Source organism: Streptomyces sp. NRRL F-5650 (assembly GCF_000721365.1).
Taxonomy (GTDB): Bacteria; Actinomycetota; Actinomycetes; order Streptomycetales; family Streptomycetaceae; genus Streptomyces; species Streptomyces ardesiacus.
This window is the reverse complement of record NZ_JOGV01000048.1, coordinates 1-54,656: the sequence shown is the minus strand read 5'-3', so window position 1 is coordinate 54,656 and position 54,656 is coordinate 1. Positions and strand designations below refer to the sequence as shown.

General features: G+C 74.1%; 57 protein-coding genes and 1 pseudogene (1 of these 58 running past the window's edge). 23 read left to right on the top strand and 35 right to left on the bottom strand.

Features of this window, described 5'->3' with window-relative positions; all coding sequences use genetic code 11:
* From IG88_RS0131700 to IG88_RS0131680, 5 genes are all read left to right on the top strand, one after another.
* A protein-coding gene (locus IG88_RS0131700; protein WP_031048750.1) for an ABC transporter ATP-binding protein crosses the window boundary here: on the top strand, positions 1-172 show its 3' end. Its footprint begins 623 nt before the window's first position; 172 of the gene's 795 nt are visible here — the last part of the coding sequence; its start codon lies off the left edge, out of view; it ends in the stop codon at positions 170-172.
* Positions 169-1,068 (top strand): branched-chain amino acid ABC transporter permease, encoded by a 900-nt coding sequence (locus IG88_RS0131695; RefSeq protein ID WP_031048749.1) that lies wholly within the window; start codon positions 169-171, stop codon positions 1,066-1,068. Before IG88_RS0131700 ends, IG88_RS0131695 begins: the two co-directional genes overlap by 4 nt.
* Positions 1,061-2,227 carry a branched-chain amino acid ABC transporter permease gene (locus tag IG88_RS0131690; protein WP_031048747.1) on the top strand — a complete coding sequence of 389 codons (1,167 nt, stop codon included), beginning with the start codon at positions 1,061-1,063 and terminating at the stop codon, positions 2,225-2,227. The genes IG88_RS0131695 and IG88_RS0131690 overlap by 8 nt, the downstream gene beginning before the upstream one ends.
* On the top strand, positions 2,224-3,504 hold the full coding sequence (locus IG88_RS0131685) for an ABC transporter substrate-binding protein (protein WP_031048744.1): 1,281 nt from the start codon (positions 2,224-2,226) through the stop codon (positions 3,502-3,504). The genes IG88_RS0131690 and IG88_RS0131685 overlap by 4 nt, the downstream gene beginning before the upstream one ends.
* A gap of 146 nt (positions 3,505-3,650) precedes the next feature.
* Complete coding sequence (locus tag IG88_RS0131680) at positions 3,651-4,469, top strand: SAM-dependent methyltransferase (protein WP_031048742.1); 819 nt, start codon at positions 3,651-3,653, stop codon at positions 4,467-4,469.
* A 97-nt stretch (positions 4,470-4,566) separates the two neighbouring features.
* On the opposite strand, the gene IG88_RS0131675 is transcribed toward IG88_RS0131680, so the two are convergent.
* Both IG88_RS0131675 and IG88_RS0131670 read right to left on the bottom strand, forming a co-directional pair.
* The gene (locus tag IG88_RS0131675) at positions 4,567-5,490 is read right to left on the bottom strand and encodes a helix-turn-helix domain-containing protein (RefSeq protein ID WP_031048740.1); all 924 of its coding nucleotides are present in this window, start codon (positions 5,488-5,490) and stop codon (positions 4,567-4,569) included.
* A gap of 171 nt (positions 5,491-5,661) precedes the next feature.
* Positions 5,662-5,889 (bottom strand): DUF397 domain-containing protein, encoded by a 228-nt coding sequence (locus IG88_RS0131670; RefSeq protein ID WP_031048737.1) that lies wholly within the window; start codon positions 5,887-5,889, stop codon positions 5,662-5,664.
* 180 nt (positions 5,890-6,069) lie between these two features.
* Here IG88_RS0131670 and IG88_RS0131665 point away from each other — a divergent pair, with 180 nt between their 5' ends.
* The 5 genes from IG88_RS0131665 to IG88_RS0131645 all read left to right on the top strand — a co-directional run bounded on the left by IG88_RS0131665 (position 6,070) and on the right by IG88_RS0131645 (position 10,038).
* A complete protein-coding gene (locus IG88_RS0131665; RefSeq protein WP_031048734.1) occupies positions 6,070-6,648 on the top strand; it encodes an ATP-binding protein in 579 nt (192 codons plus the stop codon).
* A gap of 28 nt (positions 6,649-6,676) precedes the next feature.
* Positions 6,677-7,225, top strand: coding sequence for a hypothetical protein (locus tag IG88_RS0131660; protein ID WP_031048732.1), 549 nt, complete (start codon positions 6,677-6,679; stop codon positions 7,223-7,225).
* 169 nt (positions 7,226-7,394) lie between these two features.
* Complete coding sequence (locus IG88_RS0131655; RefSeq protein ID WP_031048730.1) at positions 7,395-9,164, top strand: ABC transporter ATP-binding protein; 1,770 nt, start codon at positions 7,395-7,397, stop codon at positions 9,162-9,164.
* Between the two features lie 171 nt (positions 9,165-9,335).
* Positions 9,336-9,596: a DUF5133 domain-containing protein gene (locus tag IG88_RS0131650; RefSeq protein WP_030402962.1), complete on the top strand. Its 261-nt coding sequence runs from the start codon at positions 9,336-9,338 to the stop codon at positions 9,594-9,596.
* Between the two features lie 232 nt (positions 9,597-9,828).
* Positions 9,829-10,038, top strand: a complete 210-nt coding sequence (locus tag IG88_RS0131645; RefSeq protein WP_031048727.1) for a hypothetical protein — start codon at positions 9,829-9,831, stop codon at positions 10,036-10,038.
* A gap of 75 nt (positions 10,039-10,113) precedes the next feature.
* Here IG88_RS0131645 and tgmB read toward each other — a convergent pair whose 3' ends face one another.
* From tgmB to IG88_RS0131630, 3 genes are all read right to left on the bottom strand, one after another.
* Entirely contained in the window at positions 10,114-11,100 is a 987-nt protein-coding gene (gene tgmB, locus IG88_RS0131640; protein ID WP_031048725.1) for an ATP-grasp ribosomal peptide maturase, read from the bottom strand.
* A gap of 16 nt (positions 11,101-11,116) precedes the next feature.
* Positions 11,117-11,308 carry a putative ATP-grasp-modified RiPP gene (gene tgmA, locus IG88_RS0131635; protein WP_031048724.1) on the bottom strand — a complete coding sequence of 64 codons (192 nt, stop codon included), beginning with the start codon at positions 11,306-11,308 and terminating at the stop codon, positions 11,117-11,119.
* Positions 11,309-11,428: 120 nt separating this feature from the next.
* Entirely contained in the window at positions 11,429-11,749 is a 321-nt protein-coding gene (locus IG88_RS0131630; protein WP_031048722.1) for a YkvA family protein, read from the bottom strand.
* Between the two features lie 204 nt (positions 11,750-11,953).
* On the opposite strand from IG88_RS0131630, the gene IG88_RS44605 reads away from it, so the two are divergent.
* A complete protein-coding gene (locus IG88_RS44605; protein ID WP_063760658.1) occupies positions 11,954-13,423 on the top strand; it encodes a hypothetical protein in 1,470 nt (489 codons plus the stop codon).
* 92 nt (positions 13,424-13,515) lie between these two features.
* On the opposite strand, the gene IG88_RS0131620 is transcribed toward IG88_RS44605, so the two are convergent.
* From IG88_RS0131620 to IG88_RS0131605, 4 genes are all read right to left on the bottom strand, one after another.
* Positions 13,516-15,645 (bottom strand): xanthine dehydrogenase family protein molybdopterin-binding subunit, encoded by a 2,130-nt coding sequence (locus tag IG88_RS0131620; protein WP_037837131.1) that lies wholly within the window; start codon positions 15,643-15,645, stop codon positions 13,516-13,518.
* A gap of 28 nt (positions 15,646-15,673) precedes the next feature.
* Entirely contained in the window at positions 15,674-16,666 is a 993-nt protein-coding gene (locus tag IG88_RS0131615; RefSeq protein ID WP_031048717.1) for an FAD binding domain-containing protein, read from the bottom strand.
* A complete protein-coding gene (locus IG88_RS0131610; RefSeq protein WP_030402969.1) occupies positions 16,663-17,226 on the bottom strand; it encodes a (2Fe-2S)-binding protein in 564 nt (187 codons plus the stop codon). The genes IG88_RS0131615 and IG88_RS0131610 overlap by 4 nt, the downstream gene beginning before the upstream one ends.
* Before the next feature lie 303 nt (positions 17,227-17,529).
* The gene (locus IG88_RS0131605) at positions 17,530-18,690 is read right to left on the bottom strand and encodes a hypothetical protein (RefSeq protein WP_107452362.1); all 1,161 of its coding nucleotides are present in this window, start codon (positions 18,688-18,690) and stop codon (positions 17,530-17,532) included.
* 191 nt (positions 18,691-18,881) lie between these two features.
* Here IG88_RS0131605 and IG88_RS39290 point away from each other — a divergent pair.
* A pseudogene (locus tag IG88_RS39290) lies at positions 18,882-19,462 on the top strand (SDR family NAD(P)-dependent oxidoreductase); the annotation flags it as partial.
* 25 nt (positions 19,463-19,487) lie between these two features.
* Here IG88_RS39290 and IG88_RS0131600 read toward each other — a convergent pair.
* Entirely contained in the window at positions 19,488-20,615 is a 1,128-nt protein-coding gene (locus IG88_RS0131600; RefSeq protein ID WP_051852138.1) for a YihY/virulence factor BrkB family protein, read from the bottom strand.
* A 190-nt stretch (positions 20,616-20,805) separates the two neighbouring features.
* On the opposite strand from IG88_RS0131600, the gene IG88_RS0131595 reads away from it, so the two are divergent.
* The 4 genes from IG88_RS0131595 to IG88_RS0131580 are packed head-to-tail and all read left to right on the top strand — an operon-like array spanning position 20,806 to position 22,962.
* Positions 20,806-21,210, top strand: coding sequence for a hypothetical protein (locus tag IG88_RS0131595; protein WP_031048711.1), 405 nt, complete (start codon positions 20,806-20,808; stop codon positions 21,208-21,210).
* Positions 21,207-21,992 (top strand): hypothetical protein, encoded by a 786-nt coding sequence (locus IG88_RS0131590; protein WP_031048709.1) that lies wholly within the window; start codon positions 21,207-21,209, stop codon positions 21,990-21,992. Before IG88_RS0131595 ends, IG88_RS0131590 begins: the two co-directional genes overlap by 4 nt.
* 38 nt (positions 21,993-22,030) lie before the next feature.
* The gene (locus IG88_RS0131585; RefSeq protein WP_031048708.1) at positions 22,031-22,546 is read left to right on the top strand and encodes a roadblock/LC7 domain-containing protein; all 516 of its coding nucleotides are present in this window, start codon (positions 22,031-22,033) and stop codon (positions 22,544-22,546) included.
* Positions 22,547-22,587: 41 nt separating this feature from the next.
* The gene (locus IG88_RS0131580; RefSeq protein WP_031048706.1) at positions 22,588-22,962 is read left to right on the top strand and encodes a hypothetical protein; all 375 of its coding nucleotides are present in this window, start codon (positions 22,588-22,590) and stop codon (positions 22,960-22,962) included.
* Between the two features lie 91 nt (positions 22,963-23,053).
* On the opposite strand, the gene IG88_RS0131575 is transcribed toward IG88_RS0131580, so the two are convergent.
* Positions 23,054-24,418, bottom strand: a complete 1,365-nt coding sequence (locus tag IG88_RS0131575) for an FAD-dependent oxidoreductase (RefSeq protein ID WP_031048703.1) — start codon at positions 24,416-24,418, stop codon at positions 23,054-23,056.
* Positions 24,419-24,660: 242 nt separating this feature from the next.
* On the opposite strand from IG88_RS0131575, the gene IG88_RS0131570 reads away from it, so the two are divergent.
* Positions 24,661-26,130, top strand: coding sequence for an MFS transporter (locus tag IG88_RS0131570; protein WP_031048701.1), 1,470 nt, complete (start codon positions 24,661-24,663; stop codon positions 26,128-26,130).
* Between the two features lie 89 nt (positions 26,131-26,219).
* Complete coding sequence (locus IG88_RS39285; protein WP_037799605.1) at positions 26,220-26,393, top strand: CsbD family protein; 174 nt, start codon at positions 26,220-26,222, stop codon at positions 26,391-26,393.
* 175 nt (positions 26,394-26,568) lie between these two features.
* On the opposite strand, the gene IG88_RS0131560 is transcribed toward IG88_RS39285, so the two are convergent.
* On the bottom strand, positions 26,569-29,313 hold the full coding sequence (locus IG88_RS0131560; protein WP_199807522.1) for a SpoIIE family protein phosphatase: 2,745 nt from the start codon (positions 29,311-29,313) through the stop codon (positions 26,569-26,571).
* A gap of 400 nt (positions 29,314-29,713) precedes the next feature.
* Between IG88_RS0131560 and IG88_RS0131550 the strand changes: the two genes are divergently transcribed.
* Positions 29,714-30,142 (top strand): ATP-binding protein, encoded by a 429-nt coding sequence (locus IG88_RS0131550; protein WP_031048694.1) that lies wholly within the window; start codon positions 29,714-29,716, stop codon positions 30,140-30,142.
* A gap of 5 nt (positions 30,143-30,147) precedes the next feature.
* Here the strand turns inward: IG88_RS0131550 and IG88_RS0131545 are convergent, their stop codons facing one another.
* A complete protein-coding gene (locus tag IG88_RS0131545) occupies positions 30,148-30,513 on the bottom strand; it encodes an STAS domain-containing protein (protein WP_031048692.1) in 366 nt (121 codons plus the stop codon).
* 175 nt (positions 30,514-30,688) lie between these two features.
* Here IG88_RS0131545 and IG88_RS0131540 point away from each other — a divergent pair, with 175 nt between their 5' ends.
* The gene (locus IG88_RS0131540; RefSeq protein ID WP_031048689.1) at positions 30,689-30,967 is read left to right on the top strand and encodes a hypothetical protein; all 279 of its coding nucleotides are present in this window, start codon (positions 30,689-30,691) and stop codon (positions 30,965-30,967) included.
* A 134-nt stretch (positions 30,968-31,101) separates the two neighbouring features.
* On the opposite strand, the gene IG88_RS0131535 is transcribed toward IG88_RS0131540, so the two are convergent.
* Positions 31,102-32,757 carry a glycerol-3-phosphate dehydrogenase/oxidase gene (locus IG88_RS0131535; protein ID WP_234332386.1) on the bottom strand — a complete coding sequence of 552 codons (1,656 nt, stop codon included), beginning with the start codon at positions 32,755-32,757 and terminating at the stop codon, positions 31,102-31,104.
* Complete coding sequence (locus IG88_RS0131530; protein ID WP_031048686.1) at positions 32,754-33,371, bottom strand: TetR/AcrR family transcriptional regulator; 618 nt, start codon at positions 33,369-33,371, stop codon at positions 32,754-32,756. Before IG88_RS0131530 ends, IG88_RS0131535 begins: the two co-directional genes overlap by 4 nt.
* Before the next feature lie 71 nt (positions 33,372-33,442).
* Here IG88_RS0131530 and IG88_RS0131525 point away from each other — a divergent pair, with 71 nt between their 5' ends.
* The gene (locus tag IG88_RS0131525; protein WP_031048684.1) at positions 33,443-35,041 is read left to right on the top strand and encodes an FAD-binding oxidoreductase; all 1,599 of its coding nucleotides are present in this window, start codon (positions 33,443-33,445) and stop codon (positions 35,039-35,041) included.
* A 72-nt stretch (positions 35,042-35,113) separates the two neighbouring features.
* A complete protein-coding gene (locus tag IG88_RS0131520) occupies positions 35,114-35,995 on the top strand; it encodes a diacylglycerol kinase family protein (protein ID WP_031048683.1) in 882 nt (293 codons plus the stop codon).
* Between the two features lie 54 nt (positions 35,996-36,049).
* On the opposite strand, the gene catB is transcribed toward IG88_RS0131520, so the two are convergent.
* The 20 genes from catB to IG88_RS0131420 form a co-directional block, all read right to left on the bottom strand.
* Complete coding sequence (catB, locus tag IG88_RS0131515; RefSeq protein WP_031048681.1) at positions 36,050-38,329, bottom strand: catalase CatB; 2,280 nt, start codon at positions 38,327-38,329, stop codon at positions 36,050-36,052.
* Between the two features lie 136 nt (positions 38,330-38,465).
* Complete coding sequence (locus IG88_RS0131510) at positions 38,466-38,693, bottom strand: hypothetical protein (RefSeq protein WP_031048679.1); 228 nt, start codon at positions 38,691-38,693, stop codon at positions 38,466-38,468.
* Positions 38,694-38,949: 256 nt separating this feature from the next.
* On the bottom strand, positions 38,950-40,845 hold the full coding sequence (locus tag IG88_RS0131505; protein ID WP_031048677.1) for a DUF2264 domain-containing protein: 1,896 nt from the start codon (positions 40,843-40,845) through the stop codon (positions 38,950-38,952).
* Positions 40,842-41,873: a hydroxyacid dehydrogenase gene (locus IG88_RS0131500; protein ID WP_031048675.1), complete on the bottom strand. Its 1,032-nt coding sequence runs from the start codon at positions 41,871-41,873 to the stop codon at positions 40,842-40,844. The genes IG88_RS0131505 and IG88_RS0131500 overlap by 4 nt, the downstream gene beginning before the upstream one ends.
* Entirely contained in the window at positions 41,870-42,733 is an 864-nt protein-coding gene (locus IG88_RS0131495) for a carbohydrate ABC transporter permease (RefSeq protein WP_031048673.1), read from the bottom strand. Before IG88_RS0131495 ends, IG88_RS0131500 begins: the two co-directional genes overlap by 4 nt.
* Positions 42,730-43,716, bottom strand: coding sequence for a carbohydrate ABC transporter permease (locus tag IG88_RS0131490; RefSeq protein ID WP_031048671.1), 987 nt, complete (start codon positions 43,714-43,716; stop codon positions 42,730-42,732). Before IG88_RS0131490 ends, IG88_RS0131495 begins: the two co-directional genes overlap by 4 nt.
* Before the next feature lie 26 nt (positions 43,717-43,742).
* Positions 43,743-45,074 (bottom strand): ABC transporter substrate-binding protein, encoded by a 1,332-nt coding sequence (locus tag IG88_RS0131485; protein WP_031048668.1) that lies wholly within the window; start codon positions 45,072-45,074, stop codon positions 43,743-43,745.
* Between the two features lie 124 nt (positions 45,075-45,198).
* On the bottom strand, positions 45,199-46,305 hold the full coding sequence (locus tag IG88_RS0131480) for a substrate-binding domain-containing protein (protein WP_031048666.1): 1,107 nt from the start codon (positions 46,303-46,305) through the stop codon (positions 45,199-45,201).
* Between the two features lie 80 nt (positions 46,306-46,385).
* Positions 46,386-46,697 carry a gas vesicle protein K gene (locus tag IG88_RS0131475; protein WP_031048663.1) on the bottom strand — a complete coding sequence of 104 codons (312 nt, stop codon included), beginning with the start codon at positions 46,695-46,697 and terminating at the stop codon, positions 46,386-46,388.
* On the bottom strand, positions 46,694-46,942 hold the full coding sequence (locus tag IG88_RS0131470) for a gas vesicle protein (protein ID WP_234332385.1): 249 nt from the start codon (positions 46,940-46,942) through the stop codon (positions 46,694-46,696). Before IG88_RS0131470 ends, IG88_RS0131475 begins: the two co-directional genes overlap by 4 nt.
* Positions 46,939-47,796 carry a GvpL/GvpF family gas vesicle protein gene (locus IG88_RS0131465; protein WP_031048658.1) on the bottom strand — a complete coding sequence of 286 codons (858 nt, stop codon included), beginning with the start codon at positions 47,794-47,796 and terminating at the stop codon, positions 46,939-46,941. Before IG88_RS0131465 ends, IG88_RS0131470 begins: the two co-directional genes overlap by 4 nt.
* Positions 47,793-48,137, bottom strand: coding sequence for a gas vesicle protein (locus IG88_RS0131460; RefSeq protein ID WP_031048656.1), 345 nt, complete (start codon positions 48,135-48,137; stop codon positions 47,793-47,795). Before IG88_RS0131460 ends, IG88_RS0131465 begins: the two co-directional genes overlap by 4 nt.
* A gap of 24 nt (positions 48,138-48,161) precedes the next feature.
* Complete coding sequence (locus IG88_RS0131455) at positions 48,162-49,112, bottom strand: SRPBCC family protein (protein ID WP_031048654.1); 951 nt, start codon at positions 49,110-49,112, stop codon at positions 48,162-48,164.
* Entirely contained in the window at positions 49,109-49,699 is a 591-nt protein-coding gene (locus IG88_RS0131450) for a hypothetical protein (protein WP_031048651.1), read from the bottom strand. The genes IG88_RS0131455 and IG88_RS0131450 overlap by 4 nt, the downstream gene beginning before the upstream one ends.
* Entirely contained in the window at positions 49,696-49,974 is a 279-nt protein-coding gene (locus IG88_RS0131445) for a gas vesicle protein GvpG (protein ID WP_031048649.1), read from the bottom strand. The genes IG88_RS0131450 and IG88_RS0131445 overlap by 4 nt, the downstream gene beginning before the upstream one ends.
* 4 nt (positions 49,975-49,978) lie before the next feature.
* A complete protein-coding gene (locus tag IG88_RS0131440; RefSeq protein WP_031048645.1) occupies positions 49,979-50,773 on the bottom strand; it encodes a GvpL/GvpF family gas vesicle protein in 795 nt (264 codons plus the stop codon).
* Positions 50,770-51,273: a gas vesicle protein GvpJ gene (gene gvpJ / locus IG88_RS0131435; RefSeq protein ID WP_031048643.1), complete on the bottom strand. Its 504-nt coding sequence runs from the start codon at positions 51,271-51,273 to the stop codon at positions 50,770-50,772. Before gvpJ ends, IG88_RS0131440 begins: the two co-directional genes overlap by 4 nt.
* 36 nt (positions 51,274-51,309) lie before the next feature.
* Complete coding sequence (locus IG88_RS0131430; protein WP_031048640.1) at positions 51,310-51,636, bottom strand: gas vesicle protein; 327 nt, start codon at positions 51,634-51,636, stop codon at positions 51,310-51,312.
* Positions 51,637-51,678: 42 nt separating this feature from the next.
* Entirely contained in the window at positions 51,679-52,332 is a 654-nt protein-coding gene (locus IG88_RS0131425) for a class I SAM-dependent methyltransferase (protein ID WP_031048639.1), read from the bottom strand.
* Positions 52,333-52,584: 252 nt separating this feature from the next.
* The gene (locus tag IG88_RS0131420; RefSeq protein WP_031048637.1) at positions 52,585-53,169 is read right to left on the bottom strand and encodes a TetR/AcrR family transcriptional regulator; all 585 of its coding nucleotides are present in this window, start codon (positions 53,167-53,169) and stop codon (positions 52,585-52,587) included.
* A 110-nt stretch (positions 53,170-53,279) separates the two neighbouring features.
* On the opposite strand from IG88_RS0131420, the gene IG88_RS0131415 reads away from it, so the two are divergent.
* Positions 53,280-54,293, top strand: coding sequence for a zinc-binding dehydrogenase (locus tag IG88_RS0131415; protein WP_031048634.1), 1,014 nt, complete (start codon positions 53,280-53,282; stop codon positions 54,291-54,293).
* The last annotated feature ends 363 nt before the right edge of the window (positions 54,294-54,656 follow it).

Here is a 54,656-nt window from a genome sequence, read left to right as displayed (position 1 = left end):
CTCCGTCGTGCTGGTGGAGCACGACATGGGCCTGGTCATGCGGCTCGCCGACGAGGTCACCGTCCTCGACTTCGGCCGGGCCGTCGCCCACGGCACCCCCGACGAGGTCCGGCGCGACCCCGAGGTGCTGCGCGCCTACCTCGGGACCGCCACGGGGGAGGACGCGGCATGACCGGCTTCCTCGACAGTCTGTTCAACGGCCTCGCCCTCGGCTCCGTGTACGCCCTGATCGCCCTCGGCTTCGTCACCGTCTTCAAGGCGTCCGGCGTCCTGAGCTTCACCCACGGCTCCCTGCTGCTGCTCGGCGGCTACCTCGTCGCCGTCCTCCACGACGACCTCGGCTTCGCCGGGGCGCTCGCCCTCGCGGTCCTGGTGACGGCCGCGGCGGCCGGGCTGCTGGACCGGCTCGTGCTGCAGCGCGTCGGCGGGAGCGACCCGCACGCCGCGCACGTCCAGACCATCGTCACCATCGGCGTCGACATCGTCCTGGTCACCGACCTCGCCCGGCGCATCGGCGGCGACCTGCTGCCGCTCGGCGACCCCTGGGGCTCCGCCGTCACCGACCTCGGACCGGTGACCGTGGCCGACAGCCGCGTCGCCGCGATCCTCGTGTCCGCCGCGGCCATCGGGGGCGCCTTCGCCCTCTTCCGGTTCACACCCTGGGGCCTGGCACTGCGGGCGTCCGCCGAGGACCGCGAGGCCGCCGCCCTCATGGGCGTACGGCTCACCCGCGTCCGCACCGCCGCCTGGTGCCTGGCCGGCGGCCTCGCCGCACTCGCCGCCGTCTTCCTGGTCGCCTTCCCGGCGCCCGGCCTCGAACGCACCACGGGGCAACTCGCCCTGAAGGCATTCCCGGCCGCCATCCTCGGCGGCATGGCCTCCCCGGTCGGCGCCCTGGTCGGCAGCCTGCTGATCGGTCTCACCGAGGCCTTCGTCGCCGGCTACCAGACGGACCTGCACGTCCTCGGCGAGGGCTTCGGCGACGTCGCGCCGTACGCCGTGATGGTGCTCGTCCTGCTGGTGCGCCCCGCCGGACTCTTCGCGGCGAAGGGAGCGGCCCGTGTCTGACCTGCGCTCCCTCCTCCTGCGGCGCGGCCCGCTCCTGCTGACCGCCCTGCTCCTGTGTGCCCTGCCCTTCTACCTCGACGCCTTCTGGCTGCGCATCGGCCTGTTCTCCCTGGCCGCCGCCATCGGCGCCGTCGGGCTCGGCCTGCTCAGCGGCACCGCCGGGCAGCTCTCCCTCGGGCACGCCTTCTTCCTGGCCGTCGGCGCCTACGGCTACGTCTGGCTGGCGGGCGAGCCGGGCCCCGGGCTGCCGCCCGCCGCGGCCCTCGTCCTCGCCGTCCTCCTGGCCGGTGCGGCCGGCGGGCTGTTCAGTCCCGTCGCCGGGCGTGTGAAGGGCATCTACCTGGGCGTGGCCACCCTCGCCCTGGTCTTCCTCGGCCACCACGTCCTGCTCACCGCGGACTCCGTCACCGGCGGCTTCAACGGCCGCTCGGTGCCGCCGCTGGAGCTGGGCGGCTTCGCCTTCGACGGGTCCGGTCCCGGACTCACCGTCCTGGGCGTGCCGTTCGGCGCCGAGGAACGCCTCTGGTACCTGGGCCTTACCCTGTTCGCCGTCACCTGGTTCACGGCACGCGGACTGCTGCGCGGACGGCCCGGACGGGCCCTGGCGGCGCTGCGGGACAGCGAGACGGCGGCATCCGTGATGGGCGTGCACGTGGCCCGGTACCGCTCGGCCGCGTTCGTCGTCTCGTCGATGTACGCGGGCCTCGCCGGCGTCCTGCTCGCGCTCTCCTTCCGGCGCGTGGTCCCCGACTACTTCTCCCTCGCGCTCTCCGTCGACTACCTCGCGATGATCGTCGTCGGCGGCCTCGGCTCGGTGGCCGGCGCCACCGCGGGGGCCGTCTTCGTCACCGCGCTGCCCCTGCTGATGACCCGCTACGCCGACCAACTGCCCCTGGTGGCGGCACCGGGCTCCGGCGACGGCTCGATCGGCCCGACCGAGGCGTCCCGCTACCTCTACGGCGCGGCGATCGTGCTCGTCCTCCTCTACGCCCCCGACGGCCTGCACGGACTGGCCCGCCGCACGCGGGCCCGCCTGCGCCGCCGGCCGCCCGCCCCCGGACAACCCGGCACCGGACCGGCGCCCGCCGCCGCACCCGGCACCACCGGCACCAACGGCACCCCCGACACCACCGCACGAGCCAAGGAGCACACCCCGTGAACGTCACGCACCCCAGACCCCGCGCCGCCCGCACCGCCGCCCTGGCCGCGGCCCTGGCCGCCGTGCTGCTCGCGGGCACCGCCTGCAGCTCCAAGGCGGACGGCGGGAGCACCGGTGACGCCGCCGACGGCGTCAGGACCGGTCCCGGAGTCGGCGAGAAGACCATCCGGCTCGGCGCGCTGACCGACCTCACCGGCCCCTACGCCACGCTCGGCAAGAGCATCGTGCAGGCCCAGCAGATGTGGGCCGACGAGACCAACGCCGCGGGCGGCATCTGCGGACGCCAGGTCGAGATCGTCGTCAAGGACCACGGCTACGACGTGCAGAAGGCCGTCACCGCCTACGCCGACATCGCACCGGACGTCGTCGCCCTGCCCCAGGTCATCGGCTCGCCGGTGGTCTCCGCCCTGCTCGACGACATCGAGCGGGACCACATGCTGACCTTCCCGCAGGCCTGGGCGGCCTCCCTGCTCGGCCGGGACTCCGTCCAGGTCCTCGGCACCACCTACGACATCGACATGATCGCCGCCGTCGACTTCCTCACCCGCACCAAGAAGCTCACCAAGGGCGACACCATCGGCCACGTCTACTTCGAGGGCGACTACGGCGCCAACGCGCTGGAGGGCTCCGAGTGGGCCGCCGAGCAGGCGGGGATGAAGATCGCCGGACAGAAGATCAAGGCCACGGACACCGACCTGACGGCGCAGGTGTCCGCGCTGAGCAAGGCCGGGGCCAAGGCGATCCTCATCAGCGCGGGCCCCGCCCAGACCGCCTCCCTGGCCGGCGTGGCCGCAGCCCGTGGCCTGAAGGTGCCGATCGTCACCAGCGCCCCCGGCTACGCACCCCAGTTGCTCAAGACGCCCGCGGCGGCGGCCCTGGAGGCCATGGTCCACGTGGTCAGCGCCGCCCCCGCGGTCGGCTCCGACCTGCCGGGCGTCAAGAAGATGGCCGCCTCCTACCAGAAGGCGTACCCCGGTGAGCCCGTCGACTCCGGCGTGCTCTCCGGGTACAACGCCGCCCAGTTGATCGGCACCGACCTGAAGAAGGCCTGCGAGGGCGGCAGCCTGGCACGGCAGGACGTGGTCAAGGCGCACCGTTCCCGGAAGGACGCCGACACCGGACTCGGCACCCCGCAGGACTTCACCTACGTGACCGCGCCGGCCAGCCGGTCCACCTATGTGCTCAGGCCCGACGCCAAGGCACTCGGCGGCCTGGTCGGAGTGGAGGACGCCCACCAGCCGGCCGGAGTGGACGCGTACCTCGCCGGACGCGGCTGAGACGGGACGGTGGCCGCCAACTCCGCCGCAGCGCAACAGGGTTGGCGGCCACTTCCGCCGCCCTCTGGATTGGCTGACCACCGGGTCCCTACGATGTACTGTCAGTCATGCCAGTCCAGTTGGCCCCGTACGGAGCTGGGGGAACGATGCAAGCCGACAAGCAGTTGTCCACGGAGATCGACGCCAACGTGCCAACCGCGGCACGTATGTACGACTTCTACCTGGGCGGCAAGGACAACTACGCGGCCGACCGGCAGGCCGTCGGCGAGCTGGACAAGGTCGTCCCCAGTACGCGCCGGCTGGCGCTGAACAACCGGCGCTTCCTCCAGCGGGTCGTCCGCGTCCTCGCCGAGGACTACGGCGTCCGCCAGTTCCTGGACCACGGCTCCGGCCTGCCCACCCAGGACAACGTGCACCAGATCGCCCAGCGCGTGGCCCCCGAGTCCCGTGTCGTCTACGTCGACAACGACCCGATGGTGCTGGTCCACGGCCGGGCACTGCTCGACCAGAACGACCAGACGGCCGTCATACACGCCGACATGCGTGCGACGGAGGAGATCTTCTCCCACCCGGACACCCAGCGCCTGATCGACTTCTCTCAGCCGGTCGCCGTGCTCTTCAACTCGGTGTTCCACTGCATCCCGGACAGCGACACGGACGGACCCAAGGCGGTCGTGCGCCGGGTGACCGAGCGGCTCGCGCCCGGCAGCTTCGCCGTGATGTGCCAGTTGGTCAGCGACGACCCCGAGGTGCGCAAGTTCGTCACCGACTTCATGGACCAGGCGACCCAGGGCCACTGGGGCCGGGTGCGTGAGCCGAAGGACGTCGAGGACCTGTTCGAGGGCATGGAGATCCTGGAGCCGGGCCTCGTGGAGGTCTCCACCTGGCGCCCCGACACGGAGGTGGCGCCGCGTCAGCTCACCGACGAGTGGATCGAGTTCGGCGGCCTGGGCCGCCTGCGCTGAGGAGCCAGTCCGGGCACCGCACGGACGACGGCGGACAGTCGAGGAGGGGGCCGCACGCGACGCGTGCGGCCCCCTCCTCGACTGCGACGGCTCGCTGCTAGACGTCGGCGGCGTAGCGCGTCGCCATCGTCTCGCGCAGGCGGTTCAGTGACTCGCGCGGAGTCAGCGCCTCGTCGGCCAGCCGGTCCAGCGCGACCCGGTACTCCTCGGTCTCGTCCTGGTCCTCGAGGAAGTTGGCGCTCCTGATGTGCTCCAGGTAGACCACGTCGGGCAGGTCGGCGCCGCCGAAACGAAGGTAGGTGACGGGAATCGCGGGCGCCGACGCGTTCGTCACGTCCAACGGTACGATCTGCAGCGTCACATGGGGCTTCTTCGCCATCACGACGAGGTGCTCCAACTGCTCCCGCATGATCTCGCGGCTGCCCAGCACTCGCAGCAGCACGGACTCGTCGATGATCGCCCACAACTGCGGCGGGTCGGCTCGGCCCAGCAACTCCGTTCGACGCCTGCGCAGTTCGACGCGGCGCCGGACCTCGCCCGGAGCGGCGTTCGGCAGGCCGCGCCGGACCACGGCCTCCGCGTAGTCCTCGGTCTGGAGCAGCCCGGGGACGTACTGGATCTCGAAGGTGCGGATGGTCGACGCGGCCTCCTGGAGACCGACCAGTCGGTCGAACCACTCGGGCATCAGGCGCTTGTCGTAGCGCTGCCACCAACCCGGTTCGCCCGCCCGCCGCAACAGCTTGAGCAGGACCGAGGCCTCGTAGGCGTCGGTGCCGTACCGGTCGAGGAGGGCGCGGACGTCGTTCTCCGCAGGGGGCTTGCGGCCCTTTCCCGACTCGATGCGGGAGAGCTTCGCGCCGCTGAACCCCACGTCACGGGCGGCCTGGTCCTGGGAGAGGCCGGCGTCCTCGCGGAAGCCCGCCAACTGCACGCCGACGAGCATATTCAGCAGGGTCGGAGCGGGCTCGGCCCGGTCGAGATAGGGCTCGAGACGGGAGATGCGATGCGACGCGGCGGACATCCTGACTCCCAGCAGACCGGCAGACGTGAAGGAAAGACTATCTCATCCGACCGGCGTACCGTGCATCCGCCCGTAGGAATAGGGTAGTTGGGCTCCGTTTCACGTCGTCGCGGGCCGGGTGGACCCGTCGCCGCGCCGTCGCGTCCCCCGTGGTCGTCGCGCAGCGCCGCCCTACAGCAGGTGGTCGAACTCGCCCTCCTTCGCCCCGGCGAGGAAGGCGGCCACCTCCGCCGGGGTGTAGACGAGCGCGGGACCGTCCGGATAACGGGAGTTGCGCATCGCGATGCCCCCGTCGACGAGGGCGACCTCGACGCAGTTGCCCTCGGCGTTGCTGTGCCGACTCTTCTTCCAGCAGGCGTCCAACAAGCTGGCCTGCACTCCGTTGCGCACTGATGGCACCGCGGTCTCCTCGCTGTTCGGGGGAGCGGACCGGTCCCTGCCGGTCCCCGAGCGCCCCCAGCCGACTTTTTTCGCGCAATTTCTCGTGCAATTGCACGCGAGCGCTCTCAGCGTGGATAATAGCCGTGGCGTCAACCCCCCGGTTGAGGCCCCGCCTTGACGTCGCATCAGGGAGATGCTGTGCCATCACCTGCGCATCCAACGCTCCGGTCGCCCGGCGAACCCGTGTCGGAGGCAGGCGCGACGAACTCTTCGGGAGGCATCCCGTACCCGGTGCGGGAGACCGCCCGCCGGACCGAACTGCCGCTGCCCGCTCCGTACGCGGGTCGTCCGGTCCTCGGCGGTGGGCCGGCCCCCGCCGTGCTGCGTGTCGCGTGCAGCGGGGAGGGATTCGCCCGGGCCCGGGTCTTCACCCGGGACACGCTGCGCGGGTGGTCGCTCGACCACTGCGGTGACGACGCGGTCCTCGTGGTCACCGAACTCGTCTCCAACGCCGCGACGCACGCGGTGCCGTCCGCCGCGGCCGGTGCGCCGGAGGTCAGGCTCGGGCTCGCCCTGGGCCGGGCCAGGCTGACGCTGACCGTCTCCGACCCCGGGGACAGCGCGCCCGTGTTCCAGCCGTCCGACGGCTGCGCGCTCCGGGAGCACGGACGCGGCCTGAGCATCGTCGACGCCCTCGCGGAGGAGTGGGGCTGGGCCCCGCGCCCCCCGGCGGGCAAGACGGTCTGGGCCGCGTTGTCGACCCGCACCCCGATCTGACCCGACTGCCGCGGAAGGGCCCCACACCATGCGCAGCGCTCCGACACCCGAGCCGAGCATCCAGCGCACCGACCGTCACCAGCAGCCGCCCGGCTCGCCCCGCACCCCCGCCCTGCTGGCGGGCCTGGACGGGGTGCCCTGGAGCGACATCCAGGACTCCACCGGCTCGGCCGCGGCCATTCCCCGGCTGCTGCGCAAGGTCGCCCGGGGAGACGCCGAAACCGCCCGCGCCGCCCTCGGCGACCTGCGCAGGCGCATCTGCCAGTACGGCTTCGTCGTGGAACAGGCGACGGCCGCGACCGTCCCCTTCCTGTGGGAACTGGCGCAGCGGCCCCAGGTGAGCTGCCGGGCGCAGATCATCCACCTGCTCAAGAACATCGCCGACGCCCGGCAGTGGGAGACCACCGCCACCGCCTACCCCAAACTGCTCAACCACCGTGAGAACCCGGTGGCCTGGGAGCGTGCGGCCCGGCAGGCCGTCCGCGCCCGGCGGGACGGACTGGAACAACTCCTGGCCGAGGACGACACCGAGATCATGCGCGCCACCACCGAACTCGCCCGCACCCTCGGGGACTGAGCCCCGCACGGCCGGGAGACCGGGGCCCGCGCCCTCCACGGGGGAGAAGGCGCGGGTCCCCTTCCACGGTGCGGAACGGTGTGGCGTACTCCTGACCGACGGGGTAGGAAGACGCGGGGAGCAAGCGCTTTCCCCACCGTCCCACTCGGTCATCAGGAGGACCACGCCGATGGCGTCGCCGTTGGAGAAACCGCTCGACCACCGTTACCGGGGCGAGCACCCGATACGCACCCTCGTCTACCTGTTCCGCGCCGACCGCCGCCGGCTCGCTGCCGCGGTCGTCGTCTTCACCGTCAAGCACAGCCCCATCTGGCTGCTGCCCCTGGTCACCGCCGCCATCATCGACACCGTCGTGCAGCACGGGCCGATCGAGGACCTGTGGACCAGCACCGGGATCATCATGTTCATCCTGGTGGTCAACTACCCGCTGCACCTGCTGTACGTCCGCCTCCTGTACGGCAGCGTGCGCCGCATGGGCACCGCTCTGCGCTCCGCGCTGTGCACGCGCATGCAGCAACTGTCCATCGGCTACCACTCGCGGGTCAGCGCGGGCGTCCTGCAGGCCAAGGTCGTCCGGGACGTGGAGACGGTGGAACAGATGGTGCAGCAGACCGCCGAGACCGGCCTCGGCGCGTTCACCGTGCTCACCGGCGGCCTCGTCATCATCGCCGTGCGCACGCCCGAGTTCCTGCCCGTCTTCCTCGTCGTCGTCCCCGCCGCCTCCCTCCTGGTGGCCCGGCTCCGCGCCCGGCTGCGCAGCCACAACGAGCACTTCCGCCACGAGGTCGAGACCCTGTCCTCCCGGGTGACCGAGATGACCCGCCTCATCCCGGTCACCCGCGCCCACGGCCTGGAGGGCAAGGCGCTGCGCCGCATGGACGGCACCCTGGACCGGCTGCTCACCTCCGGCATGCGCCTGGACCTGGTCAACGGCCGCTTCGGCTCGCTGTCCTGGGTGGTCCTCAACGTGGTCGGGGTGCTGGTGCTCGCGGGAGCCGCACTCATCTCCTACTACGACGTGTGGGGCGTCACCGCCGGTGACGTCGTCATGCTCAGCGCCTTCCTCACCACCCTCACCAACTCCACGACGACGCTGGCGGGCCTGGCCCCGGTCATCACCAAGGGCCTGGAGTCCGTCCGTTCGGTCGGCGAGGTGCTCCAGGCCCCCGAACTGGAGGACAACGAGGGCAAGACGGAGGTGACCTCGCTGCGCGGAGCCGTCACCTTCGAGGGTGTCGGGCACCTCTACGAGAGCGACGGGCGGCCCGCCGTGAGCGACTTCACCCTCTCCGTCGAACCCGGTGAGACCATCGCCCTGGTCGGCGCGTCCGGCGCCGGCAAGTCCACCGTGCTCAACCTGGTGATCGGCTTCCTGCGGCCGACCTCGGGCCGGCTGCTGCTCGACGGCACCGACATGAACACCCTCGACCTGCGCACCTACCGGCGGTTCGTCTCGGTGGTGCCGCAGGAGTCCATCCTGTTCGACGGCACGATCCGGGAGAACGTCGCCTACGGCATGGACGACGCCGACGAGGAGACGGTGCGCAGCGCCCTGCGCGACGCCAACGCCCTGGAGTTCGTCGACCGGCTGCCGCACGGCCTGGACACCCTGGTCGGGGAGCACGGGGCCAGGCTGTCCGGCGGCCAGCGCCAGCGCCTGGCCATCGCCCGCGCGCTGATCCGCGACCCCCGGGTGCTGATCCTGGACGAGGCCACCTCCGCGCTGGACACCCGCTCCGAGGCGCTGGTCCAGCAGGCGCTGACCCGGCTGCTGCGCGGCCGCACCACGTTCGTCGTCGCCCACCGGCTCTCCACCGTGCGGGGCGCCGACCGGATTGTGGTGATGGGCGAGGGCCGAATCCTGGAGACGGGCAGCCACGAGGAACTCCTGGCCGGGGGCGGGGCCTACACCGCACTCCACAGCGGCCAGGTCGCCTGACCCCGCCGGCGACGGCCGATCCGCCCGCTTTCAACCAACTCGTCGTCCATTCGCGATGGCGTTCGGACAGGGAAGGACAGAATCTGGTCAATTGCGAAGGCGGACGGGCGTGATGTGACTGTTCCGGCGGGGTTCGGGCATACGCAGCGAAAACCGAGAGAGGGGCGCTTCGTGCTCGAACCGGACCCGAAGGTCGTCAGGAAGCTGCTGACGCGGTACGCGTCGCTGCGGATCGCTCAGGCGGAGAGGGAGAGGCCCGAGACGGCGCGGGAGCTGGCGGACGTCAGTTACACACTGTGCGTGATGATGGCGACGACCGCCGTCCACGACGCGGTGGCGAAGGCGGACGCGCTGCTGCTCGCCAAGGGGCGCGCGCAGGAGGCCGGTTCGCCGGCGCCGGACGGGGAGAGCGGCCTGTCGCTGGCCGTGTGACACCGCGGCCCCGCGTGGCCCGCACCGCGGACCGGACCGGACCGGACTTGGCCGGTCCGGTCCGGTCGTTGAGGGCTCGTGTCCCCCGGGGGGACGACCCGGTGTCTCGGCCGGGGCCGCGCGGGGGACCGTTCACATCCCGGCGGAATGCGCACCCCCGCGTGAACGGACGCCTAGACTGCTCAGTCGCGCCTCCGTACGGGGGCGGACGACACGAAAGGCACGTTGACGGGTGTTCCAGGATTCCCCCATCTACGACCGACTCGTCGCCGAACGCGGTGACGTCCCCGAGCAGGTGCGGCGGGACGCCGAGCGTGTGAACAGGGAACTGGAGGTGGTCATGCGTCCGTTGCGCGCCCCCGGGCACCTGCCCGGTGCGGAACGCCGGCCGTCCCCCGGCGCCGGCTGGCAGCGCACCGCCCTGCTGCCCGGCCCGCGCTGACGGCGGCGCCGGGAGCCGGCGGCCGCCACCGAGAGGCAGGCGGGCACGGCACCGGGGCGGCGGACACTCCCGGTCTCACCGGGCCGACGCCGTGTCCCCGCCGCCCCCGTCCGCGGGATCCGCGGCGCCGGGCCGGGCCAGCCACTCGGCGATGGTCCGGGCGATCGGCTGGCCCGTGTCCACCTCCACGAAGCCGAACTGTCCCGACTGGTTGCACTCGAGGAACCACCAGGTGCCGTCGCCGTCCTCGGCGAAGTCCAGGGCTCCGTAGGCGAGTCGTGCCTCCCGCAGATAGGTGCGGACGCTTTCGGCGATGCGCGGGGGCACCTCGGCCGGCCGCCACGGCTCGCCCGACGCGGTGAAGCGCACGTCCACGTCGTCGGGATCCAGGTGCGCGAGCGTCGTCTTGCGCGCCGCCAGCAGCACGTCGCCGACGGCCGTCAGCCGGATGTCGGCACGCTTGGCGACCCGGCGTTGCAGCAGCGTCGGACCGTGGGCGACGGCGGAGAAGTCGGCCTCGGGAGGGACCCTGCTGGTCGGCACCGCCAGGGGCGGGTCCTGCGGATGGGCGCCCGACACCGGCTTGACCACCAGGTCCGGGAAGCGCTCGGCGAACTCGCGGGCCGCCCGGGGGAACGTCGTGATCAGCGTCGCGGGCACCGGCAGCCCGCACTGCTGGGCGAGACGCAGTTGCCAGGGCTTGTAGCGGGCCCGGTGTGCGGCGTCGGGCTGGTTCATCCAGCGCGCTCCCGAGCCGCGGAGCATGCCGTACAGCGCCTGGCCGGCCTCCTCGGTCAGCCACGCCGACGGCTCGGCGGCCCGGGTGGCCGCGCCACCCGGCCTGCGCACCCAGATCGACCGCAGCCCGCCGATGCTCACCAGGCGTCCCCCCGAGGACAGATGGCCCCGGAAGGAGCCGTGCACGAACTCGCCGGACAGCGCGACGGAGTCGGTGAGGTCGGCGGGGTCCAGGCGGACCACCGGCACTCCCGACGCGTTCAGGTGCACCACCACCATGTCCGCGGTGACGTCCTCTTCACTGGTCAGGATCAGCACGGTCATTCTCGGCGGCCCGTGTTCAGTCGTCGAAGTGGGTCTTCGACCCCGCGGTGGAGGTCGTGGTGCCCAGCTCTCTCAGCAACGCGTGGTCGCATGCGGCGACCCGTCCGTCGAGGAGCACGTTCAACTGCAGCCCGGAGTCGTAGACGTACGGAGTGGTGGCTTCCAACTCCACTGCGGGCCGTGCGTAGTCGAGCGCGAACGGTTGCATCGTCTCTCCCTGGTCGGTGCTGTGCCGATCAGGCGACGGGCCGCGGTGCGCCCTCGCCCGGTCCGCCGACTTCCTTCGGCTTCCAGAGACTTATACGAATCGAACGGGTGAATGGTTTCCTCACGCTGCGTAATCACCGGGCGGTCTGGTGGACCGCCGCCGTTCCCCCGCGTCCTCACGGAAGCCGGTCCGGCCGCGCACGGAACGCAGCGCGAGCAGCAGGACGCCGATGTCGTCCAGATAGACGGGATCGGGGATCAGGTCCGCCGGGAGCACCAAGTAGAGGACGGCGCCCCAGAAGACCCAGCGCGGACCCGTGGGAAGACCGGCCCGCCTGAGGTCCCGTCGGGTGCGGACCAGGCGCACCAGCACGGCGATCGCCGCCGCGAGCACGACCGCCGCGAGCAGCACCGCCACGACGATCACCGTGGTCGTGTCCACACCGCCCCTCCTCCGGCGCGCGGAGCGCGCCTTTCTCCCCGGATGCCCGCTCGCGTCGGCCGCAAGTCCGCACGCGGGGGTCTCTCATCCCTGTGGCCCACCGGAGTGGCACGGCGCGGTGGCCGTGCCTAGTAATGGCAGCACACAGCGCGAGTCGCACGTCGGGGACGCAGGGCGGCCGCACCCCCACCACACGGAGAGATCATGACCACCGGCTCTTCCTCATCCCGCTCGCCCGAGTACGCCATATCCGCCCTGGACATACCCACCGGGGAGACGACCACCACGACCGGTACGGCGGGACCGCCCGGCAGCGGCACCGGCCCCGGCGTCCGGGACGCCGAAGGCCCGTCGCCCGAGCCGGACGGCGGCCTGTGGGACGCCGGATTCGACGACGACCTGCCGGAACTCGATCCCGACCCCGATCTGCCCGCGCCCGGCCCGGACACCGTCGCCGACGTCCACGAGGCAGCACCGCGGACACACGGTGATCCCGTCGGCGACCTGGTGCGCGCCGCCGTGGCCGACCGGCCGCTGGAGGAGGTCGTCGACCTGATCACGACGCTGGAGCGGTCGCCGCAGTACGCGCAGGCCACCGTCGACGCGCTCCGCGCGGTCGGTGTGCACCGGTCCGTCGAGGACGTCACCCGGCTGGCCGGCCTGCTGACCCGGCCGCCGCGCCCGTCGGACAGCGCGGACGAGGCGATCCGCGCCGCCGCGGAGTGCCGCTCCGTGGAGGACGTGACCCGGCTGATGGCGCTGCTGCACCGCACGCCGCTGGAAGCGCACTGCGGGCAGGAGGCGGTGCGGGCCGCCGCCACCGGCCGGCCCGTCGAGGAACTGGTCGAACTGATCGGCCGGCTCGCCGAGGACGGACACGTACGCCCGGAACAGCCCGATGCCCGCCACCTGCGGGCGGCCCGGGAAGCCGCCGGAGAGGACGACGCCCGGCAGCCGGACACCCGGCGGCCCGTGGCACGCGACGGCGCGTTCGCCGGAGCAGACCGCCGCGAACGCCGCAGGCCGCAGCTCCGGTTCCGCCGGGGACGCGACCGCGAGGAGACCCCCGCGGCGCGCGACCGGGACGGGGCGCGGGCCGCACGGGACCGGGACGAGGCGCGGGCCGTACGCGATCGGGACGAGGCCCGCGCGGCACACGAGCGCGACGAGGCCCGTTCGACTCGCGACCGGGACAAGGCCCGTGCCGCACGTGAGCGCGCCGAGGCCCGTGCGGCGCGACGTGCCGTGCGGGGGCCGGCCTGGCCGGCCTGGCTCGCCGTCGCGGCCCTGGCCGGGTGCGGCGTCGCCTACTTCCCGCTGCACCGCGGCGACGCCTCCGCGCCGGCCTACGGAGTGGCCCTCGGCCTGTCGGCCCTCTGCCTGGTGCTGGCCCTGCTGCTGACCGTCCGTCCGGCCGTGGCGCTGCTCGCCGCCGCGGTCGTGGCACCGGCGGCGCTGGCCGCGGCCAAGCTCTACGGCAGTGCCACCCCCTCCGCGCGGGTGTCCCCGGTCACGGACCTCACGCTGGCCCCCACCTGGGTCGCGGTCGCGGTGGCCGTGGCCGCCTCGCTCGTCGCGCTGACGGCACTGTGCGTGCGCGTGGCCGTACCGGCCTCCGCGCGGCGCAGGCCGCCCCGCCGCGTGGCCGTGGCGCGCCGGGCCGCCGTGGACTGAGCGCCGACGGCGCGCGTACGCGTACGAGCAGACGAACGAGCAGACGAACGCGGGCCGCCCCGGGAGAGTCCCGGGGCGGCCCGCGCTCCCGCTCAGACCCCCAGCATGCCCGCGGGATGCCCGTGTTCGACCAGGGCGGTGAGCACCCGGTCCGGGGTGAGCGGCAGTTCGCGGAAGCGGATGCCGGTGGCGTGGTGGACGGCGTTGCCCACGGCCGCCGCCGAGCCCACGATGCCGATCTCCCCGATCCCCTTGCTGCCCATGGGGTTGAGGTGGTCGTCCGTCTCGTCGACCCAGTGCGCCTCCACCTCCCCGACGTCCGCGTGCGCGGGGACGTGGTAGGACGCCAGGTCGCGCTCGACGAAGTCGCCGAAGACCGGGTCCATCGTGCTGTCCTCGGTCAGCGCCATGCCCAGGCCCATCGCCATGCCCCCGATGAACTGCGAGCGGGCCGTACGGGCGTTGAGGATGCGTCCCGCGGCGAAGACGCCCAGCAGCCGCCTCACCCGTACCTCCCCGGAGACGGTGTCCACGCTCACCTCGGCGAAGTGGGCGCCGAACGCGTGCCGGGCGTACGGGCTTTCGGCGTCCGCCTTCCCGGAGGTGTCGGCCTCGGCGGAGATCCCCTCGTCGGGCAGCGGCCCCGAGTGCTCCGCCAGCCGGCCGGCCAGCCGCGTGCACGCCTCGTGCACGGCCGACCCCCAGGACGCGGTGCCGGAGGAACCGCCGGCCATCGGGGCGAACCCGATGCCGCTGTCGGCCACGTCCATCCGCACCCGGTCCAGCGCGACGCCCAGCGCGTCGGCCGCGATCTGCGCGAGCACCGTACGGGCGCCCGTGCCGATGTCGGTGGCATTGACCCGCACCAGGAATCCGCCGTCGGGCAGGGCCCGTGCCGAGGCGACGCACGGGGACACCAGCACCGGATAGGTGGCCGAGGCCACCCCGCTGCCGATCAGCAGGGACCCCTCGCAGCGGGCACGGGGGCGGGGATCGCGGCGCTCCCACCCGAACCGCCGGGCACCCTCGCGCAGACACTCGACCACGTGCCGGCTGCTGAAGGGCTTCCCGCTGTCCGGCTCGGTCTCCGGTTCGTTGCGGATCCTCAGCTCCACCGGGTCGACACCGAGTCCGGCGGCCAGTTCGTCCATGGCGGACTCGAGGGCGTACATGCCGGGACACTCGCCCGGGGCGCGCATCCAGGAGGGCGTGGGCACGTCCAGCGCCGCCACGCGGTGGGAGGTGCGCAGGGCCGGAGTGCCGTACATGACGCGGGCGGGGACCGCGGCCTGCTCCACGAACTCCTTCACCCGCGAGGTGTACGTCGTCACCTCGTGCACCAGGGCGGTGAGCCGGCCGTCGGAGTCCGCGCCCAGGCGCAGCCGGTGCAGGGTCGGCGCCCGGTGTCCGACCACGGCGGGCAGGTAGCGGCGCGGCAGCGCGACGGTCACCCGGCGGCCCGTCTCGCGTGCCGCCATCGCGGCCAGCACCACCTCGGGACGCGGCGTGCCCTTCGAACCGAAGCCGCCGCCGACGTGCTCGGCGTGCACCGTGATCCGGTCCTCGGGCAGCCCGAACAGACGGGCCAGTTCCTTCTGCACCGCGGTGGTGCCCTGACTGGAGCAGTGCACGGTCAGCCGGTCGCCGTCCCAGTGCGCCGTACTCGTGTGCGGCTCCATCGGGTGGTTGTGCAGCGGAGGCACCGTGTACTCGACGTCGACCCGGGTCGCCGAGGAGGCGAGCGCCCCCTCCGGGTCGCCGTACCCGGTGACGGCCGGGAACCCCCCGTTGGCCGACTCGGGGACGTACGCCTCGGGATGCGCGGCGGTGAGCACCACGTCGTGGGGTTCGGTCTCGTACGTGATCCGGACGGCGGCGGCACCCGCGCGGGCCGCCTCCAGCGTCTCGGCCACCACCACGCCCACGAACCAGCCCCGGTGCGGGACGCGCGGGCCCTGGAGCACCGCAAGGGTCGGGTCGTCGGGCGCGCCGAGGCGGGGTGCGTTCTCGTGCGTGAGCACCGCGAGCACGCCGGGCAGGGCGAGCGCCGGCGCGGTGTCGACGCCGGTCACCCGGCCGCGCGGGACCGTCGCCGGCACGGGCCAGGCCTGCGCGCGTCCCGGCGCGTCGAACTCGGCGGCGTACCGGGCGGTGCCGGTGACCTTCTCCCGCCCCTCCCGGCGCTCGACGGGGGCGCCCAGGACGGCATCGGTGGCGGTCATGAAGTCCTCCTCGTGGACGCCGGGTCCGTCAGGTCGTGGCCGGCGGGGCGAGCCGGCCCAGTACGTCCAGGGCCAGCCGGCGGGCCAGCGGCACCTTGTAGGCGTTGTCCCGCAGCGGTTCGGCCGCGGCCAGTTCCAGATCGATCGCGTGCTCGAAGGCCGCCGTGGTGGGCGCCGCGCCCACCAACGCGTCCTCGGCCCGCCGGGCCCGCCAGGGCCGGTGCGCCAGCGCCCCGAAGGCGATCCCGGCCCGCTCCACCACCCCGTCCGCCAGGTGCAGCACCACGGCGACGGAGGCCAGCGCGAAGGCGTACGACGCCCGGTCGCGGGCCTTGCGGTAGGCCGAGGGCAGTCCGGCGGTGGCCGCGGGCAGGACCACACCGGTGATCAGCTCGCCCGGGTGGATCTCCGTGTCCCGCTCGGGATGCACACCCGGCAGCCGGTGGAAGTCGGCGGCGGGAACGCTCCGGGTGCCCTCGGGGCCGTGCAGCTCCACGCGCGCGTCGAGGGCGGCCAGCGACACCGCCATGTCCGAGGGGTGCGTGGCGATGCACTGGTCGGAGTGGCCCAGTACGGCATGGTCGCGGTGCACGCCCCGCAGCGCGCCGCAGCCGGTGCCGGGCTCTCGCTTGTTGCAGGGCTTGGACACGTCCTGGAAGTACGGGCAGCGGGTGCGCTGCAGCAGGTTGCCGCCGGTGGTGGCGGCGTTGCGCAACTGCCCGGAGGCACCGGCCAGCAGCGCCTGGGACAGCGCCGGGTAGCGGTCGCGCACGGCGGGGTGGGCGGCGAGGTCGCTGTTGCGGACCGTGGCCCCGGCCCGCAGCGAGCCGTCGGGCAGCTCCTCCACGGTGTCCAGCGGCAGCCGGGAGACGTCGACGAGCGCGGCGGGCGCCTCCACGCCGAGCTTCATCAGGTCGACGAGGTTGGTGCCGCCGCCGAGGTAGCGGGCGCCCGGGTGGGCCGCGAACGCGTCGGTGGCCTCCTCGACGCTGCCCGCGCGTACGTAGGCGAAGGACTTCACGGGATCACGTCCTCGACGGCGTCGGCGATGCGCGGGTAGGCACCGCACCGGCACAGGTTGCCGCTCAGCCGTTCCCGGATCTCCTCCCGGTCCAGCGCGACCGGCTCCCCGGAGGGGACCGCCGGGTCGGTGACGTGGGACGGGTGCCCGGCCGCGGCCTCGGCGAGCGCGCCGACCGCGGAGCAGATCTGGCCCGGGGTGCAGTACCCGCACTGGAAGGCGTCGCGGTCCAGGAAGGCCCGCTGCACCGGGTGCAGTTCCTCGCCGTCCCCGGCGAGACCCTCGACGGTGGTGACCTCGCAGCCGTCCAGGGCGACGGCGAACAGCAGGCAGCTGTTGACGCGCCGCCCGTCGACCAGGACCGTGCAGGCGCCGCACTGCCCGTGGTCGCAGCCCTTCTTGGCGCCCGCGAGACCGAGATCCTCCCGCAGGAGGTCCAGCAGGACGCGGCGGTGGTCGACGGTGAGTGTGTGCGGTTTGCCGTTGACGCGGAGCGTGGTCTCCGAACGGGAGGACTCCGGTGGGCGGGAAGCGGGGGCGCTCTCGTGCTGGCTGTCCATGGCGTCGCTGACCTTCCGGGACGGGCCGGGCTCCTGTGCCGTCCGCGTATCCACCACACGCCGGATGACACGTGAGGGTGCCCTCAGCGAGCCCCGCCCGTCGGCGGGCCAGGGCACCGGACCCGGGGGAGCGGCCCACGGCCCACGGCCCACGGCCGACGGGCCGCGCGGCAGCCGGGCTGCCGGTGGGCGCGCACACGCCGGTGCGGACCCCGGCCGCCGGAGATCCCGGATCCCCCCGACGCCGTGGCGGCCCTGGCGGCCGGGCGGCACCTGTGTCCGGCCGTCGCTCTCTCCCGCCCGTCAGTCCTCCGCCGGGGGCGGCTGGGAGCCGGGGCGGCCGTCGGAGCCGGGGCGTGAGGTGCGGGCGGTGCCGCGGAAGCGGTCGAGTGTGCGGGCCAGCCCGCGCAGCGGGGACGCCGGTGGTTCGGCCTGCGGCGGCGCGGCCGGGGCGGTGCCCGCGGACTCGCGGTACACGGCGAGGGCCTCGGCCGCCCGTTCCGCCGCCTCCCGGTACAGGTCGCGGGACTGGGTCATGGCCTCGAGCGCCTCGGCGTACATCGCCACCAGCTTGCGCTCGCGCTCCAGCTCCTCCCGCAACGTCAGCAGCCGCCAGTCCTCCCGCAGCGAGCCGAGGGCCGCCACCGCGTCGTCGGGCAGCGGCCTGGCCAGCCCCGCGAACGACGTCACGGCCGCGATCAGCGCGGTCGGCTCGGAGCCGTCCAGGAAGACCGAGCGGACCGAGAAATCACCGGCCGCGTAGTCCTCCGGAGCGGGCGTGCCCGGCAGCACCACCGCGCCGCCGCGCGGCACCTGCACGCCGAAGTCCTCCAGGGCCCAGCTCACCACGCGCAACTGCTGCGGCGCGGCACGGTGCTCGACCACCCGGTGCCGCAGTCCGGGCGGCAGCCACCGCACCAGCGGCACCCTGCCGCGGTGGTCCGGAGTCATCGCCTCGTGCACCACCACGTGGATGTTCCACGGGCTGCGCCCCGCCTCCTTGAGCAGCCTGCGTACGGCCTTGTCGTCGTCCGGGAGGGTGTTGATGCCCCGCAGCCGCAGCCCCGTGGCCGCGTCCCGGTCCCACGTGACGTCCGGGTCGTCCGGCCAGAACACGGTGGCCGGCGAGGGCCAGGCCAGGTCCCAGGCCTCCTCGGCCTCCGCCAGCAGCGTCCACTCCTGCCCGCCCGCCGAGGCCGGTTCCAGGATCAGTCTGGCCCGCACGGTCACGTCGCCGGGGGTCCGCCAGCGCGCCTCGAAGATCCGCGGGCCGGGCGCCCCGGCGGTCCCGGGCTCGGCCCCCGGCTCCTCGGGGGGCTCGAGGAAGTCGTCGACGACGTGGTCGTCCTTGAGCCGTTCCAGCGTGTGCCGGACGGTGTCCTCGGCCGCGGAGCCGACATGACGGCCGCGAGCGGCCCACAGCGTGGGCGGATGTGTGGGGCGGGCAGTGGGAGAGGTCGGCATGGGTCCATCGGGCAGCAGGGGCACGGACGTAGGCAAGTATTGTCGCCGCAGGTCAGCCGAGAGCACCGGGGGTCCGCCGGCCGGGCGTGCCGCGGCGCGGCGCACCGTGCGGCCGACCGGGCCACGGGCGGGCCGTGGGCGGGGGCGGGCAGGAGCAACCCGACCGACCGTACGGCACGACGAGCGGCCACCTGAGGGACTTCGGCCTCGGCGGACGCACCGCACTGGTGTCGGGCTCCTCGCAGGGGGCACCGGGCCGGCGCCGTCGTGGGCGTCAACGGGCGCGAGGCCGGCCGCCTGGAGGAGGGCCTCGCGAAGCTGCGGGCCGCGGTGCCGGACGGTGCGTTCGTGCCGGTCGCGGCCGGCTCCGGGACCGCAGAGGGTGCCGAGCCGGCCCTGCGGGAGCTGCCCGAGGTGGACATCCTCGTCCACAACCTCGGCGTCTTCGGCGCCGCGCCCGCGCCGGAGATCGACGACGAGTGGCGCCGCTGCTTCGGGATCGACGTCCTCGCGGGCGTCAGGCCGACGCGAGCCCATCTCCCCCGGATGAGGGACCGCGGCTGGGGGACGGGGGCGGTACATCGTGAGCGACTCGGACGTCGTGATTCCGGCCGAGATGATCCACTACGGCGTCGCCAAGACGGTTCTGCTCGGGGTCGGCCGTGGCTTCGCCAAGGAGGCGGCGGGCGGCGGGGTCACGGTGAACCGCGTGATCGCGGGTCCCACCCGCGCCGAGGGCGTCGAGGACTGCGTGCACCAGCTCGCCTCCCGCAGTCCTCTCCCGCAGTCCTCGGTCCTCAGTCCGCCCCCTCGCCTCCGCCTCCGCCCCTGGTCCTGCCCTCGCCCTCGTCCCCGGCCGCGCGCCGCCGGTCCGCCTCGTTCCAGGCCCGGGTGTCGCGCGGCTCCACGTACGGCTCCTCCCCGGGCGGGAAGCCGCCGTCGACGACCCGCTGCCGGGCCAGCTCCGCGTCGAACTCCAGGCCGAGCAGCACCGCCAGGTTGGTGACCCACAGCCAGACGAGGAAGACGATCACGCCGGCCAGGGTGCCGTAGGTCTTGTTGTACGAGCCGAAGTTGGCCACGTAGACGGCGAACCCGCCGGAGGCGAGCAGCCAGATCAGCAGCGCGACCAGGCTGCCCGGGGAGACCCACCGGAAGCCCTTGACCCGGGCGTTCGGCGCGGCCCAGTACAGGATCGCGATCATGAAGGTGACCAGCAGGACCAGCACCGGCCACTTGGCGATCGACCACACCGTCAGGGCCGTGTCGCCGACGCCCAGCGCGGTGCCCGCCTGCCGTGCCAGGCTCCCGGTGAAGACCACGATGAGCGCGCTGACCACCGCGAGCACGAGCAGCACCACGGTCAGGGCCACCCGCAGCGGCAGCACCTTCCACACCGGACGTCCTTCGGGCACGTCGTAGACGGCGTTGGCGGCCCGGATGAACGCGGCGACGTAGCCGGACGCCGACCAGACGGCACCCAGCAGACCGACGACCGCCAGCGCGGAGCCCAGGCCCGCCTTGGCCCGTAGCTGCTCCACCGCGTTCGTGAGCACGTCCCGCGCGGAACCCGGCGCGAGCTTCTGGATGTTGTCCAGCACCTCCTGGGTGGCGGACGCCCCGGCGATGCCCAGCAGCGACACCAGCACCAGCAGGGCCGGGAACAGCGCCAGGACCCCGTAGTAGGTCAGGGCCGCGGCGCGGTCGGTCAGCTCGTCGTCCTTGAACTCGGCGACCACGCGCCGCAGCAGCGCCGACCAGGAACGCTTCGGCAGTTCGGCGGGGGAGTCCGGGGCGGCCTCCTCGGTGGCGGCGTCCGGGCCGAAGTGCCCGTCCGGCCGCTCGGGGGCCGGCGGGTGCGCGGACTCGTCCGGCGGTGCGTGCTTCGGGTGCTTCCCGTGACGGGAGAAGTGCAGTCGGGCCATGCCCGACGGGTTGCCCGTCCCGGCGCGGGCACGCTCGGCCACTTGTACGGCGCCGCGGCCGAAACAGCGCAGTATGCCGCACCGCGGGCACGTTCCTCTGGAAAATGCCAAAGCTCTCACCGGACGCGTGCACTTTCCGTAGTGTCGTCGTCACGTTCGCGGTACAGCCGTGCAGGGGAGGGGATCCGGCGTGCCCGGAATCGACGAGAGTCTGCTGGAAGCCATGAGGCTGCCCGGCGCGCGCGGCGCCTCGCTGGTCGACTGGATCAGCGGGCTCGCCCTCGGCGCCGTCGGCGAGGCCCCGGGCGGCGACTGGGAGGCGACCGCCGCGGAGACGGCGGAACTGGGCCGGCACGTCACCGAGAGCGGCTCCCTGGCCGCGGCCGGCACGGGGGGCGGCGCCGAGCCCGGGAAGGAACCGCCGGTGGAGGACCTGATCGCCACCACCGGCGACGCCTACCACCTGCTCAGGTTCGTCAGCACCCCCTTCGACAGCACCGTCTTCCTGCACCTGTGGCTCGACCGCGGTGACGGGAACCTCGCCCTGGCCCGCATCAGGCTGGCCGAGCTGGCCGACCGGCTGGTGCTCGGATGACCCGGGTGACGACCACCTGGACCGCGTACGAGACCGTCGCGGACGCCCTCGGCGCCCTCGCGGCCGAAGGAGCCACCGGCGCCCTGTCGGGCGAGCGGGGCATCGTCTACCTCAAGGCGGGCCGTGTCGTGCACGTGGAGTCGGCCTTCGCCCCCGACCTCGGCGCGCTGCTCACCCGCAGCGGGGCCGTACCGCCGGACGGCTGGTGGGAGGCGGTCGACCGGGGCGGCACCCAGCACCGGGTCGGCCACCGGCTCGTCGACAGCGGCAGGCTCGCCGCCGGCGCGCTGGAGGTCTGTCACCTGGGCGCCCTGTTCGACGCCGCGTACTTCGTCCTGGCCCACGACGGTCGCGCGCAGCGCTTCCGGCCCGGCGCGGCGCACTGGCTCGGCGCGGTCCGCTCCGTACCGGTGGACGTCGTCGTGCGCGAGTCCGGCCGCCGCCGCGCCCTGCTGGACCGCATCTGGCCCGACCCCGCCATCGACACCCTCCCGCTGACCCGGGTGCCGGGCACCGGCTCCGCCGCCCTGCCCGTGCGGCGCGGCCGCACCCTGACCCAGGTCGACGGCGTCCGCACCGCCGCGCAGATCGCCTCGGCGCTGGCCTGCCGCACCTACCACACCCTCGTGGAACTGCGCCGCCTGGCCGCCGACGGGCTCGTGCGCGCTGCGCCGCCCGCCGCCCAGCCCCTGCCGCCCGGTCCGGCACCGCGGGCGGTGGTGTGGGACGACCCCGACACGGCCCTGCTGCGACGGCTTCGAGACGCCTTGGAGGCCCTGTGATCCGCGCGCGCCGCAGGCGCGACGAAAGGAGACTGCTCATGGCCGTCGAGAGCGACGTCCTCGACGAACTGCACCGGCTGCGCAACCGCGTGCCGCGGATGACCGGGGCGCTCGCGGCCACCGTGGACGGGCTCGTCCTCGCCCACGACGCGCCGGGCACCGAACCCGAGGGGCTCGCCGCGCTCACCGCGGCCGCCCTCGGCGTCGCGCACCGCATGGCCGAGGCCACCGCGCGCGGCGACTTCCGCGAACTGCTGCTGCGCGGGGCCGACGGCTACGTGGCCACCTACGCCGCCGGTCCGGCCGCCGTGCTCACCCTGCTCGCCGACGGCCGGGTCAACGTGGGCCGGCTGCACCTGGAGGGCCGGCGCAGCGGCGCGCGGATCGGGGAACTGGTCGCCGCCGGGCTCGGGCCGGAACGCGGCCGGGCCCCGGCCGCCGAACCCGTCACGGCGTCCGCCGAACGCCCCATCGGGACGCTGCCGGTGCGCACGCCGCAGCGGCCCGGCCACCAGCCCACCCCCCAGGCCGGTGGTCACCACCGGCCGGTATGAAGCACCGACCGCACACCGAACACGTACGGAAAGGGAACAGCATGGCCAACCTGGAGACCTCGCTCAAGGAATGCCTCGGCTCCATCGACGGAGCGACCGCCGTCGCGCTGGTCGACTACACCAGCGGCATGGCGCTCGGCACCCTGGGCGGCGGCAAGGATTTCAACCTGGAGGTCGCCGCCGCGGGGAACACCGACGTCGTGCGGTCCAAACTGCGCACGATGGAACACCTGGGGCTCAAGGACGAGATCGAGGACATCCTCATCACGCTCAACACCCAGTACCACATGATCCGCCTGCTCAAGGGCCGCGGCGGCAACGGGCTCTTCCTCTACCTGGTGCTGGACGCGAACCGCGCCAACCTGGCGATGGCCCGCCACCAGCTACGCCGGATCGAGGGTGATCTGGAGGTCTGAGCGCCGTCCCGAACACGCCCGCCCCGGATCCGGCGGGACACGTCCGGCACCGGCCGCCCCGCGAGGAGGGGCCGGTGCCCGACACCACGGCTCAGGCGCCGCTCTCCCGGAGCATGTCCTCGCGCTCGACGTACTTCACGCGCTCGCGCCCCTGCGGCTCGCCCTGCGCCTTCTCCGCGGCGTCGAGCTTGTACCAGCCGTCCCAGGTGGTGAACCGGATGTTCCGCTCGGCGAGGAAGGCGTCCACCGCCTCCGGCTCGGGCGAGACGGGCGTCTGGAGGCGGCCGCCCGCGTAGTCGTCCAGCAGGTTGGACACCGTCTCGTTGGCGTCGCCCTTGGTGTGGCCGATCAGGCCGACCGGGCCGCGCCGGATCCAGCCGGTGACGTACGTCGACTGCAGGTGCTCGCCGGACTCCTGGATCACCCGGCCGCCCACGTCCGGGACCGTGCCCGTCTCCAGGTCCCACGGCAGCTTGGGGAGCTGGTCGGAGAGGTAGCCGACGGCACGGTAGACCGCCTGGACGTCCCAGTCCTTGAACTCGCCGGTGCCCTTGACGTTGCCCGTGCCGTCCAGCTCGGTGCGCTCGGTGCGCAGGCCGACGACCTTGCCGTCCTTGCCGAGGATCTCCGAGGGCGACTCGAAGAAGTGCAGGAAGAGCTTGTGCGGCCGGTCGCCGACGTCGCGGATCGCCCAGTTCTCCAGGGTCTTGGCGACCATGTCGGCCTGCTTGTTGCCGCGCCGGGTCGCGATCGAGCCCTCGTCGTAGTCGATGTCCTCGGGGTCGACGATCACCTCGATGTTGGGGGAGTGGTCCAGCTCCCGCAGTTCCATCGGGCTGAACTTCGCCTGCGCCGGGCCGCGGCGGCCGAAGACGTGGACCTCCAGCGCCTTGTTGGCCTTCAGGCCCTCGTACACGTTCGGCGGGATCTCGGTGGGCAGCAGCTCGTCCGCCGTCTTGGCCAGGACCCGGGCGATGTCCAGGGCGACGTTGCCGACGCCGAGGACGGCGACCTTCTCCGCCTCCAGCGGCCAGGTGCGCGGGAAGTCGGGGTGGCCGTCGTACCAGGCGACGAACTCGGCCGCGCCGTACGAGCCGTCGAGGTCGATGCCGGGGACCGACAGGTCGCGGTCGGCCGTGGCGCCGGTGGCGAAGATCACACCGTCGTAGAAGGCGCGCAGGTCGTCCAGGCTGACGTCGCTCGGGTAGTTGACGTTGCCGAAGAGGCGGATCTGCGGCTTGTCGAGCACCTGGTGCAGGGCCGTGATGATGCCCTTGATCCGCGGGTGGTCGGGGGCCACGCCGTAGCGGATGAGTCCGAACGGGGCGGGCATCCGCTCGAAGATGTCGATGGAAACACCGGGGTCGGCGGCCACTTCGGACTTGAGGAGGGCGTCAGCGGCGTAGATCCCGGCCGGGCCGGATCCGACGATGGCCACCCGCAGTGGGCGGGGCATGTTCAGGTTCCCTTCGAGCGGTAACAGATCGACTCTTGGGGAAGCCTAAGCTAAGGCAAGCCTAAGTCGGTACGCGGGTCCGCTCTATGAGGTCATAAGTACACCTTATGGGATCTCATGGTTGAGGTTGGGGGTCGGCGGCCGGGCACGTGGCTGAGCGCGGGGTTTGAAGGGCCCGTCACGGGTGACGCAGGCGTGGGGCGAAGTGGCGCGTCCCGTGCAGCCTCACGAGGGGAGCCCGTGTGCAGGATACGGAGGACGAACTCGACCCCCGCCGGTGGCGGGCCCTGTGGGTCACCCTGGTCGCCGGTTTCATGACCCTCCTGGACGTGACGATCGTCGCCGTGGCCCTGCCCTCCATGCAACGCGAGCTGCACGCCTCGCCGACGTCCGTGCAGTGGGTCGTCTCCGGATACGCGCTGGCGTTCGCCCTGACCCTGGTGACCGCGGGACGGATCGGCGACGCGTTCGGCAGGCGGCGCGTCTTCCTGGCCGCCCTGGCCGCCTTCGTGCTCTTCAGCGCCGCGTCGGGAGCCGCCCCCGGCATCGAACTGCTCGTCGCCGCCCGGCTCGCCCAGGGAGTCGCCGCGGGCAGCCTGGCGCCGCAGAACTCGGCGCTCATCCAGCAACTGTTCCGGGGCGCGGAACGCGGGCGCGCGTTCGGGCTCTTCGGCGCCACCGTGGGCGTGTCCAGCGCCGTGGGCCCGGTCGTCGGCGGTCTGATCCTGGCACTGGCGGGAGCCGGGGGCTGGCGGTGGATCTTCTACGTGAACGTGCCCGTCGGCCTGGTTGCCCTGTTCCTCGGCTTCCGCCTGCTGCCCCGGGTGGCGCCCGGCGGCCGGGGGCGGCTCGATCCCGTGGGCGTGGCGCTGCTCGGGGCGGGGATCCTGGCCCTGATGCTGCCGCTGGTGCTCGCCGAGGGCGGCGGCCTGACCAGGGTGTGGTGGCTGTTCCCGGCGGGAGCCGTCGTCCTGGTCGCCTTCGCGCGCTGGGAGCGCCGCGTCGCCCGCCGGGGCGGCCAGCCGCTCCTGGAGCCGGGACTGCTCACCGAGACCCGCGGCTACGCCACCGGCGCGGGACTGGGAGCCCTGTACTTCGTCGGGTTCAGCGGGGTCTGGCTCGTCTTCGCGCTCTTCTTCCAGAACGGACTGGGCTACTCGCCCCTCCTGTCCGGCCTGGCGGTGACCCCGTTCGCCGCGGGCTCGGCCGTCGCCGCGGCCGTGGCGGGCCGCCTGGTGGAGCGGCTGGGGCGGCTGCTGACCGTCTGGGGACTGGTCGCGGTCATGGTGGGCCTGGGCACGACCGCGCTGCTGCTCTGGCTCGTCCCGTCCGACACGGCCGCCTGGCTCGCCGCGCCCGCCCTGCTGCTCGGTGGACTGGGCAGCGGCTGCGTGATCTCCCCGAACATCACGATGACCCTGCGCGACGTGCCGGTGCGGATGGCGGGCGCGGCCGGTGGCGCCCTGCAGACCGGCCAGCGGCTCGGCGGCGCCGTGGGCACCGCCGCGCTGCCGGGGCTCTTCTACCTGACGCTGAACGCCACCCACGACGACTACCACCGGGCCGTGGGCCTGTCGGTGGGCACCGGTGTCGCCGCCATGCTCTGCGCGCTGACCGTCGCGGTCCGAGACTGGCACCGGGACCGTCCCGGCGGCGACCGCACGTGCCCGCCGGAGACCTCCCACAGCCACACGCACGCCGGGCAGAACTGACCGCCCCGCCCGGACCGCACGTTTGGAACCGCCGTACCGGGCGACCCGCCGGGCAGACAGCGCAAGCCAACACCGAGAGGTGAACCACTGTGGCCGGCAATCAGAAGTCCAAGGCCAAGATGGAGCAGGCCAAGGGGAAGGCCAAGGAAGCGGTCGGCCGGGCCGTCGGCAACGAGAGGATGACGGCCGAGGGCCGCGCCGCCCAGTCCAAGGGCGACGCCCGGCAGGCCAAGGAGAAGGGCAAGGACGCGTTCCGGCACTGACACCGGTACCGACCCGGTGGCACGGACGCGGGCCGCGGAAGACGGGACACGCTCCCCTTCCGCGGCCCGCGTTCGTGCCGCACCGGCCCCGACCGGGCCCGGGTGAGCCATCTCCACCGGGCCGAGCACGCCGACGGTGCCCGGGCCCGCCGGTCGGGGGCGGTCCCGCGAGCCGTCAGGGCAGCGGCTGCTCCGCCCAGATGACCTTGCCGGCCGGGGTGTAGCGGGTGCCCCAGCGCTCGGCGAGCTGCGCGACCAGGAACAGGCCGCGCCCGCCCTCGTCCGTCATGGCGGCGTAGCGCAGGTGCGGGGAGGTGCTGCTGCTGTCGAAGACCTCGCAGATCAGGCTGCGGTCCCGCAGCACCCGCACGTGGACGGTGTCGCCGCCGTAGCGGATCGCGTTGGTGACCAGCTCGCTGAGGATCAGCTCCGTGGTGAACACCAGCTCGTCCAGGCCCCACTCGCCCAGCCGCCGGGTGACCCGGGAACGCACCTCGCCGACCGCCGCGGGATCGTTCGGCACCTCCCACTCGGCGACCCGGTCCGGGCCCAGCGTCCGGGTGCGGGCGACCAGCAGCGCGATGTCGTCGCCCGGCCGGTCCGGGAGCCGGGCGTCCAGGACGGTCCGGCAGGTCTCCTCGGGCGTCTCGCCGGCCGTCTCCAGCGCACGGCGGAGGTGCTCCAGGCCGACGTCGATGTCGTGCGCGCGGTCCTCGACCAGCCCGTCGGTGTACAGCACGAGCCGGCTGCCCTCCGCCAGCCGCAGCTCCGTCGTCTCGAACGGGAGGCCGCCCAGGCCCAGCGGGGGCCCCGGGGGCACCTCGGGGAACTCCACGGTGCCGTCGGGCCGGATCAGCGCCGGCGGCGGATGGCCCGCCCGGGCGATCACACAGGAGCCCGCGGCCGGGTCGTAGATCGCGTAGAGGCAGGTCGCGCCGGTCACCGGGGCGGTGCCGTCGTCGGGCGTCTCGTCCTGGTCGATCCGGCCGACCAGTTCGTCCAGCAGCCCGAGCAGTTCGTCGGGCGGCAGGTCGAGGGCGGTGAAGTTGTGCACCGCCGTCCGCAGCCGGCCCATGGTGGCCGCGGCGTGCAGCCCGTGCCCGACGACGTCGCCGACGACCAGCGCGACCCGGGCCCCGGACAGCGGGAGCACGTCGAACCAGTCGCCGCCCACCCCGGCCTGCGCGGGCAGGTAGCGGTAGGCGACGTCCAGGGCGTTCTGGTCGGGCAGCCTGCGCGGCAGCAGGCTGCGCTGGAGGGTCACCGCCATGCTGTGCTCGCGGGTGTAGCGGCGCGCGTTGTCGATGGAGACCGCGGCCCGTGCGACCAGTTCCTCGCCGAGTGCCAGCTCGTCCTCGTCGAACGGCTCGGGCTTGGCCGAACGCCAGAAGCTCACCACCCCGAGCACCAGACTGCCCGCGCGCAGCGGCACGGTGATCAGAGAGTGGACGCCGTACTCCACCACCTGTGCGGAGCGCTCGTAGTCCTGCGCCTGCCAGCCCGGGGCCTCGCCGAGGCGGGGCTCCAGGACGGCCCGGCCCTCGCGGAGCGTGCGGCCCTGCGGGGAGGAGTCCACGTAGCGGATCTGTCCGCCCACGGGGTAGAGCGGGACGTCCTCGCTGATGCCGCTGCGCGCGGTCCGGCGCAGCGGCATCGCGCGGTCCGGCTGACCGCCGGCCAGTACGGGGTCGAACAGGTCCACGGTGACGTAGTCCGCGAACCGGGGCACGGCCAGCTCGGCCAGTTCCTCGGCGGTGCGGGTGACGTCCAGGCTGGTGCCGATGCCCACCCCGGCCGCGTACAGGATGTCCAGGCGTTCCCGGGCGGTCTCGGCCCGGCCGGACAGGGCCCGCAGTTCGGTGGAGTCGCGCAGCGTCGCGACGCTGCCGGCCGGGCCGCCGCGCACGTCCGTGGGCCGCTGGTTGATGGCCAGCAGCCGGTCCTCGACCAGGTGCACCTCGTCGGTGGCGGCCTGGCCCGAGGCCAGCAGTCCGGCCAGGTCGGAGGGCAGACCGAGGGCGCCGACGGGCCGGCCCTCGGCGTCGGCCGGCAGGTTGAGCAGCCGCCGCGCCTCGTCGTTGGCCAGCAGCAGCCTGCCCTCCCCGCCGACGATGAGGACGCCCTCCCGGACGCTGTGCAGAACGGCGTCGTGGTGTTCGTACATCCGGGTCATCTCGTGCGGCCCCAGGCCGTGCGTCTGCCGCATCAGCCGTCGGCTCACCAGGGCCGTGCCCCCGGTCGCCAGGGCCAGCCCGACGGCCGCCGCGCTCAGGACGAGGGGCAGTTGGCGGTCGGCGAACCCGCCCACGTTCTCCGTCGTGATGCCGGCCGAGACCAGGCCCACCACCTTCCCGTCGGGGGCCTTGACGGGCACGATGGCCTGGACCAGCGGGCCGATGGTGCCCTCGATCTCCTCGGTCACCGTCTTCCCGGCCAGCGCGGGCCCGATGTTCCCCACGAAGGTCTTGCCGATGCGGTTCGTCTTCGGATGGGTGTAGCGCACGCCCTGCGGATTGGTGACGACCACGAAGTCCACGTCCGTGGCCTTGCGCGCCGCCTCGGCGCGGGGCTGGAGCACCGCCGTGGGGTCGGGGCCGCGCAGCGCCTCGACGATGCCGGGGGAGTTGGCGAACGTCGCGGCCACGGAGACCGACCGGTTGCGGGCCTCCGTGTCGCTGTCGTGCCGTACCTGGAGCACCAGCGCGACCGCCGCGGCGACCACAAGCAGCAGCACGATGACCACGTTCATCACGAAGACCTGGCCGGCCACGCTGCGTCCGGACAGCGCCGAGCGCAGCGCCGAGGCGGACCGCGCGTCCGCCCCCCGCCGTGACCGGTCGGCGTCCTGCCGGTGTCGGACGTGCGGGCCGCCGGGACGACGGGGTGACCGTTCTCCCGATCGACCCATCAGTCGGACCATGTGCTCATGTCTACACTGCCGGGCCCCCGGAGGCGAGGGGCGCCCCCTGCGACGCGGCGGACCGCCGGCCGGGACCGCCGACGGGGTGCCGCAGGCCCGCCGGGTCCGTTCCGGCGGGCGGGCCGAGCGTCCCGGTGCGGCCGTCCGGGTGGCGCGGCAGCGGCGCCTGCACCGTGACCCGGAACGGCCGCGACGCCGCGCCCGCGGTCGGCGCCCGCATCTCCCCCTGGCCCGCCGGCCCGGCCGGCCGTTCGCGCGCAGTCGGCCGGGTCCTGCCGAAGAACGGCGCGTCCGGCGGAAGTTGGGGCAAAGGGATCGTGGTGCGCGCCCTGGTGCGTATCGTGGGGGCCGGGGACCTCCGCTCCTCCACTCGGCCCCGGACCGGACGGTGAGGCTCGGTATGACTCCGGCGCACGGACCCGACACCGCCGACGGCTCCGTCGTGTCCGCGGCGGTCGAGTTCAGGGGCGGATCCGCGATGATCCCCGCCTCCAGGGACGTCGTCCGCGGCTTCGTCGCACGCCTCGCCGAACGGGGCGTGCGGCCGGCGGACGCCTTCCTGGACGCCGCTCGTCTGGTGGTGAGCGAGCTGGTGACGAACGCGCTGCGGCACGCGCCCGGCCCCTGCCGGCTGGTGCTGACCCTGGTGGACGACGGGGTGGAGATCGCGGTGACGGACACGGGGGAGGCGTTTCCCACCTTCCTGCCCCGTGACCCGGCGCGGGTCGGCCGCCACGGACTGGAGATCGTCACGCGGCTGTGCGGCGAGGTCATCACCAAGCCGCACGCGCGGGGCAAGACGGTGCACGCGCGCCTGCCGCTGACCTGAGCGGGTCAGGCGGCGAGGGCCTCCGCCACGCTCGGGTAGCAGGGGATGAGCGCGTCGACGCCCACCAGCCGCAGCACGCGCTGCACGGCGTCGCGCGGGGCGGCGAGCCGCAGCCAGACGCCGCGGGACCCGGCGGCCCGGTGCGCGGAGATGAGGACGTTGATGCCGCTGGAGTCCAGGAAGCCGACCTCGCCGAAGTCCACCACCGTGCCCGGGGCCGACTCCACCGAGGCCAGCAGGACCTCGCGCAGGCGGCCGCTGCTGTCCAGGTCGACCTCTCCGGCGAGGACCACGACGTCGACGCCGTCACCCGTGGTGGTACGGGTGATCAGCAGCCGCCCCGGCACCGCCGCTCCCTCGATCTCCGTCACGCCGCCCTCAGCTCTCGTGTCGCCGCAATGTGCCCGGCCCCGTCGTCGGTGGCTTGATGTTAAGGCTCTTCGCCGCCCGCGTGGACCACTCGGACCGGCCGGAGCGCACCCCGGCCGCCGGCCGCCGCGGGCTCGACGCGCGCCGAGGCGTTCCACTGACTACGGTCGAGGTGTGGTGGCACACACATTCGAGGAGCTCGTGCACAAGCGCCGCGCGGCGGACCTGGCACAGCACCGGGTCGAGGAGCTGCGCGACTCGTACGGGCCACCGACACAGCACCAGTGGACCCCGCGGCAGTCGCAGACCTACGAGACGGCCGTACGGGCCTGGCGCGACCTTGACCGGGACGCGCGGACCGCGATGACGGAGTACGTCAAGGAGGGAGGCCAGTCCCAGCACAAGATCGAGGCGAAACTGCGCAAGGCCGTCCAGGAGGACGACCGGGACATCTGACCGGGCAGGCGGCGCCCGTCCCCGGGCCGTCTGCCGCACCGGCCGACGCCGTTCGGCCCGCCCCGCCCGACTCGGCGCCCCAGCCCGCCGAGCCGGGCGGGCGCCGTACCGGTCGGCTCGGCGGACCGGGGGCCTCAGCCCGCGTCCGCCGAGAACTCGCCGGACCCGCCGAATCCGCCGGTCCCGCCGGTCCCGCCGGTCCCGCTGGTTCTGCCCACCTCGACGATCCCGCCGACGAGTGCGCGTACGGCGTCCCGGGCCGCCGCGCGGTCCTCGGGGACCAGGCCGACGCGGGTGCGCCGGTCGAGCAGGTCGGCCTCGTCCAGGGCGCCCTCGTGACGCAGGGCCCACACCAGTTCGGCCCCGGTGACGGGGTGGCCCGGCAGCAGCCGCTCGGCGAGGCGGGGGTCGCGGGCGGCCAGGGCCTGGACCGCCGGTGCCTCGGTGCCGTAGCGCCGTACCAGGCGACGGGGCGCCCGGACGCGTGCCAGGGCCTGCGGAGCCGCCGCCCCGACCAGCGGCAGCGCGGCCGTGGGGGAGGGCCCGGCGGCGAGACCCCTGGCGGCCACGGCGGCGTCCACGGCGTCCTCGGCCATGCGCCGGTACGTGGTGAGCTTGCCGCCGACCACGGTGACGACGCCCTCGGACGAGGTGAGCACGGCGTGCCGGCGCGAGACGTCCGCCGTGCGGGGCTCCGCGCCCGGTCGGCCCGGCGCGGTGGTGTCGAGCAGGGGGCGCAGGCCCGCGAAGGCGCCCACCACGTCCTCGCGGTGGACCGGCGCGTCCAGCACCGAGCCGAGCACGTCGAGCAGGAAGCCCACGTCCGTCTCCGGCACCTCGGGCACGTCGGGGACGTCCCCGTCCACGGGCTCGTCGGTCAGGCCGACGTAGACGCGGCCGTCGCCCTGGGGCAGTACGAGGACGAAGCGGTTGGTCTCGCCGGGGACCGGCACGTGCAGACCGGCCGGGAGCGGGCCGAGGCGCTCGGAGCGCAGGACGAGGTGGGTGCCGCGGGAGGGGCGGATCCGTATGCCGTCCACGAGGTCGCCGGCCCACACCCCGGAGGCGTTGACCACCGCGCGGGCCCGTATCACCCCCTCCTCGCCGGTCAGCTCGTCCCGCACGCGGGCGCCGGACCCGGTCAGCTCCAGGGCCCTGACCCGGGTCAGGACCCGGGCTCCGCGGGCCGCGGCGGTCCGGGCCAGCGCCGTCACCAGCCGGGCGTCGTCGGTGAGCCGGCCGTCCCAGGAGAGCAGCCCGCCGCGCAGCCCGTCCGTGCGCAGTGCCGGGGCGAGGTGGCGGGTCTCCACGGCGGACAGGCGCCGCGGCGCGGGCAGCGTGGCCCGCGCGGTGCGCGCCGCGAGCCGCAGGGCGTCGCCGGCCCGGAAACCCGCCCAGGCCAGCGCGCCCTGACCGCGGGAGACCAGGGGCGTGAGCGGCAGGACGAAGGGCTGCGCGCGCACCAGGTGGGGCGCCGTGCGCTCCATCAGCACCCCGCGCTCCACCGCGCTCTCGTGGGCGACGTCCACCTGCGCGGAGGCGAGGTAGCGCAGGCCGCCGTGGACGAGCTTGGAGCTCCAGCGGGAGGTGCCGAAGGCCAGGTCGTGGGCGTCCACGGCGGCGACGCTCAGGCCCCGGGCGGCGGCGTCCAGGGCCGCACCGGCACCGGTCGCGCCGAGGCCGACGACGAGGACGTCCACTTCGGGTCCGCCGACGGTGTCGGCCACCTCGCGCGAGCGCCGCGCGGCGGACAGGGAGGCCCCGGCTGCGGGGCGGTCGGCCGAGCTCATGGCGTGAGGGTCCTCTCCAGGATGGTGCGCAGTTCCCCGAGGAGGGCCGCGGGGGTGAGCCCGGCGTCGTCCTCGTCGGTCATGGTCCGCAGCGACAGGGCGAAGGACTGGACGACCAGCAGCACCGACCGGGCCTGCGCCCCGGTGTGCGTCCGGCGCACCGACCCGTCGGCGTGGCCCTCCTCCAGCGCGTCGGCCAGCAGCTCCAGCAGGGCATCCTGGCTCGCCCCGCGCCGGTCGAGGACGTAGGGCAGGAGCAGTTCGGGGTCGACGTCGACGATCTTGCGGAAGAGCGGGTGGGCGCGGAACGCCTCCACCCCCGCCACCAGGCCCTCGACGACGCGCGAGCGGGTGCCGGTGCCCTCGCCGGGCGCCGGGATCGCCCCGGTGGCGACCGCGATCCACTCCCGGGTCATCAGGTCGCCGACCAGGGAGCGCACGTCCGGCCAGCGCCGGTACAGCGTCATCCGGGAGACGCCGGCGCGGCGGGCGACGTCGGTCATCGTCGTCCGCCGCACGCCGACGGCCATCACGCAGTCGCGCACGGCGTCCAGCACCGTGTCGTTGTCCGCGGGGGTCTGCCTGCTCGCATGGTTGTGACGGTTGGGCGTCATGTGTCACAGTGTAACGCCCCGCGGGGCGGTGCGGACGGCATCCCTCGACACGACCGTGAGGACGACAGGCCATGGACATGCTGTGGAACGGCTGGGGCGACCCGGACAGGGCGACGCCGCTGCCCGACACGGTGACCGGACTGCTGCGCGAACTGCTCGGCGTCGCGCCCCGCGAGGACACCGCGCTCCCCCTGGCAGAGATCGAGGTGCCCGGGCCGCCGCTGGGCGAGGACGCCCGCCGTGCGCTGGAGGCGGCGGTCGGCGGCCGTGCCGGGGACGTGCGCACGGACGCGGAGAGCCGCATCCGGCACACCCGCGGCAAGTCCACCCCCGACCTGCTGCGGATGCGGGCCGGCGACACCGCCGACGCCCCGGCCGCCGTCGTCCTGCCGGACGGCCACGACGAGGTCCTCGCCGTACTGGCCGCCTGCGCGGAACACCGCCTGGCCCTCGTCCCCTTCGGCGGCGGCACCTCCGTCGTCGGCGGCCTCGCCCCCCGACGCGACGGCGCGTTCGTCGCTCTCGATCTGCGCCGCATGAACCGCCTGCTCGACCTCGACGAGGTCTCCCGCACCGCCACCCTCCAGCCCGGCCTGCGCGCCCCCGAGGCCGAGGCGCTGCTCGCCGAACACGGGTACACCCTCGGCCACTTCCCCCAGTCCTACGAGTGGGCCACCCTCGGCGGCTTCGCCGCGACCCGCTCCAGCGGCCAGGCCTCCGCCGGGTACGGCCGCTTCGACGAGATGGTCCTCGCCCTCACCCTCGCCACCCCCGAGGGCACCCTCGAGACGGGCCGCGCCCCCCGCTCGGCCGCCGGACCCGACCTGCGCCAGCTCGTCCTGGGCTCCGAGGGAGCCTTCGGCGTCATCACCTCCGTCACCGTGCGCGTACGGCCCCGGCCGGCGGTCCGCCGCTACGAGGGCTGGCGCTTCGCCTCCTTCGACGAGGGCGCCGCCGCCCTGCGCCGCCTCGCCCAGGACGGTCCCCGGCCCACGGTGCTGCGCCTGTCCGACGAGACCGAGACCCTGATCGGCCTCGCGCAGCCCGACGCCATCGGCGCCTCCCTGGAACAGCCGGACGCCGGCTGCCTCGCGGTCGTCGGTTTCGAGGGCACCGAGGAGGACACCGCCCACCGCCGCGAGGGCGCCGCCGCCGTCCTGCGCGCGTGCGGCGGCACCTTCGCCGGTGACGGACCCGGGGAGCGCTGGGCCCACGGCCGTTACGCGGCGCCGTACCTGCGCGACTCGCTGCTCGACGCCGGCGCGCTGGCCGAGACCCTGGAGACGGCGGCCTACTGGTCCCGCCTGCCCGCCCTCTACGCCGCCGTCCGCGAGGCGCTCACCGCCACCCTCACCGCCTCCGGCACCCCGCCCCTGGTCATGTGCCACATCTCGCACGTCTACGAGAACGGCGCCTCCCTCTACTTCACGGTCGTCTCCGCCCAGGGCGAGGACGCCGTGGCGCACTGGACCCGGGCCAAGCACGCCGCCAACGACGCGATCCTCGCCGCGGGCGGCACCATCACCCACCACCACGCCGTCGGCACCGACCACCGCGACTGGTACGCCCGGGAGGCGGGCCCCCTCGGCATCGGGGCCCTGCGCGCCGTCAAGCGCAGCCTGGACCCCGACGGACTGCTCAACCCGGGCGTCCTGCTGCCCGCGGACTGACCCCGCCCGGCCGACAGCCGCCACCCCGTGAGACAACAGTCCGGCACCATCCGTCAGCCCGGAGGCACACCGATGCGACAGTTCACCGCCGTCGTCAACCCCACCGCGGGCGGCGCCACCTCGGCCGCCGCGCTGCTCGGGGTGGCCCGGCTGCTGCGGGAGGCCGGGGCGGAACTGACGACCGAGTGCAGCCACAGCCTCGCCCACGCCCGCGAACTCGCCCGGCACGCCGGGGAGTCGGGGCGGGTGGTGCTGGCCGTCGGCGGCGACGGCATGGCGGGCGGGATCGGCGGCGCCCTCAGCGGCACCGCGGCCGTGCTCGGGCTCGTCCCGGCCGGGCGCGGCAACGATTTCGCCCGCGCCCTGAAGCTGCCCGCCGAACCGGCCGCGCTGGCCGAGGTGCTGTTGCACGGCGAGCCCCGCCCCGTGGACACCGTCGAGGTCACCTCCGCCGTCCACGACCGCGCCGTTGTCCTCGGCAGCGTGTACGCCGGTGTCGACGCGCTGGCCAACCGGCACGCCAACGCCACGCGCCTGCTGCGCGGGGCCGCCTCCTACTACGCGGGCGCGGTCCGGGCCGTCGCCGGCTGGCGCGCGACGCGCTACCGCGTCACGGTCGACGGCGAGGAGCACGCCTTCACCGGCTACACGGTGGTCGCCGCCAACTCCGGCTATTACGGCTTCAACCGCCTCATCGCCCCCTCCGCCCGCGTGGACGACGGCCTGCTCGACGTGGTGATGATCCACCGGGCACCGCGGCGGCTGTTCTTCGCCCTGATGAACGAACTGGCGACGGGCGCCCACGTCCACCGGCCCCAGGTACGGGTCCTGCGCGGCCGGGAGGTCCGCATCGAGGCCGACCGGCCGATACCCTACGGCGCCGACGGCGAGGTCGAGGCCGTCGTACCCGTCACGGCCCGGGTGCTGCCCGGCGCGCTGCGCGTCCTGTGCTGAACACACCGCGGGGCCGGACGCCCGCTCCGGCGCCCGGCCCCGCGGTCCGGTGGATCAGCCCCGCGGCGTGGTGAACCGTTCCCACACCCGGTGCGAGCCCATCAGCTCCGTCACCTGTTCCAGGGCGGCGGTGCCGGAGTCGGCGACGATCACCCCCGGCGCGTCGGTGGGCACCCCGGACGCCTCCAGCGCGGGAGTGCCGCCCGCCCACACTCCGATCGCCTTGCCGTGCCGGAACGCCTCCGACAGCAGCAGGCTCACCCGAGGGTCGACCGCCCCCGGCCCCGCGGGCGCCGGGCCCGCCTTGTAGTCCCGCGGGGTGTAGGCGTCGCCGCCCATGTCGGGCGTCCCCGCGACCAGCACCGCGTCGAACTCGACCGACCGCGCGGTGACATAGCTGCGCTGCACGGTCAGCGCGGCCTCGCCCGAGCCGAGGGTGCCGCCGGTCGGCGCCACCACCAGCGGCACCATCCCGGCGTTCAGCACCGCCTCCCGTACGGCCGCCACGCCCTCCAGGTCCGCCCCGCCGGTCACGATGCCGACGACCCTGCCGTCCAGCGGCCAGGTGCCGCCCACCTGGGACAGCGCCGGGCTGGGCCGTACGTCGGCCAGGGGCACCGTCGGCTCCGGGGCGGGCAGCCCCAGGCCCTCGGCGACGCCCGCGCACAGCTCGGGGTCGATGTTGGCCAGGACCTGCAGCGTCCGCTCCCGGATCGCCTGCTCGTAGCACTTGCCCAGCTCGAAGGTGTAGGCGCCGATGATGTGCTCGCGCTCCACCGGGCTCATGCTCAGCCAGAAGCGGCGCGGCTGACTGAAGTGGTCCCCGAAGGACTCGGGGGCCTCACGGACCTTGCGCCCCTCCGGTACCCGCACCGGCGCCTCGACGAACGCGTTGGTGTCCGCGCCCGCGGTGAACGGACAGCCGCCGTCGAGGGAGTTGGGCCGGTAGGGCGCCACGCCCCGGTGCACGGCCGTCTGGTGCATGCCGTCGCGCAGCATGTCGTTGACCGGCGCCTGCGGCCGGTTGATCGGCAACTGCGGGAAGTTGGGGCCGCCCAGCCGCGTGATCTGCGTGTCCAGGTACGAGAACAGCCGCCCCGCCAGCAGCGGGTCGTCGGTGACGTCGATGCCCGGCACGAGGTGGCCGACGTGGAAGGCGACCTGCTCGGTCTCGGCGAAGAAGTTGGACGGGTTGCGGTTCAGGGTGAGCAGCCCGACCGGCTGCACCGGCGCCAGCTCCTCGGGCACGAAGTTGGTCGGGTCCAGCAGGTCGATGCCCTCGAAGGTCTGCTCCGGGTTGTCGGGGAAGGTCTGGATGCCCAGCTCCCACTGCGGGTACGCGCCCGCCTCGATGGCGTCCGCGAGGTCCCGGCGGTGGAAGTCCGGGTCGACGCCGTTGATGATCTGCGCCTCGTCCCAGACCAGCGAGTGCACGCCCAGCTTGGGCTTCCAGTGGAACTTCACCAGCGTTGTGGCGCCCTCCGCGTTCACCAGCCGGAAGGTGTGGACGCCGAAGCCCTCCATCATCCGGAACGAGCGCGGGATGCCCCGGTCGCCCATGAAGAAGATGGTGTGGTTCGTCGCCTCGGTGTGCAGCGAGACGAAGTCCCAGAAGGTGTCGTGGGCGCTCTGCGCCTGCGGGATCTCCCGGTCCGGGTGCGGCTTCGCGGCGTGCACCACGTCCGGGAACTTGATGGCGTCCTGGATGAAGAAGACCGGGATGTTGTTGCCGACCAGGTCGAAGACGCCCTCGCTGGTGTAGAACTTCGTCGCGAACCCGCGGGTGTCGCGCACGGTGTCCGACGACCCGCGCGAGCCGACCACCGTGGAGAACCGCGTGAACACCGGCGTCTCCACGTCGGCGGCCAGGAACGCCGCCTTGGTCACCGAGGCGGCCGTGCCGTAGCTCTGGAAGACACCGTGCGCCCCGGCGCCCCGGGCGTGGACCACGCGCTCCGGGATGCGCTCGTGGTCGAAGTGCATGACCTTCTCGCGCAGGTGATGGTCCTGCAGCAGGACGGGACCGCGCGGCCCGGCCTTCAGCGAGTGGTCCGTGTCGTACAGCCGGGTCCCCTGGGCGTCCGTGAGGTAGCTGCCGGACTGCGCCACCCGGGCCTGGTCCGCTCCGGTCGGCTGCCCGGTCGGCGACACGGTGTCCGGGCCGCTCTGGTCCGGCTTCGGGGGCAGCGGCTCGCGGGGTTCGGTCGGCTCGGCCACGGGAGGCGACTCGGGCCCGGGCCTGCCGGGGATCCCGTCCGGCGGTCCGCCGGCCTCGCCGTGCAGGCCCTCGGTCACCTTGCGTACTGCTCGCTTGAGGGGATTGGCCTCGCTCATCGGCCTTTCTCCGTTTCTGGGCGGGCCGCTGCACGCGCCCGTTCGTGTTCGAGTACCGACTGCCGTGGTGGGCCGTGACCGCGTACCCAGCGTGCGCAACTCAAGGCATGGGCGCGAGGAACGGAGGCGGCGGCACTCAGGTGATGGTCCGTCCGTCATGGATGCCGCCCCGGCACAGCTGCGTGAAGGAGCCGCTCCCGTCCCCGTCCGCCGAGACGACGATCACTCCGCCGCCCCCGACGCACTCGGCCGCCGTCACGTCGCCCGGCAGGCCCTGGACGCGGGGCACCGCGGCCTGAGCCCCGGCGGCGCACAGGGCCCACAGGGCCACGGCCGCGATCACGGTGCACGACGGCTTGCGCATGGAGACGGCTCCTTCTCACGGGTGCCGTCCCAGCGTCACCGGCCCGGGCACGGCCCGCCACCGGAGGCGTGCGTGCGGGGGAGCGGACACGCCGCAGGGCCCCGGCAGCGGCCGAGGCCCTCGAAGACGCGGTGCGGACCAGGGGGTGGACGGCGGCGATCAGAACGGCAACGGCCCCCTGGGGGTGTCGTTCGAATCATGCCGGGGTCGCGGGGTCGCGGGGTCACCCGAAGCCGGCCCGATCCAGACGACGCACCTAGCCCTCCGTGTGCGTCACCCCCACCGGTGCGAACGAGACCCGGGTGCGGGCGCCGTCGGCCGCCCAGACCACCTCCACCGCGTCCTCGCCGGGCACCACCTCCGCGACCGCGTCGGCCACGGGGACGCTCACCGGCTCGCCCGTCAGCGCGGCCAGGCAGACGTGCACGGAGGTGCCGCCCGCCGCGCCGGACAACCTGGGCAGCTCCGCCCACGGCACGTACGCGGTGCCCTGCGGGGCGCGCACGGTCCGGGTCCCGGGCTCCCAGCCGTACAGCCCGTGCAGCGCCGAGGTCAGCGGCTCCTCGGGGCCGGTGGCCCACCCGGTGTGGGTGACGCGGGCCCCGGCCGGCGCCCCGGCCACCCGGTGCACCCTCAGCTCGTACGGTCCCCGGGCCACCGTCACGCTCTCCACCCGCAGTCCCGGCACCATCGGCGCCCCGGCCGCGAACACCGGCCGGTGCCAGGACGCCGCCCAGCCCCAGCCCTCGCCGCCGCCCGCGCCCAGCGGGTGGATACGGCGCCGCACGCTGGACCGGCCGTTCACCTCGACCGACAGGTGGTTGTCGGCCACGTTGTCCCGGGACGTGGGTCCCGTCCGGGTCGAGTAGGCCTGCCGGCCGTAGTGCGGGTCGTCCTCGGCGGCCGACTCGCCCTCGTGCGGGCGGACATGGTCACTGCCGTGGTTGTGCAGCCGTACGATCCCGTCGGCGCGGGTCGCCTGCACCAGCAGCCCGGGGGCCGTGAGCGCCAGCACCCGGTCCGCCTCCTCCACCGGCGCGGGCTCCTCCGTCGCCGTCCACAGCGGGTGCTCCGGCGGGGCGAGGAGCGACACGAACGCCTTCGACGCCCAGTAGGGGGAGGCCGGGCCCGAGTACGGCTGCAGGGTCGCCTCGTGCGGCCCGTACCAGCCCAGGCTCAGCAGCCCCTCCTCCGTCAGCGCCCCCCGGTCCACGAAGTGCCGGAGGCTACCGCTGACCAGCCGCCGGGAGGCGCCCGGCGTCAGCGGCGAGTGCCCGGTCAGCGCGCCCAGGCCAACGGCGGCCGACGCGGCGAAGCGGTAGGCGAGCGAGCGGCCGAAGTGCAGCGGCGCACCGTCGGCACCGAACATCAGGGCGAAGCCGTCGAGGTGGGCGCGCAACCGCTCCCCGTACCGGGCGAGGGCGTCGCCGTCGCCGCCGAGACGGGCGTCGAGCACCGGGTAGAGGTGCAGCGCCCAGCCGTTGTAGTGGTCGAAGGCGCGGCCGTCGCCGTCGGCGTACCAGCCCTCGCCCCGGTACCAGCCCTCCATCAGCTCCAGCGCCCGCTGCCGGGCCGCGGCCGTCTCGGCGTCGCCGCGGCCGACCGACTCCAGGAACCCGGCGACCGTGTACGGGAACAGGTACCAGTTGTTCGGCGCCGGCACGTGCCGCAGTGCCCCGCGCAGCCACTCCTCCACCCGGTCCTGCACCCCGGGGTCGAGGTTCTTCCACAGCCACGGCGCGGTCAGCCGCAGCCCGAGCGCCACCGACGCCGACTCGACCATGGGCTGGCCCTGGACGTCGTGGTCGAGGATCAGCGGCCAGGACTCGGTGTCGTCCCGGCCGGGGGTCCGGGTGCCCGAGGCGAGGCCCTCGGCGTAGCGGTCCAGCCAGCCGTGGGGGTCCGCGCCGCCCGCACCGGCGACGCGGAAGCCCGCCGCCAGGAAGGTCCGGGCGAAGCCCTCCAGGCCGTCGGAGCGCACGCCCGAACGCGACGGCCGTCCCGGCAGGTCGAGCAGGGCGCGGCCCGGAGTGCTCCAGCGCCACGCGGCCCACAGCAGCCCGTCCGCGACGGCCTCCCAGTGGGCGCGGGTGTAACCGGTGTACGGGCTCGACGCACGGTCCTCGGTGGGCAGTTCGAACGGGATGCTCATGCCAGGAACGCCAGCCTTTCGCGTCGTACGGGGTGGAGGAAGCCGGACCCGGAGGCCCAGCGGGCCGTCTCGGCGAGGGCGAGGTCGGCCAGCCGGCGCCACTCGTTGCCCTCGGAACCGGCCAGGTGCGGGGTGATCAGGGCGTGTTCGCAGTCCCACAGCGGGTGGTCCGGCGCCAGCGCCTCGGGGTCGGTGACGTCGAGGACGGCCCTGATCCGGCCCGCCAGCACCGCGTCGGTGAGCGCGTCCTGGTCGATCACCGCCCCCCGGGAGGTGTTGATCAGCACCGCGTCGGCGGGCATCGCCTCGATCAGCGAACGGCCGACCAGGTGCCGGGTCTCCGGCAGCAGCGGCGTGTGCACGCTGACGGTGTCGCAGCGCGCGAACAGCTCCGCGAGCCCGACGTTCTCGACGCCCAGTGCGGCGGCCTCCGCGTCGCTCACGTACGGGTCGTGCAGCAGCACCTCCACGTCGTGCGGCCGCAGCAGCTCCACGACCCGGCGGCCGATCAGCGAGGCCGACAGGATGCCCACCGTGCGCCGGTAGTTGCCGACGCCGCGCGGGGTGCGCAGCCAGTTCCCGCGCACTCGGGAGGCCCGGTAGTCGCGGGCCCGCTCCAGCACCCGCTTGCCGCTCAGCAGGATCATGCCGAGGGTGTACTCGGCCACCGGCAGCGCGTTGGCCGCGGCGGCCGAGGAGACCTCGACGCCCCGCTCCCAGCAGGCGTCGGTGACGTGCCCGCGGACACTGCCCGCCGTGTGCACCACGGCCCGCAGCCGGGGAGCGGCGCGCAGCACCTCCGCGTCCAGCGGCGGACAGCCCCACCCGGTGATCAGCAGCTCCACGTCCGCCAGTACGGATCTCGCCCGCGCCGTGGTCAGGTCGTCGAGCACCGGGAACGGCGCCAGGTCGCAGACCTCGCGGAACGCGGCGAGGGACTCGGGGTCGAGGACGGCCGAGGCGGCGTCCGGGGACATGGCCACGGCGGCACGGGGCCGGCGGCCGGGTCCGGGGGCGTGCACGGTCACTTGACGGCTCCGGCGGTCAGGCCGCTGCGCCAGAATCGCTGGAGCAGCACGAAGGCGAGGATGAGCGGCAGCACGGCGAGCAGCGAGCCCATGATGACCACGGGGTAGTACTCGGGCGACACGGACGCCGAGCTGTTCCACTGGTACAGGCCGAGGCTGACGGGATACAGGTCCTGGTCGGACAGCATCACCATGGGCAGGAAGAAGTTGTTCCAGATCGCCGTCAACTGGAAGAGGAAGACGGTGACCAGGCCGGGCCCGAGCATCCTGAGCGCCACCCGCACGTACGTGGTCAGCTCCCCGGCCCCGTCCACCCGCGCCGCCTCCAGCACCTCGTCGGGCACGTAGCCCCGCGCGAAGATGCGCCCGAGGTAGACGCCGAACGGATTGAACAGCACCGGGACGAACACCGCCCAGAAGGTGTTGACCAGGCCGGCCTCGGACGCCATCAGGTACAGCGGCAGCGCCAGCACCGTCTGCGGCACCATCACCGCCGCCAGCACCAGGCCGAACAGCTTCTCCTTGTGCCGGAAGCGGTACTTGTCGAAGGCGTAGCCGCAGGCCACGCTCACCAGCGCACCGAGGGCCGCGCCGAGCACCGCGTACAGCAGGCTGTTGACGTACCAGCGGCCGTACAGCCCGCCGTCCATGGCGAACAGGTCCTTGAGGTTCTGCAGGAAGGAGAAGTCGCTCAGGGAGAGCAGGTCGCTGCTGAAGAGGGCGTCGCGGTTCTTCGCTGAGGCGAGTACCAGCCACAGCACCGGCAGCAGCGTGTAGAGGACGGAGAGGGCGACGACCACGTTGACGGTGGCGCGGCCCAGCAGCTTCGGGCGGAGCAGGGAGGTGTCGGCGGCGCTCATCGGGCCTCCTCGGAGTCGGTGCGGCTGGTGAAGCGGGTGACGCCGTAGGACAGGGCGACGGTGCACACCAGCAGGACCACCGAAGCGGCCGCCGCGAGGCTGTAGTTGTTGCGGGTGAAGGCCGCGTCGTAGATGTACATGCTGGGCGAGAAGCGCGAGCTGATCATGGGGGAGGACTGGCTGAGCAGCATCGGCTCGGTGAAGAGCTGGAGCGCCCAGATCAGGGTGAAGATCGAGACCGTCACGATGGAGGCCCGCACCAGCGGTGTCTTGACCTGGAGCGCCGTGCGCACCGGCCCCGCGCCGTCCACCACGGACGCCTCGATCACCTCGCGCGGCACGGCCTGGAGGGCGGCGTAGAAGATCACCATGTTGTAGCCGAGGTTGCTCCACAGGGCGATGTTCACGATGGACGGGATCACCGTGTGCACGCCGAGGAAGTCGATCGTGATGTCGCCCTTGGCGAACAGCTCGATGACGGGGCTGATGCCGGGCGTGTACAGGTACAGCCAGATCAGCGCCGCGATGATGCCGGGCACCGCGTGCGGCAGGAACAGGCCGAGCTGGGCGAAGGCGCGCAGCCGCACCACGCCGGAGTCCAGCAGCAGGGCGAGGGCGAGTGCGCCGACGACCATCAGCGGGATGTAGATGAGGCAGTACAGGGCGACCGTGCCGAGCCCGCCGAGGAAGGTGGGGTCGGTGAGGACGGCCGCGTAGGAGCGCAGGCCGACGAAGACGGTGCGCTCGGGGCCGAAGCCGAGACCGGGCTGGTCGTCGCTGAAGAAGCTCAGGTAGACCGCGGTGCCGACGGGAATCAGGAAGACGGTGACCAGCAGGGCGAAGAACGGCGTCATCAGGACGCCGGCCGCGGTCAGTTGACGGCGCTTGGCCGCTCGGCGGGCACGCGGGCCCGCGGCCGAGGGTGCCGGGGAGACGGCGCGGCCGGCGCCGGCCGGCACCCGTGCGGGGGTGGTCGTGGTCATGGGTGTGTCACCTGCCTTTCGTCGGCTCAGGTGCTGTGCTGGGTGGTGGACAGGCCGAGGGCCTTGAGGTCGGGCATCGTGCCCTCCTGCGCGGTGCGCAGCGACTCGACGAGGCTGCCCTGGCCGCCGCCGACGCGGGCGAAGGAGTCCTGCATGACCTTCTGGGTGGCGCTCATCCGCGGGCCCCACAGCCACTGGTCGCCGATCTTCTCGGCCTCCTGCTCGAACAGGGAGTAGATGTCCTGGCCGCCGTAGTACGAGCGGTCGAAGGCGTCGCGGCCCACCGCGACCAGGCCGGGAGCGGCCGGGTACTGGCTGCTGGTGCCGCTGGAGAGCCGGGCCCGCAGGGCGTCGGGGTGGGAGACCTGCCATTCGATGAACTCCATGGCGGCCTCCGGGTGCCTGCTGTCCGCGGTGACCGCGAAGGTCGAGCCGCCGTGCGTGCCGGCCGACGGGCTGCCGGTGTCCCACTGCGGCAGCGGCGCGATCCGCCACTGGCCCTTCTGCCCGGGCCGCGCGTTCATCTGGGCGCCGGCGTCCCAGGCGCCGCTGAGCCGGGTCAGGACCAGGCCGTTGCCGATCTGCGCGTCGGACTGCCTGCTCTCGACGGCGTTCATGAAGACGTCGTCCCGGTCGATCAGCCCCTGCCAGTACTCCGCGACCCGCCGCGAGGGCGCGTCGGCGAGCGAGACGTTCCAGGCGCCCTTCGAGGTGTCGAACCACCGGGCGCCCGCCTGCCAGGCGTAGCAGGCGAACTGCGTCATCCCGTCGGTGGGGAAGAGCACCAGCCGGCGGCCGGGCGCCTTGCGGCGCACCGTCGCGGCCTGCTCGGCGAACTCGTCCCAGGTACGGGCGGGTTGCAGACCGTACTGCTCGAACAGGTCGGCACGGTAGTGCATCACCATGGGCTCGACGTCCAGCGGCACGGCGAACACCCGCCGTTCGAAGGTGGTCAGGCCGAGCGCCTGCGGCAGCAGCTTGCGGCGCAGGCCGTCGCTCATCAGTCCGGTGAGGTCACGGGCGACACCGTCGATGGCGAAGCCCGGCACCTGCGGATACTCGAGGGTGGCGACATCGGGTGCGTTGCCCGCCCGGGCGGCGTTGCTGAGCTTGGCGTAGCCGCCCTGCCCGCCGGAGGGGATCTGCTGGAACTCCACCTGCACGTTCCGATGCGTGCGGTTGAACGCGTCGACCACTTCCTGGCTGCCGCGCAGGGCGGACCAGAAGGTGATGCGGGTCGTGCTGCCCGTGCGGGCCGACGATGCTCCGTTCCCCCCGCTGCAGGCGCTCACGGCTCCTGCCAGGGGGAAAGCGGTCATCGCGGCGAGCACGGAGCGACGGCTGGGTCGTCCGGGCATGGCGCCTCCGCGGCTCCTGCGGGTCCGCGCGGGGCGGACGCGACTCTTCGAGACACCGGAATCCTGAACGCCCCAGCCCAAACGGTCAATAGATCGATCAGAAGAAAATGAAACGCTCAAACGCTCATTCGGTGGCCGGTCCCGCCCACCGGTCCGTCGACCCGCGCACCATCAGCCGCGGCAGCAGCTCCACCCGCCGGCCCGGCTGCCGGCTCCCGGGCGACTCGGACAGCCGCTGGAGCAGCAGCTCCGCCGCCGCGCGACCGACCTCGGCCTTGGGCGGCGACACGGCCGTCAGCGGCGGCGCGGCCAGGCCGGCCACCACGTCGTCGTACGCGACCACCGAGCAGTCCTCCGGCACCCGCACGCCCTCCTCCGCGAGCCGCTGGACGACCATCAGGGCGTCCACGTCACCGTGCAGCACCATCGCGGTCGCGCCGACCTTGCGCATCAGGGCGGGCAACTCGGCCGCCTCGTCCGCGGAGTACGGCCCGTCGGCCCCGGCCTCCGGCGCGATCAGTGTCCACGCCCACCGTTCCACCAGCGGATGCGAACCGGCGATCCCGGTGAGGGCGGCCCGCAGTGAGCGGGCGGTGGGGCTGTCGTGCCGGGTGGCGAAGACGACGCGCCGGTGACCGAGTCCGACCAGGTGCTCCACCGCCAGGTGCGCGCCGTACCAGTGGTCCGAGCAGACCGAGTCCAGGGCGTGCAGCGCACTGCCGCGCCACGGGCGGCGTTCCATCAGCACGGTCGGCACGCCGGTCCCGGCCAGCCACTCGTGGTCGGCCTCCTCGTCGGCCCGGCCGCGCCAGCGCGGGGCGATCAGCAGCCCGTCCGCCCCGGCCGCCAGCGCCCGTTCCACCAGCGGGCGTTCGGCACCGGACGCCTGGGGCGCCAGGTGCAGCGCCATGCGCACGCCGGCCCGCTCCAGGACCGTGCGCGCCCCGTGCAGGGTCTCGGTCAGGTACGAGTGCCGCACGGGAACCACCACGGCCACCCGGTCGCCGCCGGCCGGGGCCGGATCGTGGACCGTCTCCTGGGCCGGCACCGTCGAGCGCACCACGCCGTGCCCGCGGCTCAGCCTGCCCTCACGCGTCAGCTCCTCCACGTCGCGGCGCACGGTGACCACCGAGACCTGCAACTCGTCGGCGAGGTCGCGCACCCGCGCGGTACCGCGCGCCTGGACCGCCGCCAGTATCCGCTGGCGCCTGAGATCGACCGGCTCCCGCATCAGGTCTCCCCACCCGAGAATGTTCGTTTGAGCGATTCCGCGTCATCATAACGATCGCTCGCGCCGGGTGCCGGTGCTCTTCAGGGTTCCGGATCGGCGAGGAGGGGGCCCAGCGGACCCAGGTCGAGGTTCAGGTCGGAGCGGCTGAGGCCGTGCTGGGCGCACAGCTCGTCCATCCGCTCGTCGAGCAGCATGAGCGCCGTGCCGAGCCGGTCCTCCTGCTCGGCGCTCAGCGTGCCCGCGTCGAACCGGCGCACGGCCTGGCGCTCCATGAGCTGGCGCAGCAGCTCCACCACGGTCAGGACCAGCGCGGCCAGGTCGTCCGTGACCCGCTCGGGGTCCAGGTCGAGGGCGTGCGAGGCACGGGCGGCACCGGCCCGGGGCGCGGTCACAGCGGCCCGCTGTCCGGCCAGGGGGCGGGCACCCGTTCGTTCACCGAGGACAGCAGCGCGTGCAGGGAGATCCGCACCAGTGGCACGTCCGCGACGGCCAGGACCAGGTCGCCGCTGACCACGACACCGGTCGCCAGCACCCGGTCCAGGAGGTCCACCAGGGGGACGCCGACCGGCGCGTACGGCTCGGCGCCGCCCCAGGGCACGGGCGCCGGACCGGGCGTCCTGGCGTCCGGGACGGTCATGAACGCACCTCCCGGTCGGCTGCGGCCGGTGCTTCGGGGCCGGGCTGCGGGTCCTCGTCCCAGCGGGCGAAGGAGTACGGGATCCACGGGCCCGAGGCGTCGACCCGTACGCCCGGCCGCCGGCCGTCGGCGGTGATCCGCGCCAGCGCCCCGGTGAAGGCGGCCCGCCGCGTGTCCTCCACCAGGTAGGCGATGTTGAGGAGTTGCGGTGCGCGGCTGCCCGTCAGCCGCTCGCTCTGGGGGCGGTGCCGGACCGCGGCGACCGCGTACCGGCGCAGTTCGGCGTCGACCGCCTCCGCCTCGGCCAGGGCCCGGTCGTGGGCGCCCTGCCGTTCGCGCCGTCGTGCGCTCACCCTGCTGAGGTAGTCACGCCCACCGGCGCCGGCACGGGTGCCGGCCTCCGCGTCGGGCTCGGGCGGGGCCTGGGCGGCATGCACCTTCACCGCCCACTCCGTACGGCCGCGGAGCCGGTCGAGCAGCGCCTCCAACGCCTCCCGCCGGTCGCTGACGGCCCGCGCCGCGGTCGCCTCGCCGCGGTACAGGGTCGCCATCGGCAGTGGCACGACGGCACCCCGCCCGGCCGCGGCCTCGACGCCCCGGTGGTGGGCGCGGGCACAGCGCTCCAGGTCGCCGGGCCGGTTGAGGCGGTCGGTGAGCGCCTCCTCGTCGAACAGGGCCGCGGGAACGTCCTGCACGACCAGGCACAGGCCGCCCGCGCGCACCACGCGCAGCGGACCGCCCTCCTCGTGACCCCGCGTCGCCGCCAGAGCGGCCGCGTCCGGCGGGGTGCGGGTGACGGCGAAGGCGCAGACGACGCCGGGAGCCTCGGGCCCGGCGGTGGTCGGGGCGCTCACGAGGCGGCTCCCGCCGTCTGCGCGCCCGCCCGCTCCAGGGCGTCGAGGCGTTCCCGCAACCGCGCGTTCTCCTCGGCGAGCGCGTCCCGCGCGGCCCGGGAGGACAGCGCGGGGTCGGTCTCCCACCAGTCGATGCCCGCCTTCTTGGCGGTGTCCACCGAGGCGATGAACAACCGCAGCCGGATCGTCAGCAGTTCGATGTCGAGCAGGTCGATCTTGATGTCGCCGGCGATGACGACGCCCTTGTCGAGGACGCGTTCGAGGAGGTCGGCGAGGCTGCCGGAGGGCGGCCCGTAGGGCTCTGTCTCCAGGCCCGGGTACCCGTGCTCCAGGTCGGTCACCGTGTGCTCCCCGCGGCGGCGTGGTCAGCGACGGGGGCGGGCACGTCCGTCGTCCTCGTCGTCTTCCTCGTCCGCATACGGCTCGTCCTCCTCGTCGTCGTACTCACCTTCCTCGTCCCCCTCGTCCTCGTACTCGTCCCCCTCGTCCTCACCGTCCTCGTCGCCGTCCTCGTATTCGTCGTCGGACTCGTACTCGGACTCGTCGGGTTCCCCGGCGTTCTCCTCCTCCAGCGCTTCCTCGTGGCTCTTGACGACCTCGCCGTGGCGGATCTCGCCGCGCCAGCCCTCGACGTCCTCGCCGTTCGTCAGCGTCACGTGCCGGGCGAAGTGCTTCAGGTCCAGCCGCAGCCGGCGCCCCTGGGCGCGCCAGAGGTTGCCGGTCTTCTCGAAGAAACCCGACGGGTAGTACTCGACGACCACGACGACCCGGGTCAGCCGGGGCGCCAACTCGTGGAAGGTGACCACCCCGTTGGTGCTGCCCTTGGCACCCTCCGAGGTCCAGGCGATCCGCTGGTCGGGGATCTGCTCCTGGACGGTCGCCTTCCAGCCGCGGGTCGAGAAGGCGATCTTGGCGGTCCAGTCCGAGGTCACCTCGTCGTGGGGGCTGACGCTCTGGACGCCCTTGGTGAAGCCGCTGAAGTCCTGGAGCTGCGTCCACTGGTCGTAGACGGTGCGCAGGGGAACGCCGATGTCGACGCTCTCCATGATGTGCGTCGCCTTCACGCTGCCGCCGGCGGTCCCGGAACCGCTCCCGCCGCCCTTGGGACCGCCCCCGCCGCCTGGGGAACCATCTCCGCCGCCCTTCTCGGAGCCGCCCCCGCCGGCCGAGTCGGTCAGGCGGTCGGTGAGGAACCCGACCCGTTCCCCCGCCTTGCCGACCAGGCCGTGTCCTGCCGCGGAGAGGTAGCCGCCCAGGGCGTCCTTGAGGTCGCCGAGGGGGGACGGCCCGCCGTCGCCCTTCCGGTCGGCGGTCATGCGCGCCCACCCCCACGCCCGGCACCCGGGCCGGCCGGCCGCTTCGCCGGTACGGCCTTCTTGGCGGCCGTCTTCCTCGCGGCCTTCTTGACGGGCGGCGCGGCCTTGCGCGGCGGAGCCTTCCTGGCCGCCTTCCGGGGCGGCGCCGGCGCGGGCCGCCGGTCCTCCTCCCGGTCCTCCTCGTCGGAGTAGGCGTCCTCGTCCGGGGCGTCCTCGTACCGGTCGCCTCCGCGGTCGTGGTCGCGGTCGCCGTCCCGGCCGTCGTCGCGGCGGCCCTCGCCGGTGAGGGCCTCGGTACGGTCCCGGAGGGAGTCCGCGAGGCCGGTGAGGCGGCGGTTCGCGGCGGCGGTGACGGCCGCCCGTCCGGCGGTCAGCAGCTCGCCCCGCACCTGCTCGGTCAACTCCTGGAACTGCGGCGCCCGCTGCAGACCGCCCAGCCCCTGCCCGAGGACCTGCCCGGGGGAGAGGCCGACGCGCTTGCCCACCAGGTAGGAGCCGACCGCGAAGGCGAGTTTGGCCTTCTTGGTGCGCCCGAGGAGATATCCGCCCGCCACGGCCGCCGCCATGGCCGTTCTGCTCTCGTTCATACGTGTCGTCTCCGTGCTGGATTCGTGGTGGCCGTAGGGCCGTTGGTCCGGGACCGGCGTTCCAGGAGGGTGAGCAGCCGCTCCTCCTCCCGTTCGAAGGCCGCCTCGTCGACCGTGCCCTCGTCCAGGGCCCGGTTGAGTGCGGCCAGCCGCGCCTGTACGGCGCGTGGGTCGTGGGCCTGGCGCCGGGCCTCCTGGAGCAGGTGGTCGGCGATCCACGCCGTGCCGCGCACCGGCGCGAGGGGCAGCAGGAGGAGACCGCTCACGAGGCCCACGGCGTCACCGGCCGGCCGGTGACGCGGGGCGGGGGTCGACGAAGCTGTAGCAGGGCAGGGGCCCGGTCACGCTGAGGGCCAGCCGGTCGCCGCAGGCCCTGGCCCGTTCCGCCACCGCCTCCCTGAACCGCCCTTCGTCCGCCGAACGCACCAGGAACGACGCGCTGAGCACCCGCTCGTCGTCGGTCGCGCCCCGGACGGTCCGCTCGGCGAGCGGGGCCAGCCGGTCGACGACCTCCCGGGCCGCGCGCCGTGCCTCGCGGCGCACCCCGAGCGCGATCGCCTCACCCAGCCGGACGTTGGCCTCGTAGTCCGGCCGGCGCCTGGTCTGCAGGGCCAGGGACCGCAGTCTGTCGTCCCGGCGCACCAGATCGGCGAAGTGGCCGGGCACCACCGTTCCCTTGACGTTGAGCTCCACGCAGCCGCGTACGCCGTCGAGCTGCCGCCTCAAGTGGTCCGCGTCGGAGCGAAGTTGGGAAAGCAGCGTCTCGGTGCGGGGGCTGAGCACCGCGAACCGCATGGGCAACACCGGTCCCTGCGCCGCCAATTCGTCAACAACCGCCTGGTGGGCCAGCAGGTCACGGCGCCGGGGCCGGAGCCGCCGGGGCGCGGCCGACACCGCGGCGCACAGCCCGGACCCGGTCAGCAGCCGCACGGCGGCGCCGTCGACACCCGGGGTCCGGGGGGTGCGGATCCCGGCGGGGGCGATGCCGTAGACGTAGAGGGCCTCGGGTACCACCGTCGTTCCGGGAGCCGTCGTGGGGGCGGCTTCGGGGGCGGTGGTGGCGGGCGCGGTCATTCGTCCTCCGTCTCGGTGCGCCGGCGGGTGCGGGTGCGGGGGCGGTCGGCCTCGTCACGGTGGCGTGCGGCGGGCCGGCGGGGCCGCTCCGCACGTCCACGGGGACGGTCCTCCAACTCCGCCGGCTCCTCGGCCGGTTCGTGCTCGTGCTCGTGCTCGGGTGTGAGGACGTCGCGCACCTTGTCGGTCAGGGAACGCGCCGTCCGCCGGGCGCCGACCCTGCCCACGGTCTTGGCGACCGGGCTGCCGAACATCTCCGGCACGGTCTTGGACCGCACGTCGTGCTCCAGGTCCAGCCGGTTGCAGGCCTCGGCGAAGCGCAGGTAGGTGTCGACGCTCGCGACGACGATGCGCGCGTCCACCTTGAGGATCTCGATGCCGACCAGGGAGACCCGCACGAAGACGTCGATGACCATGCCGCGGTCGAGGATGAGTTCGAGGACGTCGTAGAGGGTTCCGGCGCGGGGCGCGCAGACGACCTCGTCGTCGTAGGTGATCATGCGGTGGTCCTTCCGGGTGCGGTCCTCACGGTCCGCTCACTGGTCCTGGGCACCGCGCCGGTAGCGCGCGATCCTGCGGTACTGGACCAGCTCGCCCGCCGGGTCCAGTTCGACCTCGTAGGTGGCGAGCAGGCTGGTGGTGTCGGGGATCCGCGCCACCTCCAGCACGTCCACGTTGACGACCCAGCCGCCGTCCTCGCCCCGGCACACCGCGGAGACCCCTTCGAGGTGGTGCCGGATCAGTTCCGACAGGGCGTCGGCGGCGTGCCGGGCGGCGTCACGGGCGCCGCGCACGCCACGCTCGCGCGTGGCGGTGGAAGCCGTGGAAGTGGTGCGGTGCCGTCGCCCGGCGGGTTCTGTCATGCTGCCCACTCTGACCGCGGACGCCGGTCCGCGCGTGCGCAGCTACCCCATCCGGGGCTGCCCCGGGCGCCGGCAGTGCAGGAAGAGGTGCGGCTCGGGCCGGGCGTCCGGGTGGGCCGGGGTGAACATCGACGCGTCCTGCGCCAGCACCTCCAGGCCCGCCTCCTCGGTGAGGGCGACGAGGTCCTGCGCGGGGAAGCTGGTCACGCGCACCGGCCGGCCCATGAACGCGGCGTCGACGCCCTCCACGTCCAGCGGCACCGTGGCCAGCACCAGGTACCCCTCCGGCCTCAGCAGCCGCGCGAGGTGCCGCACGAGGTCCTTCTGCTCCCGCCGGTCCAGTTGGAGCAGCGAGAAGTACACGCAGACCGCGTCGAAGGAGCCCTCCGCGAGCGGGACGTCACGGATGTCGGCGCACTGGAAGGTGGCGGCCGGCACCTGCCGTGCGGCCAGCTCCACCATGACCGGCGAGACGTCGACGCCCAGCACCGCGTGCCCGGCGTTCGCGAGGGTCTCGGCGGTGGGCCGGCCCGTGCCGCTGCCGACGTCCAGCACCCGGCTGCCCGGCGCGAGCCGCGCCAGCAGCCACTCCAGCGAGCGGCGGTGCGTCCTCGACGCGGCGAACGCCTTTTCGTACTCGACGCCCAGCGCGTCGAACACGGCGGCGGCCCGCAGGTGTTCCCGGTCGTCGGTCACGGCGTCCCCTTCGGTGCGGTGGGCCGGTGTCCCGGCATCGTTCCACCGGAAAAGAGCCCCCGACAAGGGGCCTTACGGGCGACACGCCGCACGGAGCACACAGGTGGCCGCCTTGCCCCCACCGTCCGGCCGCCCCCGCCGTCCGGCCGCCCCCGGTGGCCGGGCCTGCGCGGCCCGTCACGACCCCGAACGCCCGCCGGCCCGTCACGACGACTCCGAACGCCCACCGGGCCGGGGCGCCCGGCCCTGCGCTCACCGCGGACGGGCGCCGTCCAGGGCCAGGTCCACCAGCCCCCCGACGAGTGCCTCGTCCAGCGGCGCCCCGCTGAGCAGCACCCGCACGAACAGCGGGCCGCTCACCGCCTCGATCAGCAGCCCGGGATCGGCGTCCGCGGCCAGCTCGCCCCGTTCGACGCCGCGCCGGACCATCACCACCGCACGGTCGAGACGCTCGCTCCAGTAGGGGCCGCGCCGGTCCTCCAGGGTGTCGTCGTGCTCGACGCTCAGCCGCAGCAGCGCCCGGCCCTGCGGCGTGGCGAGCAGCCGGACGAGCGCCGAGAAGAACGCCACCAGGTCGTCCCGGACCCGACCGGTGTCCGGGACCGGCAGCGCGGTGTCCAGCTCCGTGGTCAGCGCGTCCAGGATCAGGTTCTCGCGCGTGCCCCACCGCCGGTAGACGGAGGTCTCGTGGACCCCGGCCGCGCGGGCCACGGCGCCGACCGTCGCACCGGCCAGCCCCTGGCTCGACAGCAGGTCCACGGCGGCGGCCAGCACCGCCCGCCGCATCCGCTCCCCGCGGCGGCGCAGGGGCGGGGCGACGGGTTCCGGTGAGCTCATCGGACCAGCCTAAAGCAAGTCGTCCTGCGTTGGGTGTACGGTTAACGCAAGTCGACCTGCGATGGACCGCTGGGGGCCGTCCGGGGTCGCCGCACCGAGGAGGTCCTGTCATGGCGCAGATGCTCGCCGCCCGCCTGCACGTCCCGAGCCGCACCCTGCGGCTCGAAGAGGTGCCCCGCCCGCAGCCCGGCCCGGGGGAGGTGCTGGTCAAGGTCGAGGCGGCCGGGGTGTGCCTGTCCGACGTGCACCTCATCGACGGCACCCTCTCCCCGCTGCTCCTCCAGGGCGACACGGTCACCCTCGGCCACGAGGTCTCCGGCACGGTCGCCGAGACCGGGGAGGGCGTCACCGCCTGGTCGCCCGGTCAGCGCGTGGTACTGCACGCCGGTGAGTCGCGGGGCGGCGTCACCTACACCCGTGGCGTCGACTACGACGGAGGCTGGGCCGAGTACGCCCTCTCCGCCGCCGACGCGATGACGCCGCTGCCCGACGCCATTCCCTTCGAGCAGGGCGCGATCATCCCGGACGCCGTGTCCACCCCGTGGGGCGCGATCACCGAGACCGGCGCGGTCCGGCCCGGCGAGGCGGTCGGCGTGTGGGGAGTCGGCGGCCTCGGCGTCCACGCCGTGCAGCTCCTCCGGGCGATCGGCGCCTGCCCGGTCGTCGCCGTCGACCCGAACCCCGTCGCCCGCGAACGCGCCCTGGCCGCGGGCGCCGACCTCGCGCTGGACTCCGCCGACCCCGGACTGCGCGACGCGGTGGGTGCGGCGACGGGTGGCGCGGGGCTCGCGGCCGCCTTCGACTTCGCGGGCGTGCCGCCCGTGCGGGAGCAGGCGGTCTCCGTCCTCGCGCCCAAGGGGCGGCTGGTCCTGGTGGGTCTGACCGACAAGCCGCTCACCGTCACGGACGGGACCCGTTTCAGCTACCTCCAGCAGCGCATCCTCGGTCACTACGGCTCCGACATGCCGGTGGCCCTGCCGCAGCTCCTGCGGCTGATCCAGGGCGGCCGGCTGGACTTCTCCGGCTCCGTCAGCGGGGTGCTGCCGCTCGCCGAGGCGGCCGAGGCGGTCGCCCGGCTGGAGAAGAAGGAGGGCGACCCCATCCGGCTCGTCCTGCGCCCGTGAGGTGAGGATCCGGCTGGTCCTGCGCCCGTGAGGTGAGGGGGTCGGGTCTCCCGAAGGTGACCGAGCGCCCAGACTCCCGCCCCCGGCTCCGCACGGAGCCGGGGGGGCGGGAGTCTGGTGGAGCCCGGCGGGAAGTGGCTCATTCAGGGTGTTGCCAATCTCTTTACCCGGGCGCAGCCTGGTCTGCGACAGGGTCTTGGGAGCGCTCCCACTCGCTCCGGCGCTCCGCCGGCCCGATCCGCGCGTGCGTCCCCTGTCCGTCACCGTCCCCCCCCGTTACCGTTTTCGCGGCTCCGCAATGGAGCCTCCGGCCTTCGGGTCCGGCATGACTTCCCCCTCCTGTTGTTGATGATCCGGGGGGTG

Excerpts from the sequence above, each read along its gene's own strand:
- IG88_RS0131695 (WP_031048749.1), top strand. The coding sequence starts at position 169 with ATGACCGGCTTCCTCGACAGTCTGTTCAACGGCCTCGCCCTCGGCTCC.
- IG88_RS0131680 (WP_031048742.1), top strand. The coding sequence starts at position 3,651 with ATGCAAGCCGACAAGCAGTTGTCCACGGAGATCGACGCCAACGTGCCA.
- IG88_RS0131675 (WP_031048740.1), bottom strand. The coding sequence starts at position 5,490 with ATGTCCGCCGCGTCGCATCGCATCTCCCGTCTCGAGCCCTATCTCGAC.
- IG88_RS0131660 (WP_031048732.1), top strand. The coding sequence starts at position 6,677 with ATGCGCAGCGCTCCGACACCCGAGCCGAGCATCCAGCGCACCGACCGT.
- IG88_RS0131655 (WP_031048730.1), top strand. The coding sequence starts at position 7,395 with ATGGCGTCGCCGTTGGAGAAACCGCTCGACCACCGTTACCGGGGCGAG.
- tgmB (WP_031048725.1), bottom strand. The coding sequence starts at position 11,100 with ATGACCGTGCTGATCCTGACCAGTGAAGAGGACGTCACCGCGGACATG.
- tgmA (WP_031048724.1), bottom strand. The coding sequence starts at position 11,308 with ATGCAACCGTTCGCGCTCGACTACGCACGGCCCGCAGTGGAGTTGGAA.
- IG88_RS44605 (WP_063760658.1), top strand. The coding sequence starts at position 11,954 with ATGACCACCGGCTCTTCCTCATCCCGCTCGCCCGAGTACGCCATATCC.
- IG88_RS0131620 (WP_037837131.1), bottom strand. The coding sequence starts at position 15,645 with ATGACCGCCACCGATGCCGTCCTGGGCGCCCCCGTCGAGCGCCGGGAG.
- IG88_RS0131610 (WP_030402969.1), bottom strand. The coding sequence starts at position 17,226 with ATGGACAGCCAGCACGAGAGCGCCCCCGCTTCCCGCCCACCGGAGTCC.
- IG88_RS0131605 (WP_107452362.1), bottom strand. The coding sequence starts at position 18,690 with ATGCCGACCTCTCCCACTGCCCGCCCCACACATCCGCCCACGCTGTGG.
- IG88_RS0131600 (WP_051852138.1), bottom strand. The coding sequence starts at position 20,615 with ATGGCCCGACTGCACTTCTCCCGTCACGGGAAGCACCCGAAGCACGCA.
- IG88_RS0131590 (WP_031048709.1), top strand. The coding sequence starts at position 21,207 with ATGACCCGGGTGACGACCACCTGGACCGCGTACGAGACCGTCGCGGAC.
- IG88_RS0131585 (WP_031048708.1), top strand. The coding sequence starts at position 22,031 with ATGGCCGTCGAGAGCGACGTCCTCGACGAACTGCACCGGCTGCGCAAC.
- IG88_RS0131580 (WP_031048706.1), top strand. The coding sequence starts at position 22,588 with ATGGCCAACCTGGAGACCTCGCTCAAGGAATGCCTCGGCTCCATCGAC.
- IG88_RS0131575 (WP_031048703.1), bottom strand. The coding sequence starts at position 24,418 with ATGCCCCGCCCACTGCGGGTGGCCATCGTCGGATCCGGCCCGGCCGGG.
- IG88_RS0131560 (WP_199807522.1), bottom strand. The coding sequence starts at position 29,313 with ATGGTCCGACTGATGGGTCGATCGGGAGAACGGTCACCCCGTCGTCCC.
- IG88_RS0131550 (WP_031048694.1), top strand. The coding sequence starts at position 29,714 with ATGACTCCGGCGCACGGACCCGACACCGCCGACGGCTCCGTCGTGTCC.
- IG88_RS0131535 (WP_234332386.1), bottom strand. The coding sequence starts at position 32,757 with ATGAGCTCGGCCGACCGCCCCGCAGCCGGGGCCTCCCTGTCCGCCGCG.
- IG88_RS0131530 (WP_031048686.1), bottom strand. The coding sequence starts at position 33,371 with ATGACGCCCAACCGTCACAACCATGCGAGCAGGCAGACCCCCGCGGAC.
- IG88_RS0131525 (WP_031048684.1), top strand. The coding sequence starts at position 33,443 with ATGGACATGCTGTGGAACGGCTGGGGCGACCCGGACAGGGCGACGCCG.
- IG88_RS0131520 (WP_031048683.1), top strand. The coding sequence starts at position 35,114 with ATGCGACAGTTCACCGCCGTCGTCAACCCCACCGCGGGCGGCGCCACC.
- catB (WP_031048681.1), bottom strand. The coding sequence starts at position 38,329 with ATGAGCGAGGCCAATCCCCTCAAGCGAGCAGTACGCAAGGTGACCGAG.
- IG88_RS0131510 (WP_031048679.1), bottom strand. The coding sequence starts at position 38,693 with ATGCGCAAGCCGTCGTGCACCGTGATCGCGGCCGTGGCCCTGTGGGCC.
- IG88_RS0131505 (WP_031048677.1), bottom strand. The coding sequence starts at position 40,845 with ATGAGCATCCCGTTCGAACTGCCCACCGAGGACCGTGCGTCGAGCCCG.
- IG88_RS0131495 (WP_031048673.1), bottom strand. The coding sequence starts at position 42,733 with ATGAGCGCCGCCGACACCTCCCTGCTCCGCCCGAAGCTGCTGGGCCGC.
- IG88_RS0131490 (WP_031048671.1), bottom strand. The coding sequence starts at position 43,716 with ATGACCACGACCACCCCCGCACGGGTGCCGGCCGGCGCCGGCCGCGCC.
- IG88_RS0131485 (WP_031048668.1), bottom strand. The coding sequence starts at position 45,074 with ATGCCCGGACGACCCAGCCGTCGCTCCGTGCTCGCCGCGATGACCGCT.
- IG88_RS0131480 (WP_031048666.1), bottom strand. The coding sequence starts at position 46,305 with ATGCGGGAGCCGGTCGATCTCAGGCGCCAGCGGATACTGGCGGCGGTC.
- IG88_RS0131470 (WP_234332385.1), bottom strand. The coding sequence starts at position 46,942 with ATGACCGTCCCGGACGCCAGGACGCCCGGTCCGGCGCCCGTGCCCTGG.
- IG88_RS0131455 (WP_031048654.1), bottom strand. The coding sequence starts at position 49,112 with ATGACCGCCGACCGGAAGGGCGACGGCGGGCCGTCCCCCCTCGGCGAC.
- IG88_RS0131450 (WP_031048651.1), bottom strand. The coding sequence starts at position 49,699 with ATGAACGAGAGCAGAACGGCCATGGCGGCGGCCGTGGCGGGCGGATAT.
- IG88_RS0131440 (WP_031048645.1), bottom strand. The coding sequence starts at position 50,773 with ATGACCGCGCCCGCCACCACCGCCCCCGAAGCCGCCCCCACGACGGCT.
- gvpJ (WP_031048643.1), bottom strand. The coding sequence starts at position 51,273 with ATGATCACCTACGACGACGAGGTCGTCTGCGCGCCCCGCGCCGGAACC.
- IG88_RS0131430 (WP_031048640.1), bottom strand. The coding sequence starts at position 51,636 with ATGACAGAACCCGCCGGGCGACGGCACCGCACCACTTCCACGGCTTCC.
- IG88_RS0131420 (WP_031048637.1), bottom strand. The coding sequence starts at position 53,169 with ATGAGCTCACCGGAACCCGTCGCCCCGCCCCTGCGCCGCCGCGGGGAG.
- IG88_RS0131415 (WP_031048634.1), top strand. The coding sequence starts at position 53,280 with ATGGCGCAGATGCTCGCCGCCCGCCTGCACGTCCCGAGCCGCACCCTG.